This window comes from Novosphingobium sp. TCA1 (assembly GCF_009811895.1).
GTDB lineage: Bacteria > Pseudomonadota > Alphaproteobacteria > Sphingomonadales > Sphingomonadaceae > Novosphingobium > Novosphingobium panipatense_A.
On the sequence record NZ_BLJH01000005.1, the window covers coordinates 172,179 to 227,281 of the forward strand.

Genomic DNA, 55,103 nt, shown 5'->3' on the forward strand with positions numbered 1-55,103 from the left:
CCCTGAAATGTCGTTCGTCGGGTCTGGTCAGGCGTTCGTCGAACGGGAAAAGGCCGCAACAGCATCGGCGTCGAACTGGAGCGAGGCCAGCCGCGCATAGAGCCCGCCCGCCTGGCTGAGGCTCTCATGCGTGCCCTGTTCGGCGATGCGGCCGCCGTCCATCACCACGATCCGATCCGCCTTGCGCACGGTGGCCAGACGGTGCGCGATCACCAGGGTCGTGCGGTTTTCCATCAGGTGTTCCAGCGCATCCTGCACCAGCCGCTCGCTCTCGGCATCGAGCGCGCTGGTCGCTTCGTCCAGCAGCAGGATGGGGGCATCGCGCAGCAGGGCGCGGGCGATGGCGATGCGCTGGCGTTGGCCGCCGGACAGGCGTGCGCCGTCCTCGCCCAGGAACGTGTCGAGCCCTTGCGGCAGTTCGCGCAGGAAACGCTCGGCATTGGCGGCGCGGGCCGCCTGCCAGATCGCCTCGTCGTCCGCCTGCCAGTTGCCGTAGCGCAAGTTGTCACGCGCGGAGGCGGCGAAGAGCACGCCTTCCTGCGGCACCAGCGCGATGCGGCGGCGGATTTCGGCAGGATCGGCGGAGGTGAGCGGCACGCCGTCCACCTTGATGACGCCGCTCTGGGGATCGTAGAAACGCTCGGCCAGCTGGAACAGCGTGGACTTGCCCGCGCCCGAGGGGCCGACGATCGCCACCGTCTCGCCCGGCTCGATCGAGAGGCTGAAATCGTGCAGCGCCGCCAGTTCCGGGCGCGAGGGGTAGCGGAAGGTCACGCGCTCGAACGCCAGCTTGCCGCGTCCCGGCGACGGCAGGACCAGCGGGCGGGCAGGCGCTGTGATCGCCGGATGCTCGCCCAGCAATTCGGCCAGACGGCTCGCCGCGCCCGCGCCGCGCACGAGATCGCCGTAGACTTCGGTAAGCGAGCCGAACGCGCCCGCGACGATTCCCGCCGTCACCACGAAAGCCGCAATCGTGCCGCCGGTGATGCTCCCTTCGGCCACGCCGATCGCGCCGCGCCACATGATGACCGTGATCGAACCGAAGATCAGGAACATGATCACCGCGGTCATCACCGCGCGCAGGGCGATGCGGCGCTTGCCGGTCTCGAACGTACGCTCGACCGTGCCGGAGAAACGCTCCAGCTCGCGGCCTTCCTGGTTGAACGCCTGGACCACGCGCAGGGCGCCGAAGACCTCGCTGGTGGTGGCGCCGATATCGGCCACGCGGTCCTGGCTCTGGCGGGCGACCGCGCGCAGGCGGCGGCCGAAGGCGGCGATTGGCAGGATCACCACCGGGATCGCCACGACCAGGCCCAGCGTCAGGTGCGGCGCCAGCACGAAGAGATAGGCCACGCCGCCCACCGCCATGATCGCATTGCGCAGCGCCACCGAGACCGTGGTGCCCACCACCGTCTCGATGATGGCGGTATCCGCCGTCATGCGCGAGGCGATTTCCTTGGGGCTGTTCTCCTCGAAGAAGCTCGGCGACAGCGTCAGCAAATGGCGCTGCACGCGCAGGCGCACGTCGGCGACCACGCGTTCGCCCAGCCAGGACACGCTGTAGAAGCGCACCGCCGTCGCCACCGAAAGCACGATCACGACGCCCAGCAGCATGATGAACCACCAGCGGATCGCCGAAGGATCGGCACCCTCGGCAAAGCCCTGGTCGACGATCTGGCGGAAACCGTAAGGTATCGCGAGCGTGGAAGTGGCCGTGGTCAGCAGGGCAAGCCCGGCGATCGCCATGCGGCCGGGATAGTTGAACAGTTCGCGCCAGACCATTCCCAGCGCGCCGAGGCTGCGCCGACGGTCGCTTCCGCCCCCGGCAACGCCGTCACCGGTCGCGGCCTCGATAGCGGCGTTCTCGTTCTCGGGCAGACTTGCCTGCCCCGCCTTGGCATCCATGCGCGCCCTTATTCCTGCCTGGAAAGCGCCCGCGAGCGAGCGCTTTGCCGAACGGTCCATCCCGCTCCTGTCGCAGGCGCTCTTATCCTGTCCCCCCGCCCAGGAAAAGACATATGAAAAGCGCCTTTACGATCAGAGTGATCGCTTCGCCTGCCCCGTTCCGGCACCCTTCTATCGGACTTGCCGCATTGCGCCGGCAACGATTCGGTCCCAAATGGGCTGTATAAATTCAGGCTGACTTACAACCAGTGCAGGACGGCGGGGTCGCATTGCCGTTCGGGAGACGCATCTTGCTTTACAATGCCTATGAATTGCAGCGCACCATGCTGAGCGGCGCCGCCGCTTGGGCCTCGGTAGGCGCGGAACTTCTTACCAATCCTGCCCTGCCAATGGGTTACTTCGGCTTCGGGCCGGTCATGGCCTCGGCCCTGGACGTCTTCGCCCATGCCGCCGCGCCGCGCGGAAAGCCCGCCTTCGACATCGACAGCGTGACCCTGGAGGGCAAGACCTACCCGGTGACCGAATCGATCGTGCTGCGCCGCCCCTTCGGCGATCTGCTGCGATTCGACCATCCCGGCCTGCCCAAGGATGCGCCCAAGCTGCTGATCGTCGCGCCGATGAGCGGCCACTTCGCCACGCTCCTGCGCGGGACCGTCGCCCGCATGGTGGAAAGCTGCGAGGTCTACATTACCGACTGGGCGGACGCCAAGCTGGTTCCGGCCGAGGCGGGCCGCTTCGATCTGGACGATTATATCGACTATGTGATCGGCTTCCTGGAACACATCGGCCCCGGCGCGCACATGCTGGCGGTGTGCCAGCCCTCGGTCCCGGCCTTCGCCGCCGCCGCGATCCTGGGCAAGCAGAAGCATCCCTGCCGCCCGGCCACGCTCACCATGATGGGCGGCCCGGTCGACACCCGCGAGGCGCCCACCAGCGTCAACGACGTGGCCATGCAGCAGCCGCTCTCCTGGTTCGAGAACAACGTCATCGCCACGGTGCCGCTGAGCTACCCCGGCGCCGGGCGCAAGGTCTATCCCGGCTTCCTGCAGCTTGCGGGATTCATGGCGATGAACCTCGGCAACCACATGATGAGCCACTACGGCATGTTCAAGCACCTCGTCGAAGGCGACGGAGAGGGCGCGGCGGCCACCAAGGCCTTCTACGACGAGTACCGCTCGGTCTGCGACATGACGGCGGACTACTATCTCCAGACCATCGAGCATGTCTTCCAGAAGCACTCGCTGCCCAAGGGCGAATTCGTCCATCGCGGCGAGCGCATCGATCCGGCGGCGATCCGCGATACCGCGCTGCTGGCCGTGGAGGGCGAGCGTGACGATATCTCCGGGATCGGCCAGACCAAGGCCGCGCTCAAGCTGGCCACCCGCCTGCCCGACAGCAGCAAGAAGTATCTGCTCGCGGAAAACGTGGGGCATTACGGTATCTTCAACGGCAGCAAGTGGCGCACCCGCATCGCGCCGGTGCTGGAGGACTGGATCCGCCAGCACGCCCGCAAACCGGCGGAAGTTTCTACCTGACCGCCTAAGGAAGCCTTGCAGGACGGAGAGCAACGCCTCTTCGTCCCGCCAAGCGCCCGACTCGCGTTGGGCGCCCTGCCATCGGCCAGCCGGTTAACCTTTGCGGCGACCTGCTGCGAAGGCGGGAACCGATCGGCGATGGCACTGGAAAGTTCCCCGCGTTTAGGTTAACTTACCGGTATGGAACAGACGTTGGGTCGGCGTGCTGTCCTCATGGGCGGACTGGCGGCGGGCGCAAGCCTCGCATTGCCTGCGCGCGTGCTGGCAGCGGATAATCAGGTGGGAACGGGCACGGGACAGATCGGTCCTGCGGGGTCGGGGCAGCTTGGCTCAAGTGGGGCTGGCCTGAGCGGAACGCCCGGCTATGCGGTGCCCAGTGCCCTCACCCCTTACCAGCGCCGCATCCTCGGCGTGGCGCAGCAGCAGGTGCAGCGGCTGGGTTCGCAGATCTGGCGCACCGACCTCGTCGGCATTGCCGACTTCGCGCAGCCTTCGTGGAAGCCGCGCCTTCACTTCGCCAATATCGAGGCCGGCACCGTGCGCTCGTTCCTGCTGGCCCACGGCCGCGGCTCGGACCCGATGCACAGCGGCTGGCTGCAAAGCTTTTCCAACCTGCCCGGCTCGGAAGCCACCTCGCGCGGGGCCTTCCTTACGTGCGAGTGGTATTCCGGCAAGTACGGCACCTCGATCCGCCTCAAGGGCCTGGACAACGACAATTCCATGGCACTCGAACGGGCGATCGTCATGCATCCGGCCTGGTACGTCGATGCTGCGATGATCGAGAAATGGGGCAAGCTCGGCCGCAGCGAAGGCTGCTTCGCCATGAGCAATACCGATTTCAACGAAGCGCTCTGGCACCTGTCGGGCGGACGCCTGCTCTTCGCGGACCGCATCGGGGAATATTGAATCCCGTTCATCACGGCATGCCGGATTCAGCCGTACCGAAGTCTTCGCCACCGCGTTAGACACCCTTGAATGAGGGTGTTACCAACGGTCATGAACGGAAATCTCGCGGAATTCAGGAAGGACGCGCCCACCGATGCGCGGCAGGTGCGTTCGCGCAAGGTGCTGAACGCCGCCATGCTCGCGCTGCTGGAGGAAAAGTCCTTCGACCAGATCACCATCCGCGAAATTTCCGCGCGGGCGGGAACGGGCTATGCCACGTTCTTTCGTCACTACCCCACCAAGGAAGCCCTGCTGGCAGATGTGGCCTCGGAAGAGATCGCCGGATTGCTGGCACTCTCCATTCCCATCCTCCACGCCTCCAGCAGCTACGAATCCACCTTGGCGCTCTGCACGTATGTCGGGGAACACAAAGCGCTGTGGTCGGCCCTGCTCGGCGGCGGCGCGGCGGCGATCGTCCGTGAGGAGTTCATCCGCCAAGCGCGCGGGTTGATCGAGGACGTCACCCACCCTGCCGACTGGCTGCCGCAGGACCTCGGCGTGGTTCACGGCACCGGATCCACCATCGACATCCTCGCCTGGTGGCTCACCAAGGGCCGGGACCAGAGCGCCGAGGACGTCGCCCGCATCCTGCACCGCCTGGTCATCGCCCCGCTTGTCGGCGATCATGTGGATGCCTTGCCGCGATCATGACCGCCTCAATGTCTACCGGCCAACTCGAAAATGCCGACTGGCCGCTGTTCGGCTGGGTCGACGATATTCGCGCACCGCTGGCGCAGGCGCTGCATCTCGGGCGCCCGGTCGCGCTCGCCACGCTCTACAAGGTCGAAGGCAGCGCGCCGCGCGGACCAGGCGCGCAGATGCTCTTTGTCGAACAGGGCCAAAATGCGCCCGAGATCACCGCCAGCGGCTACTTTTCCGGCGACTGCATCGAGGGCGACGTCGCCAGCCATGCCGCCATGGTGCTGGCGGACGGAGAGCCGCGCCGCCTCCATTACGGGGCGGGAAGCCCCTGGATCGACATTCGCCTGCGCTGCGGCGGCGCCTTGCATGTCCTGGTCGAACGGGTGGCGGCGGGCAGCACGGCGGCAGCCGACCTGCTCCGTCATGCAGAGGCCCGCCGATCGTGCCGCTGGCACAGCGACGGCATCGCGCAGAAAGTGACCGCCGACCACGGCCCGCTGCTCGATCTTGCCGAGGAACCCTTTTCGCTCATCCGCCGCCACGATCCGCCGCGCCGCCTGATCGTTTCCGGCGGCGATCCGGGCGCGCTGGCTGCAGCGCAGCTTGCGGCCATGGCACAGTTCGAGACGATCCTGCTGCGCCCGGACGGCCCGGTGGAGCCGCCGCCCTTCCCGGTATCGCGCTATATGCGCGCCGATCCCCGGACGGCGCTGGAGGAACTCGGAGTGGACCGCTGGACGGCCTATCTCGGCGCCACCCATGAAGACCACCACGATCTCGGCGGCTGCCTGGCGGCGCTGCGGGGCGGGGCGGGCTATGTCGGCATGATCGGCGCGAAATCGCGCGCCGCGGCGCGGATCGGTGCGCTCGAGGCAGCAGGCGCGACGGCGGAGGAACTGGCCCGGCTCAACCTTTCGCCCGGGGTCACCGGACTGGGCAAGGCGCCCTGGGAAGTGGCCACCGGGATCATCGCCGAGATCATGCAGGCGCTGAACCCGGCGCGCGAACGGGCGTGAGCGGCGCGCAGAACCTCGCGGCGCTGGTCCTTGCCGCAGGTGCATCGCGCCGCTTCGGCGGCGACAAGCTTTCCGCCCTGCTGGATGGCGACCCCCTGCTGTTCCATGCCATCCGCGCCGCCCGCGCCGCACCGGTTTCGCGCGTGCTGGTCGTGGCGCGGGCTGGCCTCGACTGCGGAAGGTGGGAAGGCGCTCCCCCGGTGGAGGTGCTGCCTCTGGAAAGCCACGCGCTGTCCGAATCGCTCAAGGCCGGGATCGCCGCACTGCACGACATGGACGGCGTCTTCGTCTTTCTGGGCGACATGCCCAGCGTACCCCACCGGATCGCGGCCGGCCTTGCTGCCGGGATCGGGCAAGGCAGCGCCGCCCTGCCCCGTAACGGCGGAAAGCCGGGGCATCCAGTGCTGCTTTCCGCGCGGCTCTTTCCCGAAATCGCCACGCTCACCGGCGATGAAGGCGCAGGCCGCCTGCTGCGCGGCCGGAGCGACGTGGTCTTCGTCGAAAGCGACGATCCGGCGATCCATCTCGACATCGATCGCCCGGAGGATCTCTCGGCGCTCGGGAATGCGCGCGCGCCGTCGTCCCGGACCTGATCCGGGACGACGGAGAATCGATACCCGCCTCAGGCGCTTCCGGTCTGGCTCGACAGCAAGGCGGGATCGATGCCTTCCGCCCGCCAGGTCGCGGTCCAGCGATCCTCTACCGCGGTATCGAACAGGATTTCCGGGTGCGGATCCGCCGCGTACCAGCCGTGCTGGCGCATTTCGCCCTCCAGCTGCCCCGGCGCCCAGCCCGCATAGCCCAGCGACATCAGCCAGCGCTCCGGCCCGCGCCCCTCGGCAATGGCGCGCAGCACGTCCATCGAGGCGGAAAGCGCGCAGAGCGGATGGACCGCAATCGTGTCGCTGCCGCCCCAGTCGGTGGAATGGAGGATGAAGCCCCGGCCCGGCTCGACCGGCCCGCCTTCATGGACTTCACAGTCCGGCGCGACGCCGGGGTCGATGCCCAGTTCCTCAAGGATTTCGTGAAAACGCACGCCTTCGCGCAACCGGCCGATGCCGATGCCCAAGGCTCCGTTCTCGTCATGGACGCAAAGGACGCTCACGCTGTGGTCGAAACGGGAATCGAACATGCCCGGCATCGCCAGGAGAAGCCGCCCGGATAAGTATTGTTTCTCGGTCACATCGCGAATGTAAGAGGCTGGTCGGCAATTGCACAGTGGGCATTTGCGGTGGAGTCTTTGTTGAGTGCGCCTTCGACATCCGTCGAAGGCTTGCGGCACCGGCCCACGCCCCCACCCGACCTCCCACTCAGCGTATCCTAGATGGGAGGTCAGGTGGGGGCGCCTGAAAGACTTAGGGGCCGGTGCCGCCAAAATCCGCCCGCGGCGGATTTTCAAACAATCTCCTTTCACCGGGGACGGCACGCCGCTTGCGCTTCCCCGCAGCCGCGCCCCGTTCTATGTCCCGCCACCAAGCAAGAAGGGAAATCGCGAGTGAGCCTGCTGTTCGAACTGCCCGAAGTGCCCGCCGTCCCCGTACTTGGCCCCGTGCTGGGCGAAGAAGCCCGCTACGGCGTGCGCCGCATCTTCTGCGTCGGGCGCAACTACGCCGCCCATGCCCGCGAACTGGGCAATGCGGTCGACCGCGAAGCGCCGATCTGGTTCACCAAGGCACCCGCCGCGCTCTGCCACTCGGGCGAGACGATCGCCTATCCTCCCGCCACGCAGGACTGCCACTACGAGATGGAACTCGTCGTCGCCCTGGGCGGCCACGGCTTCGAAATCGCACCGGAGCAGGCGATGGACCTGGTCTACGGCTATGCCTGCGGCCTCGACATGACCCGCCGCGACCTCCAGAACGCCGCCAAGGCCAAGGGCTATCCCTGGGACATGGGCAAGGACTTCGAGAACGGCGCCGTGATCGGGCCGATCACCCGCGCCGAAGTATTCGGGCAACCGAATGAACAGCGCATCACCCTCGCGAAGAACGGCGAGACGAAGCAGGATGCACCGCTCTCCGAGATGATCTGGAGCCTGCCCGAACTGATCGCGGACCTTTCCCGCATGTATCACCTCGCGCCCGGCGACCTCATCTATACCGGCACGCCTGCGGGCGTCGGCCCGGTGGCGCCCGGCGACCGGCTGGAAGGCCGCGTCGAAGGGCTGGAACCCGTCGTGCTCACCATCGATCCGGCCTGACGTACCGACCTGACATGACAGCATCCACCTTCCGTTTCGCATGGCTGGCGGGCTGTGCCGCGCTTTCGGCTTCCCCCGCACTGGCAGAGGAAGCCGCCGAGCCGGCCGGCGCGATCATCGTTACCGGCCACGGCCTGGAATCCGGCCCCGCCACTCCGGCCTACGATGTCCAGACCATCGAGCGGGACGCGGTGATCGCCAGCGCTTCCGGGCGGATCGAGGATGTGCTGGGCTCCGTCGCCGGTTTCTCGCAGTTCCGCCGCTCGGACAGCCGCTCCGCCAATCCTTCCTCGCAAGGCGCGACCCTGCGCGCGCTCGGCGGCAATGCATCGAGCCGCACGCTGGTGCTGCTAGACGGGGTGCCGGTGGCGAACCCGTTCTTCGGCTATATCCCCTATAGCGCCATCGCGCCCGAGCGGCTCTCCTCCATCCGGGTGACGCGCGGCGGCGGTTCGGGCGCGTTCGGATCGGGCGCGGTGGCGGGCACCATCGAGATGACCAGCGCCGGGCCGGACCAGATCGGCGCCCTGCAAGGCAGCGCCCTCGTCAACGACCGGGGCGAAACGCAGGCCTCGGCCACGGTCGCCCCGAAGCTGGGCGCGGGCTTCCTCGTCGCCAGCGTGCAATGGGACCGGGGCGAAGGCTTCTGGACGACACCCCGGGACCAGCGCGTTCCCGCGTCTGCCCGCGCCGCCTATGACAGCTGGTCCGCCTCGCTGCGCGCCGTCGCGCCGCTGAACGAGACCGTGGAACTCCAGGCCTCCGCTCTTGCATATAACGATCAGCGCACCTTGCGCTTCAAGGGCGCGGATTCGACCTCGGAGGGCCAGCAGGCCTCGCTGCGGCTGGTCGGCCGGGGCCAGTGGCAGTTCGACGTGCTCGGCTATGTGCAGGCGCAGGACTTCTCGAACGTGGTCATCAGTTCGAGCACCTACAGGAAGACGCTCGACCAGCACCGCACCCCGACCACCGCGATCGGCGGCAAGGCCGAACTGCGCCCGCCGATTGGCGAGGATCATGTCCTGCGGATCGGCACCGACTTGCGCCTGAGCGAGGGACGCCTGCTCGAACTGCCCTACAACGCGGGCGGCGCCTTTACCGCCGTGCGCCGTGCAGGCGGCAACCAGTCCGACCTCGGCTTCTATGTCGAGGACGACTGGACCCTGGGCAATCTCGTGCTCACCGCCGGTGGCCGCGCGGACCGCTGGACGATCCGTAACGGCTTCTACCGCTCGGTCAGTCCGACAGGCGCGGTGACGCAGGACGATGCCTATGCGAACCGCTCGGGCTGGATGGGCAACGGGCGCGCCGGGCTGGTCTGGCACGCGGGCAAGGCGGTAAGCCTGCGCGCCGCCGCCTATACCGGCATGCGCCTGCCCACGCTCAACGAACTCTACCGCCCCTTCGTGGTCTTCCCGGTCACCACCGAGGCCAACCCGAACCTCAAGCCGGAGCGTCTGCGCGGCTACGAGGCCGGGATCGACCTCCACCCGCTGGAGGCGCTGACCCTCTCCCTCACCGCTTTCGACAATAAGGTGAAGGACGCCGTCGCCAATGTGACGCTGAACGGCACGACGCGCGAGCGCCAGAACGTGAAGGCCATCCGCGCGCGCGGGCTGGAGGCGGCCGCCGCGCTCGATCTCGGCAAAGTCCGCTTCGACGGCTCGCTCGCCTGGACCGACGCCAAGGTTCGCGCCGACGATCCCGATCTCGACGATTCGCGCCCCTCGCAGACGCCGAAGTTCGCGGCCAGCGGCACGCTCGCCTGGCTCCCGGCGGAAGGCTGGCGTTTTGCGGCGACACTGCGCCACGTCGGCGCCCAGTACGAGGATGATCTCCAGACTTACGTGCTCCCCGCCGCGACGACGCTCGACGGCTATGTGCAGGTTCCGGTGTCGGATGCCTTCTCGCTGGTGCTGCGCGCGGAGAACCTGACCGACGAGAATATCGTCACCCGCAACCAGGACGGCTCGATCGATCTCGGCACGCCGCGCACCTTCTGGGCAGGTATCCGGGTGGCCCTGCGCTGATGCCCGGCATTCCAGAGAACAACGTCTCAGAGAACGGCGGGCCGTGCATCAGCACCGCCCCGTCGCAGGGCGCATACTGGCGCGGCGGCGCCTGCGCGCATATGGAGGCCGGATGCCGCGCCTGACCGTCAACGATCATCCGGTCGAAATCGCCATGGATCCGCAGATTCCCCTGCTCTGGGCGCTGCGTGACGGGGCGAATCTCACCGGAACCAAGTATGGTTGCGGCGTGGGAGACTGCGGCGCCTGCACCGTGCTCGTAGACGGCGCCGCGCTGCGTGCCTGCCTCGTCACCCTGGGCGAATGCGAAGGCCGCTTCGTCACCACGATCGAGGGGCTTTCGGCCGACCGCTCGCATCCGATGCAGCAGGCCATGGTCGCCGAACAGGCGATCCAGTGCGGCTTCTGCACGCCCGGCATCGTCATCGGCGGCGCCGCGCTGCTCGCCCGCAATGCCGATCCCAGCGAGGCGGAGATTCGCGATGCAATCCCCAACCTCTGCCGCTGCGGGGTCTATCCGCGCCTGATCGCCGCCGTGCAGCGCGCCGGGAAAGTCATGCGCCGCGAGGAAACAATCAGCGCCGCCCCGGCCCCCGGCATCGCCCCGCGCGACGCCGCCCGCAAGGTGCCCGCGCTTGCTCCCCTGAAAACGACATCATCCGAACGACAGGAGAAACGCCCGTGAAGGCGACCATCTGGCACAACCCGAAATGCGGCACTTCGCGCAAGACGCTGGCGATCCTTGAGGAAACGCCCGGCCTGGATGTCGAAGTGATCGAATATCTCAAGACCCCGCCATCGGCCGAAAAGCTGGCCCAGCTCTACCGCGATGCCGGCATCACCCCGCAGCAGGGCCTGCGCCTTCGCGGCACCGACGCCGCCGAGCGCGGCTTGCCGGAAGCGGACGACGCTGCGGTTCTGGCCGCCATGGCCGCGGAGCCTGCGCTGATCGAACGCCCCCTCGTGGAAACCGAAAAGGGCGCCAGGCTTTGTCGTCCTCAGGAAAAGGTCCACGAGATTCTGTAATCTCCACGTAACATAGGGTCGACGCTTGCTTGCATTGTCGGCCCCGATCTGTCACCGAATCGCCCTTCGCCGGACGACAACAAAAGCGAGAGCTTCCTCCAGCATGACCAGTACCGAGCTTGCCCGAGAGGCGCTGCCCCAGCGGATCAAGCGGAAGATCAAACACAGCCTTGGACCCTGGGGCGTGTTCATCGAAGGCTTCCTGCGCAATCCCGTGATGGTCGGTTCGATCGTTCCGTCCTCGCGCTTCACGATCAACCGCATGCTTGGCCCCGTAGACTGGGCCAACTGCAAGCTCTTCGTGGAATACGGCCCCGGAGTCGGCACGTTCTGCCGCCCGGTGCTCGACCGCCTGGGCCGCGACGGCCAGCTGATCGTGATCGACACGAACCCGCTGTTCATCGACTACCTGCGCCGCACGATCACCGACAGCCGCTTCATCGCGGTGCTCGGCTCGGCTGCCGATGTAGAGGACATCGTGCGCGCGCACGGCCATGAAAAGGCGGACTACGTGCTGTCCGGCCTGCCCTTCTCGACCCTGCCCGACGGCGTCGGCCCGGCCATCGCCTCGGCCACCTACCGCGTCATCCGCAAGGGCGGCGCCTTCCTGGTCTACCAGTTCACGCCCAAGGCGCGCGAATTCATGGCCCGCCACTTCAAGCGGATCGACAACGGCATGGAAGCCATCAACGTCCCGCCCTGCTTCCTGTTCTGGGGTTGGAAGGACGAAGATTGAGGTTTTGGCCCGCAAGGACGTTTCCCTGCGGCACCCGACAAAACAAAAAGGCCGGTGCGATGAGCACCGGCCTTTTTGTTATTCCCCTCACTCGAAGGTCTGTGCGGCGCGTTCGTCGCCCGGCCCGGCGAGCTGGCGGTGGACCTGCGCGATCACAGCCACGAAATAGAGCGCCATGATTGTCGCCATGATCGATTCGACCACGGCCGCCACTACCTTCACCACTTCGGCAGGCGCCAGCAGCGTGACCGGCAGGGTCAGGATATTGCCGAAGATCATCAGCACCACCATGGCCAGCCCCAGCAGGGCGTAGAACCCCAGCAGGCGCGCGGTGTTGCCCTTGGTCAGCGTCCACGACCGGCCGAGCGCCAGGATCGGGTTGAGCGTCTTCTCCACCGCGACCACGGGCGCCGTCACCGAAAAGCGCACGAAGACCGCCACCGCGAAGACCAGCGCAACGGCAATGCCGATCGCCGCCCCCATATTGCCGCCTACCGCACCGAGCACGCCCGCCACGACCAGAACCGCCGCGCCCAGCCCCATGCCAAGCAGGATCTGCGCGACGAGATAGGGCAGCAGGCCCTTCACGCCCGCGCGGATTGCCTCGCCCACGGTCGGGCGGCGGTCGCTGTCAAGCAGGCAGAGCAGCGAAAGCGTGCCGAGCGCCTGGAACAGCGCGATGGGAATCATCACCGGCAGGATCGAGCTGTAGTAGGCCTTGACCGCCGCCATGACCTGCTGCTCGTTCATGCCCGTGCCCATTTCCGGCTGCGGAAAGAAGATCGCGAAGACGAGCTGCGGCAACAGGAAGAACACGCCCGCCAATGACAGGACAACCTCCCGATTCGCGGAAACCGCTTGGGATGCCTGGGTCCAGGCCCTGTTGCTGTCGAACTTCATAACTGCTCCTGATGCCGCCATATCGGCTCCGGCGTTTCAAAGACACTTGATAACCGCAGGGAATGACGCCACGCAACGCGGCATGACTCTTCCTTCCACGCTTCCCGGTGATATCGAACTGCGCATCAGCGCCGAGCCCGTACCCTACCGCGCCGCGCTGGAGGAAATGACCGAGCGCAATGCGCAGATCGCCGCTGGAGAAGCGCGCGAGCTGATCTGGCTGCTCGAACACCCGCCCGTCTATACCGCCGGCACCAGCGCCGACCTTGCCGAACTGCTCGACCCGCGCTTCGAAGTGGTCGAGGCGGGACGCGGCGGGCGCTATACCTATCACGGCCCCGGCCAGCGCGTCGCCTATGTCCTGCTGGACCTGCGCAAGCGCGCCCGCGACGCGCGCGGCTTCGTCCATGGCCTCGAAGGCTGGGTGATCGACACGCTCACCGACTTCGGCGTCGAGAGCTTCCGCAGCGAGGGCCGCATCGGCATCTGGACGAAGGATATCGACGGGGGCGAGGCCAAGATCGGCGCGATCGGCGTGCGCATCCGCAAATGGGTGACGATGCACGGTTTCGCGGTCAATATCCGCCCGGACCTGTCGCATTTCACCGGCATCGTGCCTTGCGGGATCGAGGAATTCGGCGTGACCAGCCTCTCGCGCCTCGGACAGGACGTGGACTTCGCCACCTGGGACGAAGCGCTGATCGCCCGCGCCCCCGCCTTCCTTGCCGCGCTCGATCGCCCCTGCCCCCCGGAGAAGCCTGCATGACCCCGCCCCGGACCGCCTCCCCGAAGCTGGCCCTACTGGCGGCTTGCGCCTGCCTCGCGCTCGGCGCCTGCAAGAAAGAGGAAAGCCCCTCCCAGCAGGCTGCGGCAGGGGCGAAGATCCTGCCGCGCTCGGTCGGGGACGACATGCTGCCTTACGACACGGTGCGCTCGCAGTCGCCGCTGGCCGCGCCCGAGGCCGCCATGCGCAGTTCTGGCGCCCCGCGCGCTGCCGCCAGCGAAGCGGCAGCCCCCGAAGACAGCGCCGCTGATGCGGCTGCGGCCGCAGCCGCCGATGTGGAAGCCGCGGCCGCAAGGCCTGTTCAGTAAGTAACCGAAACGATCAGGCGCTCATTACAGCGCCTTTTCGTAGACGGCGTATTCGCGGTTCACCTTGCTGTCGATGGCGCCCGCGATGGCGACCATGCCCTGGTTGTCGTCCAGGACCCAGCCGATCTCGGCGCGCTTCGCCCCGAACTTGGCGGTGGCGGAGCGGCGGATGTACTCGATCATCATGAAGGCCAGCTGGCTGGCCAAACGCGAGGACTGGAGCTTCTTGCGCACGCCCATCAGCGGCACGCGCATATCTGCCGGGTTGGGTTTGCGCAGCCAAAGCAGCAGCCTGATCAGGCCGAAGATGCCCGGCTTGCCCTTGGGTCCGTTGAAGCGCTTCTGCGCCTGGTTGAGGTCCGGCCAGGTCATCATGAAGGCCACCGGCTCGCCTTCGTATTCGGCGATTCGGATCAGGCTGGGATGGACCAGCGGCTTCAGCGCCTTGCCGGTATATTCGATTTCCTTCTCGGTGAAGGGCACGAAGCCCCAGTTGTCCGACCAGGCATCGTTGAGGATATCACAGATCAATGCCGCTTCCTCGTCGAAGCGCTTGGGATCCACTTCGCGGATGCGGATCTTGGCGTTCTTCTCGCCCGAGGCGACGATGCGCTGCACAAGCGGTGGGAACTGCTTCGACACGTCTAGATCGTAAGTGTAGAGCGTCTTCACCCGCTCGTAACCGGCACCCTCGATCCAGGGACGATAAGCCGAATCGTGATGCGCCATCATGACCATGGGCGCGTGATCGTGCCCAAGCACCTGCAGGCCCGGCTCTTCCCAGACCGACAGGTTCATCGGCGCCAGAACGCGGGTCATGCCCTCTTCGCGCAGCCACTGTTCGGCAGCGGCGATCAGCGCGCGGGCCGCTTCCTCGTCCTCGGCCTCGATCGCGCCCCAGTTGCCGGTCCCGGGACCCATGCCCTGCTCCGGCGGCTGTTTCAGCGCCAGTTCATCGATATGCGCCGATATGCGCCCGACGACTTCATCGCCCCGCTTTGCCAGGAAAAGCTGGCCGTGGGCATGGTCCCAGAACGGATTCTTGCCGGGCGTGAACTTGGAAATCTCTTCCGAGCGCAGATTGGGCACCCAGTTTTGATCTGTCGCATTGTGCCGATAAGCGTAATCGACAAAGGCAAGCCTGTCAGCCTTGCTGGAAACGGGTGTGATGACTAGTTCGGCTTTGGCCACGATCCTGCCTTTGTTCCGCCTTATGGGAATTGCTTGGATCGCGACCTGCGGTCGGTCCCGGCACCTTGTCAAGCGGGACCGCAGGCAAGGCCGCCCGCAAAACACGCATCGGGCCGTTTATGCCCGGAGACTTTGGACTAGAATAGTATGATTGCCCAGGAAGCCATCGATCGGTCGCCGCAGACGGCGCGTGAAACGCCGCTTTCGCGCGAAGCCGCCCGCCCGCGTTCGTCGGAAATCCCCGACGACAAGGCGATGCTGCGCGCCGCCGTCGAACTGACGCGCGACATTTCAGAGGCCCGGCCCGGAATCTACTGGCCCGACATGCTGGTCTCGGCGGTGATCGGCTACGGCGCGCTTGCCGCCGCGATCCTGGTGGAGAACAGCTGGGCCATGGTCGCCTTCGGCCTGCTTTCGGCGCTGGCGCTCTACCGCGCGCTGCTGTTCATCCACGAACTGACCCATATCCACCGCGATGCCCTGCCCGGTTTCCGCTTCGCGTGGAACCTGCTGGTCGGCATCCCGATGCTGATCCCCTCGCTGATGTACGAGGGCGTCCATACGATCCACCACACGCGCACCCGTTACGGCACGGTCGAGGATCCCGAATACCTGCCGCTCGCGCTGATGAAGCCCTGGAGCCTGCCGGTCTTCGCGCTCACCGCGATCCTGCTGCCGGTGGCCCTGCTGATCCGTTCGGCCGTGCTGGTGCCGCTGGGCGCGGTGATCCCGCCGCTGCGCAAGCTGGTCTGGGGCCGCGCCTCGGCCCTTGCCATCAACCCGCAGTTCACCCGCCGCCCGCCCGAGGGCAAGTTCGCGCGCATGGTGTTCTGGCAGGAAGTGGGCTGCTCGGTCTGGGCCATCGCCGTCCTCGCCGCCAGCTATGCCTATGGCTGGCGCCCGCTGCTGATCGCGCTCTGCGTCGTCTCGCTGACCGCGTTCCTCAACCAGGTCCGCACGCTCGTGGCCCATCTCTGGGAAAACGACGGAGACGCCATGACGGTGACCGCGCAGTACCTCGATTCGGTGAACGTGCCCCCGCCGGCCAAGTTCTCGGAACTCTGGGCCCCGGTCGGCCTGCGCTATCACGCACTGCACCACCTGCTGCCCTCGATGCCCTATCACTCGCTGGCGGAGGCGCACCGCCGCCTGGCCGCAGAGTTCGGATCGGGATCGACTTATGCGAAGGCGAACTATCCGGGCCTCATGCCGCTGCTCGGCCGCCTTGCCCGGAGCACCATGGGTTCACATTGAGCCCATACCTCCGAAACGAAAAAGCCCCGCCATTTCGCGGGGCTTTTTTTTATTCCTCGGTGCGGATCAGCACCGTCTCGCCGATCAGGGCGAACAGCACGAAAGGCGCCCAGGCCGCGATCAGGGGCGGATATCCGCCGAAGTTCCCCATCGCCAATGCCGCATTGTCGAGCACGAAATAGGCAAAGCCAAGCGCCATGCCGATGATGGCACGGATCAGGAGCTGGCCGGAACGCGCCAGACCGAAGGCGGCAACCGCCCCCAGCAGCGGCATGAGCACCGAGGAGAACGGGCCGGACAGCTTGTGCCACCAGGCCGCCTCAAGCTCGCTGGTGCGACGCCCCGCCACTTTCATGGCCTCGATCGAGGAGGACAGCTGGACCAGGTCTTCCGAATCGGCATCGACCTTGGAGATCATGATCTTTTCGGGCGTGATGCCGGGAGCGAGCACGGTCGCGCCGAGCGTGGTGGTGGTCGTGGTCGCCACGTCGAACCGGGTCGGGCTCTCGAACCGCCAGCCGGGATTGGCGAAAGCCGCGCGATCGGTGCGATACTGCTCGGTGATCATGCCGTCGGCGTTGCGGCGATAGAAGGTCACGCCGTGCAGAACCATGCGCGCGCCCTGCCCTTCGAGGCTGGAGGCCATCAGCAGGTCGCGTCCGTCGGCCAGGTAGAGGTTCGCCTTGACGCCGGGATCCTTCGGGATCGGCCCGTATTTCACCGCCTGCCAGGCATTCAGCGTCGCGGTGGAGCGGGTGACGACCCTCTCGTTGAAGCCCAGGCTGACCAGCGAAATGATCAGCGCGGTCAGGATCAGCGGCGCCAGCACCTGATGCGCGGAAAGCCCGGAGGCCTTCATCGAGATGACCTCGCTGTTCTGGTTCAGCGTCGCCAGGGTGATGATCGTCGCTAGTAGCACCGAATAGGGCAGGAACCGCGCGATCAGCTGCGGCACGCGCAAGGTCACGTAGTAGAGCAGCTGTTCCTGGCCATTGCCGGGAAAGGCCAGGATGTCGCCGCTCTCACCCAGCAGGTCCAGCATCTGGAGCACCAGCACCAGCATGAACAGCACGGCCAGGATGCGCGTGAAGAACAGGCGCGCAAGATACAGGGTCAGCGTGCGCGAGGGGAAGAATTCCATCTGCATCTCAGGAAGCGTCCGCTGGTTCTGGCATGATCGGGCCGCGCTTGCTGCGCTTCAGCAGCGACTTGAGCCGCTTGACGATGATCTCGGCGCCCTTCTCGAGCCAGCCGATCGCCTGGCCGCCCGGAACGTAGGCGACTCGCCAGTACATCCACAGGATCAGCGCGGCGAAGACGAAGAACGGGCCCCAGAGACCGAGGATCGGGTTCATCTTGCCCAGCGAGGCCACATCCGCCGCGTACTGGTTCACCTTGTGATAGGCCACGACCATGACGATGGAGACGAACAGGCCCAGCGCGGATGTGGAGCGCTTGGGCGGGATCGCCAGCGCCACCGCCAGCAGGGGCAGCAACAGCATCATGATCACTTCGACCATGCGATAATTGAAGTTCGCCTGGCTGGATATCCGCTCTTCCTTGGGCAGATCCTTGTTCCAGCCCAGCTTGGCGAGTTCCGGCAACAGGTATTCACGCTCCGAACCACCACGCTTGCGGAATTTCTCGATCTGCGGAAGATCGATCGGCAGGTCATGCCGCGTGAAGGACAGGACGCGCGGTTCCTTGCCCGGCATGTCCTGGATGATCTGCCCTTGGTCCAGCCGCAGGATGATCGTGTCCGGCGCGCCCTTCAGCGCCAGGAACTGGCCTTCGCGGGCGGAGATGGACAGGACCTGCCCTTTCTCGTTGGCGACGCGCGCAAAGATGCCGATCAGGCGGCGGCCGTTGTCGCGGCTTTCATCCACGCGCAGCGCGATCCGGTCCTTGAGCGCATTGAACTCGCCCACCTTGATCGAGGCGCCGAGCGCGCCCGATTTCAGCTCGTAGTTCAGTTCCTCGTAGTAGTAGCGGGCCAGCGGCTGGAGATAGCCGACGATCGCGAAATTCAGCGCCGCCAGCAGCAGCGCCAGAATGTAGGGCACCCGCAAAAGCCGCGTATAGCTGAGGCCCACCGCCCGCATGACGTCCAGTTCGCTGGACGTCGCCAGCTTGCGGAAGGCCAGCAGGATGCCCAGCATCAGCCCGAGCGGGATCGCGAGGCTGGCATATTCGGGCAGCAGGTTGGCCAGCATCTTGAAGACGACGCCGATCGGACCGCCTTCGGTGGCGACGAAATCGAACAGGCGCAGCATCTTGTCGAGCACGAGCAGCGACGCCGCGAGCACGAAGATGCCGAGCATCGGCATCAGCACGAGGCGAAAGATGTAGCGATCTATGGCGCTGAGGAATTTCACGCTGAAAGTTTCACCGGGGGCGTCGTCATAAAACCGTGCACCCCAAGCCCTTAACGGCTTGGCGCCAAGGGGCAAAGCGAATTGTCTCGCCGGGTTCCGCCTTCCCCACAAGTCATCCCCGGCAAAACGACCAGCCGGAGCGGGGCAGCGGTGAGACGTGAGGCGGGCACAAAGACCGATCGATGCCGGAAATCCCGGATTTAACCCAAGGTTTCACGCCATGTCGCTGTTACATGGGCGCTCCGGCGATTGCATTTCCCCTGCGGAGCGCGTCATGGCGCGGGCAAGTCGCAAAGGCGCCGGGCAACGATCCGGCGCCGCCCCCCCGAAAGATCGTCCCCGTGCAACAACCCGAAGCGCAGGCGCTGATCGCTGCCTGCCTCAATCTCGTCGATTTCGCGGATCCCCTCGTCGAAAGGGAACTTCTTGCTTTCGCCCGCCGTGCCCGCACCGCCTCGCGCGGCGAAGCGGCCACGGTCGTCCGCGAGGCCGTGATCATCCTGGGCCGCTGGGGCCGCGTGGCCGCTCCCGCTTGCTGGGCCGAACGCGAAGAGCGTGCCGCACGGCTGCTGGGCGATGGAATTTGCGGAAGGGCGGCAGTGACCTTGTTGCCGCAGGGCATGTCCTATGAAGTGGAAACCTTGAGCCCGCTGCACGACTGGGCAGGCATCTCGGTATCGGAGCTGGAGATCACCGCAGAAGCGACCGCGCATTCCGTGGCCGCAGCCGTGATCGCGGCGCTGTTCCAGGCGATCGCGAAGGCATTCCGCCAGGCAGCCGAAAACGGAGCGAGGCGGGAATCGGAAAAAAGCGAAATCGCGGCGAGCTGATCGGTGCCCGGCCCTTCAGAACGCGACGCCTTTTTCGAGGTTACTCAGGCCTTCTCGAGAGTACACTGCAGCGGATGCTGGTTCTGCCGGGCGAAATCCATCACCTGGTTCACCTTGGTTTCGGCAATTTCATAAGGAAATATGCCGCAGACCCCGACGCCCTTCTGGTGGACGTGCAGCATCACGCGCGTGGCCTGTTCCATGTCCATATGGAAGAACCGCTTGAGCACCATGACCACGAACTCCATCGGAGTGTAGTCGTCATTGAGCATCAGGACCTTGAACTGGCTGGGCTTTTTCGGCTTCGCGCGGGTCTTGGTGGCGATGCCGAGCTGATCGTCCCCATCCGAATCGCCGCCGTCTGAATCTCCACTGCCCGAATCCGCATCATCGGCGGCAACTACAGGAGTGGTACGGCCCGCTGCGGCGCGCGGCGACACGCTGTGCGCAGGCACGGGCAGTCTGGAATCGGCAACAAGGGATCGCATGATGACAGAATATCGTATTGCGCCGCCCGGAAACAAGATGCCCTGTCCGGTTCGGCGTCCATTTAGGTCATGAAGGCCGTTCTATCACGGCAGAACGGTCGGATGGGATACCCCACCCGACCGTCCGTAATGCAGGCGAAAGTCGTCCGGTGCGGCTCAGGCCGCGACCTGGCGCGCCTTCTCCACGGCAACGCTGACGCGGCCCGAGATCGGCGCCATCGTGTCGCTGAAGAGCTTGAGAGCGGCCTCGCTGTTCTTCGAACCGTAAGCGACGGCGCTGTCGAAGTTCTTGCGCATGATGTCGCCCTGGAGCTTGAAGAAGTCGGTCGGCGACTTGGCGGCCGCGAGTTCCTTGATGTCGCCCGTGAGGGTTTCGAACGCGGTGCGGCTTTCGGCCACGATTTCCGAACCGAAGCCCTGGAGGCCTTCGGCGAAGATCTTGCCCGATTCGATAACGGCCTCGACGTTGCCCTTGGCGAAGTCACCGGCTTCGCCGAACGCGACCGAGCTCTTTTCGAAAGCGGCCTTGGCCTTGGCCTGGGCTTCGGTCACGGCATCCTGGAATCCGGCGAAGTTAGCGCTAATGTCCATTGTTTTTTCCTCGAGGATGAAGGGATTAAACAGTCCTGCAAACGTATTCGTCTTGGGTTCGGCGGTCTTCGCCGCCTTGCTTGCTACCGGAGGCACCGCCGCCGGAGCGGGCTTGGCCTTGGCAATCGTTGTAACCGGCTTCGCCTGAGCCGTTGTAACCGGCTTCGCCTGAGCAGGCTTTATGACCGGCTTCGCCGCTGCGACCTTGGTCTTCGCCGCAGCAACTTTGGCCGGAGCCTTGGTTACGGCGGGCTTGGCCGCCTGCGCTGCCACGACCGGCGGCTTCACCGCGACCGGCTTGGCAGGTTTCGCAGCCTTGACCTTCGCAGGTTTGGCGACTTTCGCCGGAGCCGGCTTGGGCGCTACCGCCTTTTCGGTGACCGCCTTGGTCGAAACCGATTGCGGTAATCCGGGAAGAGTCTGGCCCGGAGGAGTTTGAGACGGAGCGGGCTTGGCGACCGCAGGCGAGACATCGGCCGACTTCGCCACAGGCGCGGCTGCCTCCGGCTTGGCTTCGACTTTCGCCGCTTCAACCTTGGCATCGGCGACGGGTTTGGCCGACGTTACTGGAGTCTTTGTTACCGGGGTCTTTGCTGCTGCGGCTTCATAGGCCTTTGCAGCGAGCGCTTCGTCTTTCGTCTCTTCCTGACCGGCCATGTGACACTTCCTGCTTTCTGCTGGCATTCGGGTCTCGGGCGGATCGCGGGCGGGAAGCGTGCAAGAGCGATCAACATGCGCTCAGGCCAACCTCTCCCGACTGCGATTCGAAAAATGCGATTCGAAAAAGTCTTTGCTGCGATGCACAATATGGCCTTGCAGATGCGAAGTCAATCGGTTCATGTTGCAGTGCAGCATAGGCTGAGCAGCGCCATCCCTGCCGCAAAATCGGCAGCGCACGCTGTGATCAGGCATCCCCTCCGGGACAGTCGTTCTCTCTTCCGCGAACGTCTTAGCGTCTGCGAAAGTTCCAGAAAATACGGAGAAATATCTGGATCGGCGCTTTTCTTGCGGATCCGATGCGCGATCCCTGAAGCCGCCGACGACGTCGGCGCCTCAGCAGATCGCGCAAGGATACTGCCGGATCGCACCTGAAATTGCCGCCGATCCGAAAGCAGTTTTCGGCGCAAGCCCCGCCCGTTTCGGCGCGCCGCCTTTGGACCGGTCCTACCGCATCGTCACGTAGCGGCCGGGTGCATCCTCGATGACCTTGTCGCCGCGTCCGCCCGGTCGACGCTTGCCGCGCGCGGGCACTTCATCGCCGCCGAGATCGCGAAGCCACTGCGCCCAGTGCGGCCACCAGCTGCCCGGATGCTCCTTCGCCCCCTCGACGAATTCCTGCAAGGTGTCCGGCCGCCCCTCGTTCACCCAGTACTGATACTTGTTCGAGCTGGGCGGATTGACCACGCCTGCGATGTGCCCCGATCCGGCCAGCAGGAAAGTCCAGGGCCCGGCGAGATAGTGCGTGAGCTTCCAGACGCTTTCCGGCGGCGCGATATGGTCTTCGCGTCCGGCCTGGATGAAGATCGGCGTCGCAATGCGGTGAAGGTCGATCGGCACGCCGCAGGCCTGCATCGAATCCGCCACGACCAGCCGGTTGTCGCGGTAGAGATCGCGCAGGTAGTCCCGGTGCCAGCGCGCCGGAAGGTTGGTGACGTCGCCGTTCCAGTGCAGCAGGTCGAAGGCCGAATAGTCCTCGCCCTTGAGGTAGTTCTTCTCGACGTAGCTCCAGATCAGGTCGTTGCCGCGCAGGATGTTGAAGGTCGCGGCCAGGTATCGCCCGTCGAGGTAGCCTTCGGGCGAGAGCTTGCCGAGGGTCTCGATCTGCTGGTCGTCCACGAAGTTCTTGAGGTCGCCCGCATCCTCGAAATCGACTTGCGCGGTGAAGAAGGTGGCGCTCGCCACTTTCTCCGCCTCGCCCTTGCGCGCCAGCACCGCAAGCGTCGCCGCCAGCGTCGTTCCGGCCACGCAGTAGCCGATCGTGTGAACGGAAGGCACGCCCAGCCTTTCGCGCACCACGTCGATCGCCTCGGCCTGCGCGGCAATGTAGTCGTCCCACACCAGATCCGCCATCGAGGCATCGGCGGACTTCCACGAGACCATGAACACGGTGATCCCCTGCTCCACCGCCCAGCGCACGAAGCTCTTCTTGGCGTTGAGGTCGAGGATGTAGAACCGGTTGATCCAGGGCGGGAAGATCAGCAGCGGCGTCTTCAGCACCTTGTCGGTGGTGGGGGTGTACTGGATCAGCTGGTAGAGCGGCGTTTCGAACACCACCTTGCCCGGCGTCACCGCAATATTCTCTCCCAGCACGAAAGCGCCGGGACGGGTATGGGTGAGCTGGCCCTTGCGCATGTCGTCGAGCATGTTCTCGAAGCCGCGCACCAAGCTTTCGCCCTTGCTGCGATTGGCCGCTTCCAGCGCGACGGGATTGGTCAGCGGGAAGTTCGCCGGGCTCAGCGCATCGACCATAGCGCGGGTGGCGAACAAGAGCTGCGCCTTCCTGGCCGGTTCAAGACCCTCGGCCGCCTCGGCCATGCCCAACAGCTCGGCCGAGAGCAGCAGGTAGACCTGGTGGAGCACGGCGAAGAAAGGCTGGCGGCGCCATTCGGGATCGGCGAAACGCCGGTCGCGCAGCGGCAGTTGGGGCTCTCCATCCTGCACTTTCGCGCCTGCATTAGGACCGAGCCCATATTGCCCCAGCACGGCGTTGATGAGCGCCGACACCCCGTTCCACAGCCGCTGCTGCACTTCCGGGCTGGCCAGCGGCAATTGCCGCAGGACGCCTTCGCCGGTGGCGATCCACTTGATCGGATCGGCATAGTGCGGCGGGCTGTCCTTGGCTTTGCCGAGTTGCTCGACCTGGTACTCGGTCCATATCGTGTGCATGCGGCTGGCGATCTGCGCCCACTGCACGGCGCTTTCCGCCTCCGGCGAACCTTCGGCCGGAACGAGCTGGCCGAACAGGCCGGTGATCTGCCCCATGGCGTCCTCCATGGACTTGCCCATGGCGTTCCCCATGACCTTCTGGGCCTGACTGCGAAACAATTCGGCCATGCTATCGGTGGCATCGGTCGCCATATGCGCTGCAACTCCGGTGCATCTCGGGGGACCCGGACGAATCCCCTCGCCTGCTGTTCCTATCGACTGCCCGCGCGAACGCCAACCGGACAAAAGTTGCGCAATCCACCGTTTGCGACTCTCACAATTGCGCATCGGCCATTTGCGCTCGGGCTTTATTCCCCTACAGGAACCCGCGCGGCAACTTCGCCGTGTGTTTTATGGATTCTCAGAGGTCATGGAAGACGAGTTCTACCGCATCAAGCGTTTGCCGCCCTACGTTATCGCCGAAGTCAACGCGATGCGTCATGCGGCACGCCAGGCGGGCAAGGACATCATCGACCTCGGCATGGGCAACCCGGATCTGCCGCCGCCCGCCCACGTGATCGACAAGCTGTGCGAAGTGGCCCGCAAGGACGACGCCCACGGCTATTCGGCGTCCTCCGGCATTCCCGGCATCCGCAAGGCCCAGGCAAACTATTACGGCCGCCGCTTCAACGTCGATCTCGATCCCGAGACCGAAGTGGTGATGACCATGGGTTCGAAGGAAGGCCTCGGCAGCCTCGCCACCGCGATCACCGCGCCGGGCGATGTCGTGCTGGCCCCCAACCCCAGCTATCCGATCCACACTTTCGGCTTCATCATCGCCGGGGCGACGATCCGCTCGGTGCCGACCACGCCCGACGAGCGCTACTGGCAGTCGCTCGACCGCGCGATGGCCTTCACGGTGCCGCGTCCCTCGATCCTGATCGTCAACTACCCCTCGAACCCCACGGCAGAGACGGTGGACCTAGCTTTCTACGAGCGCCTCGTCGCCTGGGCGAAGGAGAACAAGGTCTGGATCCTGTCGGACCTCGCCTATTCCGAACTCTATTTCGACGGCAACCCGACCCGCTCGATCCTGGAAGTGCCGGGCGCGAAGGACGTGGCGGTGGAATTCACCTCGATGTCCAAGACGTTCTCGATGGCCGGCTGGCGCGTCGGCTTCGCGGTGGGCAACCCGAAGCTGATCGCCGCGCTCAAGCGCGTGAAGTCCTACCTCGACTACGGCGCCTTCACGCCGATCCAGGCGGCGGCCTGCGCCGCGCTGAACGGCCCGCAGGACATCGTCGAGAAGAATCGCAATCTCTACCAGAAGCGCCGTGACGTCATGGTCGAGGCTTTCGGCCGCGCCGGTTGGGACATTCCCAGCCCCAAGGCCTCGATGTTCGCCTGGGCGCCGCTGCCGCCGGCGCTGAAGGAAATGGGCAGCCTCGAATTCTCGAAGCAGCTCCTGACCGAGGCCGAAGTCGCGGTGGCGCCCGGCGTGGGCTACGGCGAGGACGGCGAAGGATTCGTCCGCATCGCCATGGTGGAGAACGAACAGCGCCTCCGCCAGGCAGCACGGAACATCAAACGCTTCCTCGCAGCCAGGGGTGTAAACACCCCGGCAGAGTGAATTCAGGCTTGCAGGCGGGCGATGACAGGGTTTTCATAGCCCGCCTGTAAGAATTTAGGTGTTGTCCCCTAGGGGCATTATCCCGGTATATAGGCCCTGTTTTCACCACTGACGGAACAGATTGGGGGGGGAATGACCTATCTGGGAAAGAGTGAGTGCCACGCACCAAGGTTTCGATGGCTGGCACCCGACAAGATATCCGAACGACTTGACCTGCAGCGCTGCGGCTGGATCCTCGATCCCGAGGGCGTGCCTGCCACCAATTGCGTCGGCCTGATCGACGCCGCGAATCTTGACAGCGTCGGCTGGATGCAGGTGCTCTCCTGGCTCATGCCGGAAGCGCGCCGCTGCGTTCTCGTCGCAGGCGTCAGCGAAGCGCACGATCGCACCTCGCTCCTGCAGATCGGCTTCGGCGACGTCGTGACCGAACGGATCGAGATCGAGGAACTGGGCGCCCGCGCCAACCGCCTTGCGCAGTTCAACGAATGGCTGCCGCGCACTCGCCGGGTCGGGCGGCTCACGCTGGACCTCTTGGCGCGCGAGGCTTTCGGGGACGGCAAACCGCTCAATCTCAACCCGCGCGAATTCGCGCTGGTCTGGCGCCTGGCCGATTCGATCGACCAGTTCGTCAGCAAGCAGGCGCTGATCTACGACGTCTGGCGCATGGGTTTCGTGCCCGAGACGAACAGCGTGGCGGTCCACATGTCGCGCCTGCGCCGCAAGCTGGCCTTCGTGGGGCTGGCCGGTATTATCGAGACCTCGCCCAGCGGCGGTTATCGCCTGCGCATGCCCGACGAGACGGTCGCCCCGGAGCGCAGCGCCCCGACGCCAGCCCCAGCCCCGGCACGTTCACCCGCCAAAGCCACGGGGCCTGCCACCCTCGCGCATTGACAGGCGTTCGGGGTCACCCGCCCTGCCCGCGTCAATCGCGCGCCGGGCGGGCGGCCTGAAGCGCCGCAAGGTCGCCGGGCGTGTTGACGTTGGCGATAGTCTCCGGGATCTCCACCAGGCGCGCGCCGATCCGCTCGGCGAAACCGCGCATCGAATGGCGCTCGTCGCTGCGCAGCAGGTCTTCCAGCGCTTCCCATGCCGATGCGGGCCAGATGCCGATCACCGGCTGCTGGGCAAGACAGGCGGGTGCCGGTCCCAGCAGCGCGGGCAGATCGGGCGGCAGAGAAACCGCATCGACCCCGCAGCTCAGTACGAATTCGTAGTCTTCGTCGCGCGCGGCATGAAGCGCCGCTGCCAGCCCGCCCAGCGGCCCCATGCCCGGCCTCGGCCAGTCCGGCAGGGTGGGCGCAGGTGCGGTTTCCCGTCCGACCACGACGACTTTCTCGCTCCAGCCGGACAGCATGTCCACGGCAAGCGCGATCAGCGTATGGCCGCCGAATTCGGCCAGCGCCTTGTCGCTGCCGAAGCGGCTGGACAGTCCTCCGGCAAGAACGGCTCCGAGAATCATGCCTGCGTCCTTTCCGATCGCCGTGACGGGAATAAAGACCGTAATCTAGGCCCGTCTGGAAAATGCCCAAGCGGACTTTTCGTTGCCAAGCCCGCCCTTGCATTCCCATGCAACCTGGCCTCCAATCGCGTCGATGAAGACGCTCGTCGCACCCGATCGCCTGCTGGACCAGGGCCTTGCCCGCCTCCGCACCCGCTTCTCGATCCCTGACGGTTTTCCGGCCGACGTGTCCAACGCGGCAGAGCGTGCGGCCGGAAAGCGCCCGGATCGCCATGCCGACCACACCGCCCTGCCCTTCATGACGCTAGACCCGGCCAGTTCCACCGACCTCGACCAGGCTTTCGCGATCGAGACGAGCGGCGCCGACAAGTTGCTCCACTATGCCATTGCCGATGTCGCCTGGTTCGTGGAGGACGGCGATCCGCTGGACCAGGAAGCATGGCGGCGTGGAACCACCACCTATCTGCCGGACGGCAAGGCCAGCCTCTACCCGTCCGCCCTCTCCGAAGGCGCCGCCAGCCTCCTCCCGGATGTGGACCGGCCCGCCATCGTCCTGACCGTCAGGATCGATCCGGGCGGTGAATCGCGGCTCGACGGCGTCGAACGCGCCCTCATCCGAAGCCGCGCCAAGCTCGCCTACGAAACCGTGCGCGACGACGATCTCCCCGACGGGTTTCTGGAGATATTCCGCCGGATCGAACGGGCCGAGGACAGGCGCGGCGCCCAGCGGGTCGATCCCCCGGAGCAGGTGGTGGAAAAAGACGATACCGGCGGCTTTTTACTCGGGTTTCGGCCGCAATTGCCTTCGGAGCGCCGCAATGCGGCGCTGTCGCTGGCGGCCAATCTTGCCGTCGCGCAGGCCATGCTGGAAGCGGGAACCGGCCTGTTCCGCGTCATGGCCCTCCCCGACGCCAAGGCTGAAGAGCGCCTGCGCGCCAGTGCGCTGGCGCTGAAGCTGTCATGGCCGCCCGCCATGCCGCTCGCCCAGTTCCAGCGCCGGCTCGATCCGCGCAAGGCAGCCGACGCCGCCTTCATGCTCGCCATCCGCCGCTCCGGTTCGGGCGCGGGATATCGCCCTTATGACCCGGGCGCTTCCGAAACCGCCGACTTGCCCTGGCATGCGGCCGTGGCCGCCCCATACGCCCATGCCACCGCCCCGCTGAGGCGCCTTGCCGACCGCTATGTGCTGCGAAGCGTGCTGGCCCTTGCCCAGGGCGAACCCGTGCCGGAACCGGTCCTGGATGCCTTTCCAGAGCTTCCCCGCGTCATGGCCCGCGCCGCCTCGCGCGACGGGCAGGTCGACAGGTCGGTGATCGACCTGGCCGAAGCGACCATCCTGCACGGCCGGGAAGGCGCCACGTTCCGCGCCGTCGTCACCGATATCAGGGAAAGCAAGGCGCAAGTGCAGCTCAAGGACCTGCCCGTCATCGCCACCGTTTCGGCGCCCCAGGCCTTTCCCGGCTGCCCGGTAACACTCCGCCTGCTGCGCGCGGATCCGCTGGAAGGCGCCCTGTCGTTCGAACTTGTCGATTAAATTCGCCGGAACCGAAAATGGGCGTTGCACTACCCGCCATCCATTGTTAGGGGCGCGGTTCTCCACACGGATGGCCCGATGGCGGAGTGGTGACGCAGAGGACTGCAAATCCTTGCACGCCGGTTCGATTCCGGCTCGGGCCTCCATCTTCCTTCAGATCCGTTCCTGCTACGCCGCGTTGACCGCGGCGCCTGCCGTGCTGCGCAGGGTTTGCAGAAGGCCGTTCGGTTTCCCGAGCCATTTCGCGAAGTTAATCGACAATAACTCCATCTTAATGATCTTCGTTACGCTTCTTTAGCGCTCGGTCGATAATCTGCATTCTTCGACGAAGCAGGGTGCGGATGCAGAAGTTCGATAGTATACTTTCTCCGAAGAGAGCAATGACGGGTGCGCGGCGCCGGTTTCTTCATCTCGTGCAGCTTTTCTGCGCGGGATGTGCGGTATCCAGTGTTTTCGCGGAGGGCCTTCCCGCGCGTATTCTTGCTGGACTGGCGGCGATGAGCGCCTTGGTCACGCTCGGCGTGGGCATCCGTTACGGTCGCCGGGCGCTGGCGGAACTCGACGGCCATATGGCCCTCGTGGCCGAGGCCGGCGCGGCGCGCGCGCAAGTCGAGGAGCTTTTCGCGATGACCGACATGCTTCAGGCCGCCGACGACCACGAGGATGCCGGAGCCGTGCTGATGGCCAGCGCCGCACGCCTGCTGCCGGACCTCGACGGCGCGCTCTACGTGTTCAACAATTCGCGCGACCGGCTGGATCTGGCGCGGTCCTGGAGCGCGCGGGACGGCTTCGCTCCGCCGCCCGCCCTGTTCCCGGAAAGCTGCTGGGCGCTCAAGCGCGGCAAGCCGCACGTCAACGACAGGCGCGGCGGATCGCTGTGCTGCCAGCACACGATTGGAGAGGCCTCGACCATCGAAGTGCCGATGATGGCGCGGGGCCAGGTGTTCGGCCTGCTCGTGCTGGCCTGCGAAAGTGCCGATGCCCATGACCGTCTTCAGGACGTCACCCGGATCGCCCGCGCGCTGGCCGATTCGATGTCTCTGGCACTCTCCAACATCGCGCTGCGCGAGAAGCTGCGCACCCAGTCGCTGCGCGATCCGCTGACCGGGCTCTACAACCGGCGCTACATGGAAGATGCGCTGGAGCGCTATATCAACCTGGCGCAGCGCACCGGCACGCCGATCTCCGTGCTGATGATCGACCTCGACAATTTCAAGCGGCTGAACGACGACCACGGCCATGCCAAGGGCGATGCCGTGCTGCGCGACGTGGCCGGGCAGCTCGTGGGAACCCTGCGCCCCTCCGACGTGATCGCGCGCTACGGCGGCGAGGAACTGCTGGTGATCATGCCCAAGTGCAGCCTCGGCGATGCCGCCGCAAAGGCCGAACTGCTGCGCCAGCGTATCGAGGCGCTTTCGGCGGCGCACGGCGCTCAGGTAAGCGCGTCCTTCGGCATCGCCACGGTCCCCGAAACCGCCACCGGCGCCGGAGACGTGGTGACGATGGCCGACAGCGCGCTCTATGCGGCCAAGCAGAGCGGCAAGAACCGCGTCGTCACCGCACCGCGCCGTGCTGCACGCGGCGAAAATGCCAGGGAGAGCGGCACGCCCCTGCTGACGGCTGCGGGCTGACCCTGCGCAGGCCAGCAGGCAGCACCATTGCCGTGACCATAAAAAAGGGGCCGCATCGCTGCGGCCCCTTCTCATTTCAGCTCGTGCGAGCGCTGAAGGATCAGTCTTCCTTCAGGAACGCCGGCATGTGGTCGGGATCACCGCCACCGTTGTCGCCGCCGCGCGGGCCACGGGGACCGCGATCTCCACGGGGACCACGATCGTTGCCGCCACGGCCGCCATCACGACGCGGACCACGACGGTCGCCGCCGCGATCTTCGCGGGGACCACGATCGCCGCGCGGTTCGCGCGGTTCGCGGGCCGGACGGGTGTCTTCCAGCTCAGCGCCGGTTTCCTGGTCGACGACGCGCATCGACAGGCGAACCTTGCCGCGCGGGTCGATCTCGAGGACCTTGACCTTAACTTCCTGGCCTTCCTTGACGACATCGGTCGGCTTTTCGACGCGCTCGTTCTTCATTTCGGAGACGTGGACGAGGCCGTCCTTGCCACCCATGAAGTTCACGAAGGCACCGAAGTCGACGATGTTGACGACCTTGCCGGTGTAGATCTTGCCGACTTCCGCTTCCTCGACGATGCCGAGGATCCACTTCTTGGCAGCTTCGATCTGGTTCACGTCCGAGGACGAGATCTTGATCACGCCTTCGTCGTCGATGTCGACCTTGGCGCCGGTTTCGGCCACGATCTCGCGGATCACCTTGCCGCCGGTGCCGATGACGTCGCGGATCTTCGACTTGTCGATCTGGATCGTCTCGATACGCGGTGCGTGAGCCGAAAGTTCGGTACGGGCCGAACCCAGGGCCTTGTTCATCTCACCCAGGATGTGCGCGCGGCCGGCCTTCGCCTGCTCCAGCGCCTTGCCCATGATTTCCTTGGTGATGCCGGCGATCTTGATGTCCATCTGCATCGTGGTGATGCCGAGTTCGGTGCCAGCCACCTTGAAGTCCATGTCGCCGAGGTGATCCTCGTCGCCCAGGATGTCCGAGAGGACCGCGAACTCGTCGCCTTCCAGGATCAGGCCCATGGCGATGCCCGAAACCGGACGGGCCAGCGGCACGCCGGCGTCCATCATCGAAAGGCAGCCGCCACAGATCGTCGCCATCGAGGACGAGCCGTTGGACTCGGTGATGTCCGACAGGATGCGGATGGTGTAGGGGAAGTCTTCTTTGGCGGGCAGCACCGGGTGCAGCGCGCGCCATGCCAGCTTGCCGTGGCCGATCTCGCGGCGGCCCGGGGCGCCGAAGCGGCCCACTTCGCCGACCGAGTAGGGCGGGAAGTTGTAGTGCAGCATGAACGACGAGTACGACAGGCCTTCCAGGCCGTCGATCATCTGCTCGGCGTCCTTGGTGCCCAGCGTGGTGGTGCAGATCGCCTGCGTTTCACCGCGGGTGAACAGCGCCGAACCGTGGGTGCGCGGCAGGAAGCCGACCATCGATTCGATCGGGCGAACCTGATCGAGCTTGCGGCCGTCGATGCGCTTGCCGTCCTTGAGGATGGCGCCGCGAACGATTTCCGCTTCCAGCTTCTTCATGGTCTTGATGGCGACCATCTGCAGCTGCGGGGTCTCGCCGGCGAAAGCTTCCTTGGCCTTGGCGCGGGCAGCGTTCAGCGCGTTCGAGCGGGCCGACTTGTCGGTCAGCTTGTAGGCAGCGGTAACGTCCTTGCCGACGGCCTTCTTGAGCTTCGCCTTGATGTCGGCCGTGTTGTCCGACAGGTCGATTTCCCAGGGATCCTTGGCAGCCTGCTCAGCGAGGTCGATCACGAGGTTCACGACCTTGCGGCATTCGTCATGCGCGAACATGACGGCGCCCAGCATCTCTTCCTCGGTCAGCTCCTTGGCTTCCGATTCCACCATCATCACGGCATCGCCGGTGGCGGCGACGACGAGGTCGAGGCGGCCGTCGGTCAGTGCTGCGGTCTGCTTCGGGTTCAGCGTGTATTCGCCGTCGACGAAGCCGACGCGGCAGGCGCCGATCGGGCCCATGAAGGGCACGCCCGAGATGGTAAGCGCGGCCGAAGCGGCGATCATCGCGACGATGTCGGCCTCGGTTTCGCCGTCAAAGCTCAGGACCTGGGCGATGACGTTGATTTCGTTGTAGAAACCTTCGGGGAAAAGCGGACGGACCGGACGGTCGATCAGGCGGCTGGTCAGCGTTTCCTTTTCGGTGGCGCCGCGTTCGCGCTTGAAGAAGCCACCCGGAATGCGGCCGGCGGCCGAAAACTTTTCCTGGTAGTGGACGGTCAGCGGGAAGAAGTCCTGGCCTTCCTTCACCGACTTGGCGGCGGTAACCGCGCAGAGCACGACCGTTTCGCCATAGGTGGCAAGGACGGCGCCGTCGGCCTGACGGGCCACGCGGCCGGTTTCGAGAGTAAGGGTCTTGCCGCCCCACTCCATGCTTACGGTTTTGACGTCGAACATTTTCGATTTCCTTGACCCGCGAGGCCCTATTGCCATGCGGGGCTTACTGCCGGGGATACCGTCCCGGTCCGGTGCGGGGCTTTTTCGTCGCCCCTGGGCTTCCCGCCGGATTGCGGAAGATGCCCGGTTATCTCTTTCGTCGTCCGGGACGACGTGGCCTTATCACGCGGGCCCATTACCACATCGCGGGCCACAAATGCAAAACGGCCCGCCGAAGCGGGCCGTCTTCTCGGTTCTTACTTACGCAGACCGAGCTTCTGGATGAGGGCGTTGTAGCGCGCCACATCCTTCTTCTTCAGGTAGTCCAGCAGCGAGCGGCGCTTGTTGACCATGGCCAGCAGACCGCGACGCGAGTGGTTGTCCTTGTGGTGAGCCTTGAAGTGCTCGGTCAGGTTGCGGATGCGCTCGGTGAGGATCGCGACCTGAACTTCCGGGCTGCCCGTGTCGCCAGCGACGCGTGCGTTGTCCGAAATGATGTCCTGCTTCTTTTCAGCGGTAACCGACATGTACTCTACTCCGCGACATCCGATAAGTTGAATCCCCTGACGACGCGGGCTTCTCCGCCCGAAAGCTCCATAAGCGCGACGGGAGTGTTCCCTTCTCGCGCCCAATAGAGCCCGTCCTCCTGAGACAGTTCGGTCAGAACGCGGCCCTGACGGACCGCCCTTGCCTGCTCCGAACCGAGGTCGATGGCCGGGATGTCGTCCAGCCCCACCTCCAGTGGCAAGAGTATCTGTTCAAGCGGTGCGCCCTTGCCGATTTCGTTCAATTTGTCCAGCGAAATCGCGTGAGACAGGTCGAACGGACCCGCCTTTACGCGGCGTAGCATGGTGACATGACCCACCGTTCCAAGAGCGATGGCAATGTCACGCGCAAGGCTGCGAATATAGGTTCCTTTGGAAACTTTCACCCGCAATGTAACGTATTGCTCGCTAGCATCCCATTCGCCGACGAAGCCCTCGGCTAGATAATCCCATGCGAAAATCGTCACGCGGCGGGACTTGAGCTGCACGTCCTCCCCGGCTCTCGCCAAATCGTAGGCTCTCTCGCCATCGACCTTGATCGCTGAGTACGCAGGGGGGATCTGGTCGATCTCGCCCATGAAGCGCTCTTGCAAGATCGACTCAACTGCGCCGAAGCCCGGCTGGAAGTCGCTTGTAGCTACAACTTTGCCTTCGAGGTCCAGAGTATCGGTTTGCCGACCGAACTGAATCGTGAACTCGTAAATCTTGCTGGCATCGAGCATGCGCCCGGTCAGCTTGGTCGCCTCACCCAGCGCAACGGGCAGGATGCCGGTGGCCAGCGGATCCAGCGTGCCGCCGTGGCCGACCTTCACTTTCTTGCCGTAACCCGCCTCGCGCAAGTTGCGCTTCACGGCGGCGACGGCCTGGGTCGAGCCGAGGCCCAGCGGCTTGTCGAGGATGATCCACCCATGGGGCGCCGGGCGGGTTGCGGGTGCGGAAGTCATGTCCCTCCCCAAGTCGCCCCGCGCCGGTTTGTCAACGACGCTCCGGCATAGATACTTCCGGGGCGCGGCTCAGACGCCCGCCACCAGCTGCGCGAGCGCGAAATAGTGCCCGGTCGCCCACATCACCGGCGGCAGGACCAGCCTGCCGACGATCCCCCACTGCGGGAAGAAGTAGGGAACGACCAGCAGCAGCACGATCAGCAGCGGAAATCCGTAAGGGCGCAGCCGCGCATAGCCCTCGGCCCATCCACGCGGCAACACGCCCTCGACGATGTGCGACCCGTCGAACGGCGGGATCGGCAAGAGGTTGAACAGGGCGAGGAACACGTTGATCATGATGAAATTGCTGAAGTTCTTGGCGATGAACGTCAGCACTTCGCTTTCACCCGTCCCGGCGAAGCGCACCAGCAGCCCCAAAAGCACCGCGCCGATCGCAGCCAGTACGAGGTTGGAACCCGGCCCCGCCGCCGCGACGACCATCATGCCGCGCCGGGGATCGTGCAGACGCCAGCGATTGACCGGCACCGGCTTGGCCCATCCGAAGATCGGCGCGCCCGCCAGCGCTAGAAAGCCGGGCAGGATCACCGTTCCGAACGGATCGACATGGCGCAGCGGATTGAGCGAAAGGCGGCGCTGCTCCTGCGCGGTGGGATCGCCGAGCGCCAGCGCCGTCCAGCCATGCGACACTTCATGGAAGACGATGGCCAGGATCAGGGGAACGATGAGCGCCGCAGCGTCCAGCAGGGTCTGGTTCATGGCCGTGATCTAGGTGCGGGAAAGCCGCCGCGCAATGCGTTCGCCGCCACCCGGCCCTTCATCGCTCCATGGCCTCTCCGAAATGCTTGCGGCAGAGCGCGACATAGCGGTCGTTCCCGCCGATCTCGGTCTGTGCCCCTTCGCGCACCGCCGCGCCTGCCGCATCGACGCGCAAGTTCATCGTCGCCTTGCGGCCGCAGTGGCACACCGCCTTCAGCTCGATCAGCGCATCGGCAATGCCCAGAAGCACGGCCGATCCGGGAAAGAGTTCGCCCTGGAAATCAGTGCGCAGGCCGTAGCAGAGCACCGGAATGTTCTCCCGGTCGGCGACATGGGCGCATTGCCAGGCCTGCTGCGGCGTGAGGAACTGCGCTTCGTCCACCAGCAGGCAGGACAGCGGCTCCACCGCATGAACCGCACGAACCTGGGCGACGAGGTCGGTATCGGGGCGAAAACGGTGGGCGGGCGCGTGAAGGCCGATGCGGCTCTCGATCGCGAAATCGTCACCGCGCGCGCCGCTGCGATCGTCGATCCCAGCGGTCCACAACATCGTGCGCATGCCGCGTTCGTGATAGTTGAAATTCGCCTGCAGCAAAGTCGCCGATTTGCCGGCATTCATGCTGGCGTAGTAAAAATAGAGTTTAGCCATCGGAGTTGGGGATAACATGCCCGATCTTCGCCCGCACGGCATGCGGCGCGATTGTCCCCGCTTGAATGAAAGCGCCGGGCGTTATCTAATCCTCTCAGCCGTGGACGCGGCTTGAGTGGAAAGGGCCAGCACGACCGGGATCGATATCGCCCGCAGGAAAGAGCCCCGAAAGAACGGACCCTACGCCAGGCATCCTAGCCGGTGCCGACCTCAGGCATGGAGTTGGGCATGAAGAGATGGATCGCTCTGATCGTGATCATCGCGCTCGCGGGCGCTGCGGCCGGATATGTCATCGATGCCCCGTTCGCGCCGCTCGCCAGCGGAGCCTGGCGGCAGACCGCAGCCCTTCTGGACGATGCCGCGGCCTCGCTCGTCGCCCTCCTGGGATATGGCAGGGCGATCGCCGCGCCGCTGGTGATCGGCGCCGTGCTCTGCGTGCCGCTTCTGCTGATGGGACGAACGGGGACCGCAAGGCCGCTGCCCGGCCCCGTCTGGCGCCCCGAACCGCTGGCCGAAGACGAGGAAGCGCCTCCGGAAAGTCCTGCCGCAATCGATCCCGATGCACTGCTGCCCCGGCCGGTCGTGCTGGTACGCAAGGCCCGGTCGCGTTCGCGGGACTGGTTCGGCGATTCCAGCTGGCTTGGCGGATTGCCGAAGCTGGCGGGCATTCCCTGGCCGCGCGACCGCGACGGGGCGCCGCTGCCTTTCGCCGCCCAGATCGATCTTGCCGCGATCGCCGCCGCCTGCCCGGAAGCCCCGCTTCCCGCCGCCGGTTCGCTGGCATTCTTCGTGGGCACCGGCGCGGTCGTGCCCGTGCCTGCGGGAAACCACGAATTCTCCACGCCGCCCCCGCACCTGCCCCCCGCCTATGACGAAGGCGGCTTCCCGCTTCCCCGGCATGCCTCCCGGCTCAGCCACGATTTCTTTCCGTTCTGGCCGGTCGATGCCGTTGCCGTCCCCCTGCCCGAAGACCTGCGCGATCCCCATGAACTGGGTAACGAGGAAGCGGTCGAGAATGCCGTGACGGCCTGGCTGGGCACGCGCTATCCGCTGCGCGCCGGGCCGCTCGAAGTGCAGGAACCGGTCGAGCGCGTCTGGTGGCACGGCGCGATCCACCTCGCCAGACTGTTCCATGTCGCCCTGGACGAGGCTTCGCGGCTGATCGAAAAGCGCGCGGCGCGAACCGGCGGCGCAAGAGGCGATGTCGAGCTACTCGGCGCCGATCCTGCCACCACGCCGCTACGCCTCGAAGCCGCACAGCGCGCCTTCGACCGCGAGGACGCCCGGCTGCTGGCCTGCAAGGCCCAGCATGCCGCTCTCGTCCAGGTGGTCGAGGCGATGGACGGCTTCACCGCCGATCGCGATCCCTGGACGCCGCTTGCAAACGAGGAACTCGGCGTGCTGCGCGACGTCATCGCCCACGTCAACCGGGACTGCGCGGATCTGGTGCGCCATCACGCACCGGAAACGATCGCCCAACTGGCCGCCTTCTCCTTGCGCGCCATGGTGTCCGGCCCGCCGGAGGCGCTGGCGCAAGTCTCCGACGCCGAACTGGCGCGGATCAATGCGGGCTACCGGCTCGCCAACCGCCACCAGCACGAGGTCTTCGGTCCCGGCGGCAGCAGCCGCGCCGCGCATGACGACCATCGCGGTGACATCCTGCTGCTGCAGCTCGCCTATGACGACATGATGGAATGGAACTGGGGCGAAATGGGCCTCTACCAGTTCTGGATCAGCCCCGCCGATCTCGCCGCGAGGCGCTGGGACCGGGTTTCCCTGACCTTCGAGGAAGGCTGACCCGGCCGCGCGCGCGCCCGGCAGCCGATCACTCGTCCAGATCGCGCTTTACGCGGGGATCGTTGAGCAGGGCATCGATACGGCTGGCCTCGTCGAAAGTCTCGTCGGGGCGGAACCGGATCCTGGCGGCGAACTTCAGCTTCAGCCGCTGGGCGACTTCACGCTGGAAGAAAGCCGTATGCGTGCGCAGCGCCTTGAGCACGACTTCCTCGTCCTCGCCCAGCAGCGGCTTCACGTAGACCGTGGCCATGCGCAAGTCCGGCGTCATGCGCACTTCGGTGACCGACACCGAATGGGCGCTGAGCGTGTCGTCGTGGACCTGCTGGCGGGTGAGAATCTCGGAGAGGACGTGGCGCACCTGCTCACCCACCTTCAGAAGGCGGACGGAGTGCTGCTCGGGCGTGACTTGCTGGCGTACCATGGCTTGTTCCATGTGGGCGGACGACGACAATTTGCAACAATTGATTACGGCTCCGGCGTCTCTTTCTGTGGTTTAGGCTCGGCAACCAACCAGCAACAGATGCTTCAAGGAGCCTTCGAGAATGAGGAAATTCACCGCCACCCTGCTCGCCGCCGCGCTGATCGCGCCTGTCGTAGCCGCGCCCGCAATGGCCGCACCCGGCCATTCGCAAGGCCCGAGCCATGCCCAGAATCAGCGCCAGCAGGCCAGCAAGGGCCCGCAGTTCCGCAAGGGCGAGAAGTTCGATCGCAGCCGCGCCACCCATTATCAGGTCGTCGATTATCGCAAGTACCGCAATGTGAAGGCGCCGCCGAAGGGCTATCACTACGTCCGTTCGGGCAACGACCTGCTGCTCGTCGGCCTGACCAGCGGCATCGTCGCCGCCGTGACCTCGGGCATGTTCCGCTGAAGCTGACGCAGGACTGAGATGAGGGTGAGGTGCTTGGCGGGGCACCTCACCCTTTTTCACATCTTCTGGACGATCCGCGCCAGCGATCGCACGTTGCGCGCCGTGCCCCGGAAGCCCAGGCGCTTCTCGATGAAGTCCATGGTCAGGAGGCTCTGACCCATGGGCGCGGCGAAATCGACGAAGAGGCTCCGCGCGCCGAGCGCCAGCCTTTCCATGCCCACCCGTCCGTGATCGGCCACAAGGCGATCGAACTGTTCCGCAGAAGGCTGGCTGGCCAGCAGCACCGTATGAACGAACGTGTCGCCGCTCTCGCCCGCGAAAGGGTTCTCCTCCACGGCGGCCCGGATTTCCTCGCGGGTCCTGACGGCCACGAAAGTCTTCATCTCGAAACGGTCGCGCATCAGGTAGGCCAGCAGGTCTTCCAGACCCTCGCTCGGCCGTTCCTCATAGTCGAACAGGACATTGCCGCTGGAAATCACCGTCTCGGCATTCCCCAGTTCCTCGCGCTCGAAAGCATAGCGCAAGTCCGCCATCGACAGGCGATCGCCGCGAACGGTCATGGATTCGAAAAAGGCGCAATAGCGGGTCATCTTGAAAATTCCGGCTGGTGAAGTATGATCGGCCTACCACGGTAGACGTTTTTCACATCACCGTCCGGGCCTGGGTGTTGCAGCATCCGGGCCCGTTTTCTTGCTGGACATGGGCATTATCGGAGACTGACGTTGCAGCGCCAGCCTCCTTACCGACTATCGGCGCCTTACCGGCGGTTCAGCTCGATGAGCTTCACGACCAGTTGCAGAAGCGCGACCAGAAAGGTCGCAGCGCCGAGAACCAGCATTACCACGATTTCCGTGCTCACATGACATCACCGTCGTTTCCGTCGCCGTTGCGACGGGAAAGCCATAGACGCGCGATCACACGGAATTCTGGTTAAATTCGTGACATCTGACCAAACGAAGAAGGCCACCGCCGGATTGCTCCGGCGATGGCCCTTCGTTCGTGTTGGAGCGGCAGCCTTAGCCGACGGTACGCTCGCGGTGGCTGACTTCGAAGACTTCGAGGTGGTCGCCCGCCTTGATGTCGTTCGTGTCGGCCAGCACCACGCCGCATTCCAGACCCGCGCGCACTTCGTCCACGTCGTCCTTGAACCGGCGCAGCGACGAGATGGTCGTGGCCGAAACGATGACGTCGTTGCGGGTGAGACGTGCGCTGAGACCCTTGCGGATGTAGCCTTCGATCACCAGCAGACCTGCCGCCTTGTCGCGCTTGCCGGCCGGGAAGACCTGCTTGACTTCGGCGCGGCCGACGACGGTTTCGATCCGCTCGGGGCCCCAGATGCCAGCCATCTGCTTCGCGACCTCTGCGGTCAGCTCGTAGATGACGTCGTAATACATCATCGGCGTCTTGGTCTTCTCGATCTGCTCGCGCGCCTTGGCGTTCGGGCGGACGTTGAAGCCCACGATCGGCGCACCCGAGGCCGAAGCCAGGGCCACGTCGGTTTCGGTGATGGCACCGACGCCCGAGTGCAGGATGCGGACCTTGATCTCGTCGTTCGAGAGGGCGTGGAGCGCCGAGTTGATCGCTTCCACCGAACCCTGCACGTCCGCCTTGACCACCACCGGGTACTCGATGACGTTCTGCTTGGCGGCGAGCGCCGAGAACATCGTGTCGAGGCTGGCGGGTGCCGTTGCCGTACGCTTGGCGGTCGCCTGTTCCTGACGGTAGGACGACACTTCGCGGGCGCGCTGTTCGCTTTCCACCACGGTCAGCAGATCACCGGCCATCGGCACGCCGCCGATACCGAGGACTTCCACCGGCATCGAGGGCGGAGCCGCCTTCACCTGGCGGCCCTTGTCGTCGAGCATGGCGCGCACGCGGCCGCTCTCGGTGCCGACGACGAGGATGTCGCCGACCTTCAGGGTGCCGCGGTTAACCAGCACGGTCGCCAGCGGGCCCTTGCCCTTGTCGAGCTTGGCTTCGATCACGGTCGCCTCGGCCTCGCGGTCGGGGTTGGCCTTCAGTTCCATCAGTTCGGCCTGGAGCAGGATCTTCTCGATCAGCTCGTCGAGACCGGCGCCGGTCTTGGCCGAGACTTCCACGTCCTGGACGTCGCCCGACATGGCTTCGACGATGACTTCGTGCTCCAGCAGGCGCTCGCGCACCTTCTGCGGGTTGGCCTCGTGCTTGTCCATCTTGTTGATGGCCACGATCATGGGGACGCCTGCGGCCTTGGTGTGATTGATGGCCTCGATCGTCTGCGGCATGATGCCGTCGTCGGCGGCGACCACCAGGATCACGATGTCGGTCACGTTGGCACCGCGCATACGCATCTGCGTGAAGGCGGCGTGGCCCGGCGTATCAAGGAAGGTGACGAGATCGCCGCCCTTGGTCTTGATCTGATAGGCGCCCATGTGCTGCGTGATGCCGCCGGCTTCGCCCCGCACCACGTCGGTGCCGCGCAGGGCATCGAGCAGCGAGGTCTTGCCGTGGTCGACGTGGCCCATGATGGCGACGACCGGGGGACGCGGCTTCAGGGTTTCGGGTGCATCGACGTCGGTCGAGGTATCGATGTCGACGTCGCTTTCCGAAACGCGCTGGATGTTGTGGCCGAATTCGGTGACGAGCAGTTCGGCGGTATCCTGGTCGATCGTCTGGTTGACGGTGACCATCATGCCCATCTTGAACATCGCCTTCACCAGGTCGGCGCCCTTTTCGGCCATGCGGTTCGCCAGTTCCTGGACGGTGATCGCCTCGGGGACGATCACGTCGCGAACCTGCTTCTCGCGCTGCTGGGTCTGGCCGCCGAAGTGCGCGCGGCGTTCCTTCTCGCGAGCACGCTTGAGCGCGGCGAGCGAACGGGCACGTGCGCCCTCGTCGTCGTTGAGCGCACGGTTGACCGTGAGCTTGCCCGACTGGCGACGGTCGCCGCCCTTGCGGTCACGCTCGGGCGTGCTGCGCGGCGGCGGCGCGCCCTTCTTGGCAGCGGCCGGAGCCTTGGGCGCGGCGGAACCGCCGGTGTTGGACGTTCCCGCATTGCCACCGGCAGCGGCAGCCTCGGGCTTGCGCGCGGGCTGAGGACGCGCAACCGGCGTGAAGCGGCGCGGCGCAGGTGCCGGAGCGGCAACCGGAGCAGGCTTGGCCGCTTCGGGCGCCTTGGCGACTGGCGCGCCCGGGGTTGCGACCGGAGCCTCTGCCGGAGCAGCGGCCTGCGCGCCGGTATCGGCCGCAGGTGCCTCTGCGACAGGTGCCGTAGCCGGCGCTTCCTGAGCGGGAGCAGCGGCCGGAGCCTCCGCTTCCTGGGTAGCCTGAACCTCGGCCTCACGGGCCTTGGCGGCTTCCTCTTCGGCACGCTTGCTTTCCTGGGCGCGATTTTCCTCGGCGCGGCGCTTCTCTTCCTCGAGAGCGCGCACCTTTTCCTCATGCTCGCGGCGATTCGCTTCTTCGAGCGCGGCGAGTCGGGCTTCCTCGGCCTCGCGCTGAAGACGGGCGACTCGCTCCTGCGGCGTCTCGTTCGAAGGGATCGGACGACGCGCAGGGGCTGGCGGCGGCGCGGCGCGCTGTGCTGCGGGCTGCTGCGCGGGCTGGGGTGCCGCCTGCGGCGCGGCGGCCTGCGGGGCGGCTTCCGGGGCCTCGACAGCGCCTTCCGAGCCCGGCTTGCCGAGCACCTTGCGGCGCTTCACCTCGACCACCACCTTATTGGTGCGGCCGTGGCTGAAGGTCTGCTTGACCTCACCGGCTTCCACGGAACGCTTAAGCCCCAAAGGCTTGCGGCCCAGTGTCGGTTTGTTGTCGGTCTCGCTCATATCTCTCGTCGTGCCCTTCGATCTCAATTCGTCGCCACCGGCGCAGCGCGATGCGCCGGTCCGGTGCCACCATCCATACCGTCCCCGTCCGTCTCGGCACGGGGTTGCCCCTGGAAATGCAAAAGGCGCTGCAACTGTGCAGCGACTCGGTTTGCCGAGCCGCGATCATTCAGCGCCAGGTGAACGACGTTGTCGCGGCCCAATGCCACAGACAGCGTCTCCCGGTCCAGAGGCAAGCGTATGCCCTTCAGACCGCTTCCTTCCGCCTCGCTCCCGACTCTCCAGGCCTGGTCGAGCTTGCGCGAGCCGTCTTCGCTCGCATCGGCGGCATGGGCAAGCCATGTGACCCGGCCTTCCCGCGCGTTCTGCGCGATCCGGTCGGAACCCATGAGAAGCTTGCCCGATTTCAGTTCGAGGCCCAGCCGGTCGGTCAATGCGCGGATAAGCGCCTGTTCGATCCGTTCGGCGAGGTCTTCGGGGATCGTGAGCGCGGCCCCTTTGTAGGCGCGCGCCAGTGATCCCTTAAGTTTGCCCTTCTCGAGCGATTTTTCAAGTGTCTCGCGAGAAACACCGATCCACGCGCCGCGCCCGGGAGCACGCGCGTGAATGTCGGGAAGGACCAATCCGTCCGGCGAGATCGCCAGACGGATGTAGTCTTCACGCGCACCGGTCTCCCCGGAAAGGATGCATTTCCTTTCCGGCCCGGTGCCTTCGATGTCGGCGCTTACGCGATCATTGCGAGGATTCCGCATCGGCGGCCTCCTCGGTTGCCGGTTCGTCTTCGAACCAGTGGGCGCGGGCAGCCATGATGATCTCGTTACCCTGTTCTTCGTTCAGGCCGTACTCGCCGAGCACACCGCCCTTGTCCTCGTCGCGGGCGCGCTTGTTCACCGAACCGTCGCGGCGACGCTGCTCGGAGCGCTTCTTGGCGATCAGCTCGTCGGTGGCGAGGTCGGCCAGATCGTCGAGCGTCTTGATGCCCGCCTTGCCGAGCACCACCAGCATGGCTTCGGTCAGGTGCGGCAGTTCGGCCAGGCCGTCCTCGACGCCGAGCGCACGGCGTTCCTCGCGGCTCGCTTCCTCGCGGCGATCGAGCGCTTCCTGGGCGCGGCTCTGGAGTTCCTCGGCGAGCTCCTCGTCGAAGCCTTCGATCGCGGCCAGTTCGGTCGCGTCGATATAGGCGACTTCCTCAAGCTCGCTGAAGCCTTCGGCCACCAGCAGCTGCGAGAGGGTCTCGTCGACGTCCAGCTCTTCCTCGAACATCTTCGAGCGCTCGGTGAATTCCTTCTGGCGCTTCTCCGAAGCCTCGGCCTCGGTCATGATGTCGATCTGCGAGGCGGTCAGCTGCGAGGCAAGGCGCACGTTCTGGCCGCGGCGGCCGATGGCCAGCGACAGCTGGTCGTCCGGCACGACGACTTCGATGCGGCTTTCTTCCTCGTCGATGACGACGCGGCTGACGGTCGCGGGCTGGAGCGCGTTGACCACGAAGGTCGCGGTGTCTTCGCTCCAGGGGATGATGTCGATCTTCTCGCCCTGCAGTTCCTGCACGACGGCCTGAACGCGGCTGCCCTTCATGCCGACGCAGGCGCCGACCGGGTCGATCGAGTGATCGTGGCTGATCACGCCGATCTTGGCGCGCGAGCCCGGATCGCGGGCGGCGGCCTTGATCTCGATCACGCCGTCGTAGATTTCGGGAACTTCCTGCGCGAAGAGCTTCTTCATGAAGTCCGGGTGGGCGCGCGAAAGGAAGATCTGCGGACCGCGGTTCTGGCGCTCGACGCGCAGGACCAGCGCGCGGACGCGCTCGCCGACGCGGGCGGCTTCGCGCGGGATCTGCTGGTCTCGGCGGATCACGCCCTCGGCACGGCCGAGATTGACGATCACGTGGCCGAATTCGACCGACTTGATCACACCGGTGATCACTTCACCGGCGCGGTCCTTGAATTCTTCGTACTGACGGTCGCGCTCGGCATCGCGGACCTTCTGGAAGATCACCTGCTTGGCCGACTGCGCGTCGATGCGGCCGAGGTCCACCGGGGGCAGTGGATCGACGATGAAGTCGCCGAGCTGGGCGCCCTTCTGGAGCTTTTCGGCCTGCTTGAGATCGACCTGCTTGAAGTAGTCCTCGACATGCTCGACCACTTCGACGACGCGCCACAGGCGCAAGTCGCCGGTACGCGGATCGAGCTTGGCGCGAATGTCGTTTTCCGCACCGTAGCGGTTGCGGGCCGACTTCTGGATCGCTTCTTCCATCGCCTCGATGACGATCGACTTGTCGATCATCTTCTCCGAAGCGACGGAGTTCGCGATCGCGAGCAGCTCGGCGCGGTTGGCGGAAATCGCACTGGCCATGGCTTAGTCTTCCTGTTCCTCGACAATCTCGTCGGCCCCGCTGTCATCGAGCGGGCGGGTTGCGGCGATCAGCTTGTCCGTGAGGACCAGCCTTGCGGAATGAATGATGTCCAGCGGGAACGTGACCCGGCCGGACTTCTTGTCGTCGACCGTGACCTGATCGCCGTCGATGCCGACAAGATCACCGGTCAGTCCCTTGCGGTTGCCGTCGACCGGCTCGGTCAGGTTCACCTTGACCTCGTGCCCGGCCCAGTTAGCATAGTCCTTCGGACGGGTCAGCGGACGGTCGATGCCTGGCGAGCTGACTTCGAGGCGATAGGCCTCCTCGACCAGCGTTTCACCGGCTTCTTCCAGAGCGTCCATGCGGTCGGAAATGCGGTGCGAGAGCTTCACGCAGTCATCGAGCACGAGCTGGCCCGTCGCCGGATTCTCGGCCATGATCTGAAGCGCGATCTCATCGTCGCCGACTTCGCTCTTGCCGAAGATTCGCACGCGCACCAGATCGAATCCAAGAGCCTTGACCTCGGGTTCGATGACTTCGGTAATGCGCGCAATGTCGGCCAAGCCGTATCTCCGGTAAAAATCGAGCAATTTGGCAACGCAGTTTCGCGCCGGCCCCTTCCGGCGCCAGCCCGAACCTTGTTTCACCAATGTCGGGATGAGGCGCAGATAAGCGCATCGCCGGTAAATTGCAAGAGAGAGGTTTTGGCTGAACCCGGCGGTTAGGCGAAAGCGGGTGAGTCTTTAGTTAGGTGCGCTCGTCACATCCGTGACGAGCTTGCGGCACCAGCCCACGCCCCCACCCGACCTCCCACAACGGTGTATCCTGGATGGGAGGTCGGGTGGGGGCGTGGGCTGGTGCCGCTTCCGGGCGTTAGCCCGGATAAAAAAATGCAGGCCGGGCGAGTGTTCGGGTGGGGGGGGGCTCGCCCGGCCTGCGTCCAGCGGGGGGAGGGCCGCCCGCCGGTAAGTTATAAAGTCACGCCGCAGCGCGACTCATCAGCCCGGCCCGTCGCATGGAGACCGCGCTGCGTCCTCCGACCACGATGTGGTCAAGGAGCTCGATTCGCGCCGCCTCGCACAAGGCGGACAGTCGGCGCGTGGCGATCACGTCCGCCCGGCTGGGCAGCGGATCGCCGGAAGGGTGGTTGTGCACGAGCATCAGGCCTGCGGCCTTCTGCTTCAGCGCACGTTGCAGGAGCGGCGCGTATCCGGCGCGGATCGCGGCGACGCCGCCGGTGGTGCAAGTCACCTGCCCGGCCAGTCGCCCCTCCGCATCGAAGGGCAGTTCCAGCATCACTTCACATCGCAGGCACCCGAGGTGGGTGACCAGCGTCTCTAGAAGGCGGCGGGAGAGCGGCCGGATGCGACTGCAACCCGGGACCAGTCCTGCCATGAGGGATCGTTGCCAAGCCGCCGCTTGCGCGAGACGTGCAGTATCGTGCCGACAACGATCGCCATAAGCGCCAGGAACGTGGGCGTGCCCCGCATCACCGCGTAGACGATCGGCGGAATGTCGATATCCGCCCAGCGGGCGAAATGCGCGCTCAGGCTCAAGAGCTGCAACGAGGTTGCCCATAGAGGCCATATCCTTCGCGCCTGGAGGGCAAGGAAGCCGAAGCCGACCGTCCCCACCACATCGGTCATCAGCGAAAGCGGATCGACACTGGTGAAACCGCTGGGGAACAGGCTTTCTCCGCCGACTTGCAGCAGGACCATCGCCAGGATGATCGCCGCGCCCCAGCGTTCGGGTGCGCCGCCCTGCCAGAACGCCAGCGATACCGCGACGATCAGCAGCAGGAAGAAAGCCGTCTGTTCCAGCGCACCCAAGCCCGCCTGCTCCTTCAGGCAGCCTCGACGAGCCGCTGCTCGCCCGCATCCGCGTCGAACAGCTCGGCCTTGTCGGGGCAGCGAACCGGAATATCCATGGTTTCGGCCAGCTTCGAGAGATCGCTATGCGCCCGCACGAGCTCGGAACGCGCCTCGATCAGGCTGCGCTGCATGGCCGCCACGCGCGCCATCGGGCGCTGGGTGCTATGGGCCTCGTCGACGATCGCGAGTCGGCCGCGCGCGATTTCCGCCATGAGTTCGCTGGCCTTGGCCAGAAGCTCGTCCATGTCGTTCTCTACCGACTGGATGCTCCGGGTGATCCGCATTCCGACGATATCGGGAGTCATGTTGTCGCCCTCCAGGTCATTCACCGGCGCGGCCCTGGGCCGGCACCGAAAAAATCAGACATCGAAGGCATTTCCGAAAAATCCAAAGGACCGGCTGCTCTAGAGGAGTTTTCCAAGTGTCTCGGCGATCGCCAGGGTAGCCGCGAGGGTTACCGCCATGGTCAACGCCAGAAGAAAAACCGCCCCTACGCGCCCTGCCCTTCCGAACTTCGCATCGAATGCCTCCAGGCCCGACGGCTCGGCAATCCGGGTATCGAACCATTCCGGGTGCCGTGCCATGGGCCGTGCATCGGAAAGAACGAAGACGGGATCCACCGTCAGGTCCTGATCGACCTCTTCCCCCTCTTGCGACCCTGCGTCGATACGGGAAAAGCCATATGTGGGTTTGCCACATAGCTCCAGAAGCTGCCCGTAAAGGCGCGCGGTATCCTTGCGATTGAGCGTGCCCCACTTGTCGCGCACGGCATTGATGCGCTGGTCCACCGTGTTCGGCGCAATGCCGAGTTCACGGGCGATTTCCTTGGTGGTGCGGTGCATCAGCAGCAGGTCGAGCACTTCGACCTGCTTGGGCGTCAAGTTTTCCAACAACCCTGTTGCCTCGGAAATGTCGGCTATCTCTTGCACATCGGCCCTCATTCGCGCCTTCCGTGCCCTATAACGGCAAAACTCACTAGGGAAAATTGAAGGATAACCGAAAGAGGAATTTCCTGACCAGCCCTTTAATGCTTGTGGTTTACCAAGACTCGGTTGCGTCGACTAGGGCACAGAAGGTTTATGCCCTTCCGAAAGCCGGTGTTTCTTCATGCAGTGCCGCAACTGGTCATAGGAAAGCCCGATCGCGGCGGCGGCCCGGCGCTGGTTCCAGCGGTGCCGGTCAAGCGCATCGACCAGCAGGCCCCGCTCATAAGCCTCGACCGAAGCCCGCAGCCCTGCACCCGCTTCAGGCAGCGGGACCGGCTTCGACTGCTGGGGCATCGGATCCGCGCGAACACCATCTGGCCGCGGCGGAACCTCCGATCGAGCATCCGCAGGTCCGTCCTGCCGCCAGGGATTCTCGAAAGGATCGAAGACGATCTCGGCAATCGGGGCATGTTCGTTGGCCCAGCGATAGACCGCGCGCTCCACCACGTTGCGCAGTTCGCGGACGTTGCCCGGCCAGTCATGCGCTTCCAGAACGGCCATGGCTTCGCCCGTGAAGCCGGGCCAGGTATCCCACTCCAGTTCGGTCGCCATGCGCCGCCCGTAGTAGTCCGCCAGTTCGTAGACGTCGCCTTCCCGCGCGCGCAGCGGCGGCAGGTTGATGACCTCGAAGCTCAGTCGGTCGAGCAAGTCGGCGCGGAAGCGGCCTTCATCGGCCATGAGCGGCAAGTCCGCATTGGTCGCCGCCACCACGCGCACATCGACCTGCACCGGGCGCGAGGCCCCGATCCGGGCGATCTCGCCATATTCGATCGCGCGCAGCAAGCGTTCCTGCGCCGCCATCGACAGCGTGCCGAGTTCATCGAGAAAAAGCGTCCCCCGATCCGCTTCCTCGAACCGCCCGGCCCGCGCCCGCACCGCCCCGGTGAAGGCGCCCGCCTCATGCCCGAACAGTTCCGCCTCGATCAGGGTTTCGGGGAGCGCCGCGCAGTTCATGGTGATGAGCGGCTCCCCCCAGCGCGGGGAGAGATGGTGAAGGCGCTGGGCGATCAGTTCCTTGCCCGTCCCGCGCTCGCCGATGACCAGCACCGGGCGCCGCACCGAGGCCGCCCGGCTGGCGCGCTCCACGGCATCGAGGAAGGCGGTCGATTGACCGATGAACTGAACATCACGCTCCATTCCCAAATATTAGCGAATTTTCCCATTAATTGGCAATTCATCTTTTTAAGCCCTCCGCGTCAAACTGCTGAATTCGCGGAAATCCGCGACTTTCGAAATTTGGCACGCCCCTTGCGATGACATGGGCAAATTCACGAGATCCGACAGAGGAACACCACGATGTCCTTTCAGAACGCCAGCTTCGCAGCCCGCCATCAGAGCAAGCAGCCCGGCGCGTCCCGCGCACGCAGCAAGCTTGACTGGGCGATCATCGCCGCGGTGCTGGCGATGGGCACGCTCAACCTCGTCGCCATGAGCGACCGGATCGCACCCCCGGCCCACGCCGCGCCGGTCTGCGGAGCGCCGCTCCAGTGAGCAGGCTCGACGCGGAAATCGAAATCCTGCAAGGATCGGCGCAGGACGCCCAGGCCTTCCAGCCCGGACGCGCCCATTCGTTCCAGGCCGACCCGTTTCAGGCCGACCCGTTTCAGGCTGGCAATAGCGGCTCCTTCACTCAGGAACCCCGCTTCACGCAGGCCCGCAAGTTCAATCCCACCTCGATAAAAGGAAATGCCAGGATGGGTATCTTCTCCCGCACGCGCGACATCATCGCCGCCAACTTCAACGACATGTTGGACAAGGCGGAAGATCCCGGGAAGATGATCCGCCTCATCATCCTGGAGATGGAGGAAACCCTTGTCGAAGTGCGCACCAGCAGCGCGCGGACCATTGCCGACCAGAAGGAACTGCGCCGTCACGTCGGCAAGCTGGACCAGCTTCAGGCCGACTGGGGCGACAAGGCCCAGCTCGCGCTCAGCAAGGACCGCGAGGACCTGGCCCGCGCCGCCCTGCTCGAAAAGAAGAAGGCCGGTGACATGGCCGAGCAGCTTCGTAGCGAGATCGCCGTGCTCGACGATGCCCTGCGCGCTTACGAGGAGGACATCGAGAAGCTCCAGAACCGCCTGCGCGAGGCCCGCAGCCGCCAGTCCTCGATCGCCGCCCGCTTGCAGAGCGCCGAGAATCGGGTCAAGCTGCGCACCCTGCTGTCGAGCGAGCGCGTGGACGAGGCTCTGGTACGCTTCGACCAGCTCGAACGGCGCGTCGACTATGCCGAAGGCCGCGCCGAGGCGATGAGCCTGGGCGACAGTCGCCAGCCGACGCTCGCCGAGGAAATCGCCGCGCTCCAGGACGGCGACACGATCGATGCCGAACTTGCCGAAATGAAGCGCGCCATGAACGCGGGCAAGAACGGTTCGGAATAACAGCGGCGCACCTGGCATCCCGGCAGGTGCATGCCGCCCGCGAAGGGCCATGACCGGGAATGCGGGTCTTCAGGACCCGACCAGTCAAAGGGACCCCGGCGCCAGTCGGCGCGGTCCAAGGGAAAGGGAAAAACCAGTGTCACGCGGACAATTCTATCTCGACAAGTCGAACGCCAAGCTCGCGGGTGTCTGCTCCGGCATTGCCGACTACACCGGGGTCGATACGCTCTGGGTGCGCATCGCGGCGGTGCTGCTCACCTTCTTCGTCTCCTTCGTGACGATCCCGATCTACATCGCGGTCGCCCTGATGGCGGACAAGCGGCCAATGAGCCTCTACAGCGAAGCCGAGGAAGAGCGCCTGCTGCGCCGTATGGAACGCCGCAGGAATCGCCAGGGCTATGGCCTCGTGCGTTCCACGCCCAACCGTTCGGGCCGCCTGCGCAGCGAACTCTCGGACATCGACCGCCGCGTCGCCGAAATGGAAGCGCACTACACCAGCAGCAATTCGCGCCTCGCCGCCGAAATCGACAGTCTGCGCTAAGCGCGGCAGTCAAAACGCAGGCAACGGGTAACAGGGACAATAGCTCGATGGAAAACCTCGCCCTCCTCATTCCGCTGGCCCCGTTCATCATCGGCGGCTTCGCGATCTGGACGCGGCATCAGCGCAAGATGGCCGAACTCCAGGTTCAGGCGACTGCCGAGAAGGCCGCGCAATATGCCTCGCACTCCCGCGAACTCGAAGAGCGCGTGCGGGTGCTGGAACGGATCATCACCGACGGCGGCTACAACACCGCGCTGCAGATCGAAGCCCTGCGCGACACCCGCGAAGTGGAGGCCAGCGAAGCGGCGAAGGAAACCCGCCAGTGAGCGGCCTTGCACCGACCCACGCGAACGGAACAGGGGACTGACCCGGATGGATTACGCAACGCTCGAAATGCTCTCGCCGGTGTTCGTCGTCGCCACGGCGTTGGGGATCGGCGGCTGGGTCTTCAACAACTGGCTGCGCATGCGCCACGGCTACCCGCTGGAAAGTTCGTGGGGCAAGGCTATCTATCCCAAGGACAACAACGAGGCACAGGCCCGCGTGCAACTGCTGACCCAGGAAAACGCCCAGCTGCGCGCCGAGATCGGCGCGATCAAGGACCGCCTCGCCAGCGTGGAGCGCATCGTCACCGATCAGGGCTACGATGTCGCCCGCCAGATCGAAGGCCTGCGAGACGCCCGCAACGGGATCGGGCATGAGGTGACGCAATGAGTTTCTGGACCGCCGTAGTCGTAATCTTCGCGATCGCCTCGATCACCTGGCTGCGCGCGCAGAAGCTGCGTGGCGAGAAACCGGGTTTCCGCCTCGACGGCCATAGCGAACGCGAGCACGAACTGGAAAACGAAGTCGAGAACCTGCGCAAGCGCATCGCCGTTCTCGAACGCATCGCCACCGACGATCGCCGCGAAAAGGACCTTGCGCGCGAAATCGACGCCCTGCGGGATTGATAACCCGTCGTCCCGGACTTGATCCGGGACCGCTGGCCGGGACCCTCTGCCCTTTCGGCAGAGCCGCGCTACTGCGTCGCAGCACCGGAAAAACGGCAGACCTGATCCCACAATATATCTGAAATTACATGTTTTTCACTAGCCAGCCCTTCCCCTGACCGACATCGACAGAACCATTACCCTTCAAGGAGGAAAGACGTGTTGAAACGCCTTCTGCCCCTTCCCGCCATGGCTGTATTCTGGGCTGCATTCTGGGCAGCATTCTCGATTGCCCCGCTCCATGCCCAGGAAGCCGATCGTCAGTTTCCGGTGAGCGCTTTCGACGCCATCCAGACGCGCGGTTCGGACCGCGTGAAGGTCGTTCCCGGCGACGCCAGCGTAGTCATCGCGACAGGTGACCCGCGGGCGCTGGATACGCTTCGTATCGAAGTGAAGGATCGCGTTCTCTACATCGATCGCAAGCCGGGCAATTGGCGAGACAAGGGCGCGACCGTGACGGTTTCGGCATCGACGCTGCGGGCCGTGACGATATCCGGCTCGGGCTCCGTCGAAATAGCGCAGGTGACCGGCCCGGAATTTCTGGGAAGCATGAGCGGTTCCGGGGCACTCTACCTGAACGGCGTGGATGCCGACCTGGTGGAAATCCGCCAGACCGGGTCGGGCGCTGCCACGGCGAACGGCCGGGCAAAGTCCATCAAGCTATCCGTTCGCGGTTCGGGTGAAATCGACACCCGTGCGCTGCAGGCCCAGGACCTCAGGATCGACATGACCGGGTCCGCCTCGATTCATGCGAAGGCTTCCGGCACCGCAAGGATCAATACGCGGGGGAGCGGCGTGATCGACGTGAAGGGCAGCCCGCAGTGCGTGATCAACCAGAAAGGCACTGGCACGCTGCGCTGCGGCTGACGGCGGAAAGTCAGCCCTTCGGCACCTTCGCATCCAGTTCCGCCAGCCACACCGCTGCGCTGGCATCCGAAGGCGCGCGCCAGTCTCCGCGGGGGCTGAGGGCGCCGCCGGAGGAGACCTTCGGCCCGTTCGGCACGGCCGAGCGCTTGAACTGGCTGAAGGCGAAGAAGCGCCGCAGGAACTTCTCCAGCCAGGATCGGATCACGGCGAGGTCGTATTCGTTCTTGCGATCCTCGGGGAAACCGGCGGGCCAGGTGCCCTTCGCCGCATCGCGCCAGGCATGAAGCGCGAGGAACGCTACCTTCGAAGGCTTCTGACCAAAGCGCATGATATGGTGCAGGAAGAAGTCGTTAAGCTCGTAAGGCCCGATCTTCGCCTCGGTGCTCTGGATCGCGCCGTCGGCACCGGCGGGCACCAGTTCGGGCGAGATCTCGGTGCCGAGGATGGCGAGCAGCACGTCTTCGGTCTCGGCGCCGAACTGGTCGGTCGTCGCGCACCAGCGGATCAGGTACTGGATCAGCGTCTTGGGCACACCGGCGTTGACCGTATAGTGGCTCATCTGGTCGCCGACGCCGTAAGTACACCAGCCGAGCGCGAGTTCGGACAAGTCGCCGGTGCCGATCACGAAACCGTCGTGCTGGTTGGCAAGGCGGAACAGGTAATCGGTGCGCAGGCCGGCCTGCACGTTCTCGAAGGTCACGTCATAGACGGGCTCTCCATTCGAGAAGGCGTGGCCGATGTTCTGGAGCATCGTCGTCGCCGTGGGGCGGATGTCGATCTCTTCGGCAGTGATGCCAACGGCGTTCATCAGCTTCCAGGCGTTGGACTTGGTGCCGTCGCTGGTGGCGAAACCGGGCATCGTGTACCCGCGAATGAACGTGCGCGGCAGACCCAGCCGATCGCAGGCGCGGGCGGCGACGATCAGCGCGTGGGTCGAATCGAGCCCGCCCGAGATGCCGATCACCATCGACTTGGCGCCGGTCGCCTCGATGCGGCGCATCAGGCCGTCAACCTGGATGTTGAACGCCTCGTAGCAGTCGGCATCCAGCTTGTCGGCGCGCGAGGGCACGAAGGGAAAGCGCGAGACCGGGCGGATCAGGCCGATGTCGCCCCCCGCCGGGGCATGGCGGAAGCGCACGGTGCGGAAGGTTTCGTCGGGATTGCCCGCCACTTCGGCCGCGTCGTTGAAAGTCGGCACGCGCATCCGGTCGTTGACGATGCGGTCCACATCGACGTCGGCGATGCAGAGTTCCGCCTCCAGCGAGAAGCGCTCGCTCTCCGCCAGCAGGTCGCCCAGTTCGTAGACGATGCCCTGCCCGTCCCACGCAAGGTCGGTCGTGCTCTCGCCGTGGCCCGCGGCGGAGTAGATGTAGGCCGCCGTGGCGCGGGCCGACTGCGAGCGGCAGAGCAAGTGCCGTTCGTCCGACTTGCCGATGACGATGTTGGAGGCGGAGAGGTTGCACAGGATCGTAGCCCCGGCGAGCGCGCCGTGCGAGCTGGGCGGGGTGGCGGCCCAGATATCCTCGCAGATTTCTATGAAGAAGCGGAAGTTCGGCAGCACTTCGGAGGCGAAGACCAGATCGACGCCGAAGGGCACGTCCTGCCCGTTCACGCGGATGGTCTGGCCCTTCAGCATCTTGCCGCTGGCGAACCAGCGCTTTTCGTAGAACTCGCGGTAGTTGGGCAGGTAGGACTTGGGCACCACGCCCAGCAACCGTCCATGCGCAATGGCGAGCGCGCAGTTGTAGAGTCGCCCCTTGTGCGGCAGCGCCGCGCCAACCAGCAGAACGGGCGAGAGATCGGCGCTGACGTGGACGATTTCCGCCACGGCGGCTTCCACCGCCTCGATCATCGCCGCCTGCAAGTGCAGATCGTCGATGGCGTAGGAGGAGAGGCACAGTTCGGGGAAGACCAAGAGGTCCACATGCGCCTCATGCGCGCGCTGCGCCTCTGCCAGCACGGCGTCGCGATTGAAGGCGACATCGGCAGTGCGGACCTTGGGCGTGGAGGTGGCGACGCGCACGAAGCCGTGTTCGTGCGCCGAGAAGAAGGAATGGGAATAGAAAGGGTGTGCACTCATGGGCAAATCCCTGACAGGAACGAGAGCGAGAGGCAACTTCCCCTTGCCCTCGCCCGCGCCGCGCTTAAATGGCATGGGCATGCGCAGCCTCGACGACATCCGCGAAGAATACGAGTTTTCCGAAGGCGATGAACGCTATCGCCTGCTGATCGGCCTCGGCGCCGAACTCGATCCCATGCCCGACGCGCTGAAGACGGACGCCACCAAAGTGCGCGGCTGCTCGGCCAGCGTCTGGGTCTATCCGATGGCGCAGGACGACGGCACGCTGCACTTCCTGGCGGACAGCAATGCGGCGATCACCAAGGGCATCGTCTCGCTGGTGATCTCGGCCGTGCAGGACCGGCCCGCCGCCGAAGTGGCCCAGACCGACATCGCTGCTGCGCTGGAGCCGTTCGACCTCAAGAACCAGCTCTCGTCCAACCGCACCCAGGGCGTACCGAACATGATCGCGCTGATCCGCGAGACGGCAGCGCGTTATGCGCAAGGCGCGGGAAGCACCGGAGCCGCAGGAACCGCATGAGGCACCTCAGCCGCCACGCATGGATGGCGGCGGGGCTGTTCTTCGTCGCGCTGGGCACGATCGGCATCTTCCTGCCGGTTATGCCGACGGTAGTGTTCTATCTGCTGGCGGCCTGGTGCTTCGGCAAGAGCCACCCGGAATGGGCGGAGCGGCTCTACAACCACCCGCATTACGGCCACAACTTGCGCGAATGGCGCGACCGGCGCGCGATCAGCCGCAAGGGCAAGATCTCCGCGATCCTGGCGATGACGGGTTCGATTCCGTTCACCTGGTTCACGGCAGGCTGGCCCTGGGTGCTGATCCCGGTGGGCGTGCTGGCGGTGATCGGGCCGTGGATCTGGACGCGGGCAGAGTAGCACGGGCAGAGTAGAACGTCGTCCCGGACTTGATCCGGGGCCGCTGGCCTCGCGTCACCCCACTCTCGGCAGGGCGCCTTACCGCAAGCTTGCGCCTAAAGAATTGCCAGCGGTCCCGGATCAAGTCCAGGACGACGTGGTTTTTCAGCGCTCCTCCACCGCCTCGCGCAGCACAGTGATGCCCTGCTCGCGCTGGCGCCGCAGTTCCTGCTTGAGCACCGCCGGATCGCGCGCGACCACGAAGCCGAAGCTCACCCCGCCTTCCTTGCCGATCGTGGCGTGGTGGAGCTTGTGCGCCTGCACCAGCCGCTTGGCATAGCCGCGCTTGGGCACCCAGCGGAAATAGCGCTGGTGGACCAGACCGTCGTGGATCAGCGTATAGATCACGCCGTAGAGCAGCACGCCCAGCCCGATCCAGGTCCCCGGCGCCCAGGCATCGGCGCCCATGACCAGGGGGGAGCCCACCGCGAACATCGCGATGCTGATCACCGCGCCGACCAGCGCGTAGAGGTCGTTCTTCTCGAGGAGA

58 protein-coding genes and 1 tRNA gene (1 of these 59 only partly in view) are annotated in these 55,103 nt (G+C 65.5%); 30 read left to right on the plus strand and 29 right to left on the minus strand.

All coding sequences use genetic code 11. The features are described from left to right. Positions 1-27: 27 nt before the first annotated feature. Positions 28-1,905, minus strand: coding sequence for an ABC transporter transmembrane domain-containing protein (locus NTCA1_RS08610; protein ID WP_086490183.1), 1,878 nt, complete (start codon positions 1,903-1,905; stop codon positions 28-30). Positions 1,906-2,195: 290 nt separating this feature from the next. On the opposite strand from NTCA1_RS08610, the gene NTCA1_RS08615 reads away from it, so the two are divergent. The 5 genes from NTCA1_RS08615 (at position 2,196) to NTCA1_RS08635 (ending at position 6,636) form a co-directional block, all read left to right on the plus strand. After that, on the plus strand, positions 2,196-3,440 hold the full coding sequence (locus tag NTCA1_RS08615; protein WP_133084326.1) for a polyhydroxyalkanoate depolymerase: 1,245 nt from the start codon (positions 2,196-2,198) through the stop codon (positions 3,438-3,440). A gap of 192 nt (positions 3,441-3,632) precedes the next feature. Further along, the gene (locus tag NTCA1_RS08620) at positions 3,633-4,346 is read left to right on the plus strand and encodes a murein L,D-transpeptidase catalytic domain-containing protein (protein ID WP_236549186.1); all 714 of its coding nucleotides are present in this window, start codon (positions 3,633-3,635) and stop codon (positions 4,344-4,346) included. Positions 4,347-4,436: 90 nt separating this feature from the next. Continuing rightward, positions 4,437-5,036 (plus strand): TetR/AcrR family transcriptional regulator, encoded by a 600-nt coding sequence (locus NTCA1_RS08625; protein WP_159830030.1) that lies wholly within the window; start codon positions 4,437-4,439, stop codon positions 5,034-5,036. Positions 5,037-5,044: 8 nt separating this feature from the next. Next, entirely contained in the window at positions 5,045-6,043 is a 999-nt protein-coding gene (locus NTCA1_RS08630; protein WP_159830032.1) for an XdhC family protein, read from the plus strand. After that, entirely contained in the window at positions 6,040-6,636 is a 597-nt protein-coding gene (locus NTCA1_RS08635; RefSeq protein ID WP_159830034.1) for an NTP transferase domain-containing protein, read from the plus strand. Before NTCA1_RS08630 ends, NTCA1_RS08635 begins: the two co-directional genes overlap by 4 nt. 29 nt (positions 6,637-6,665) lie before the next feature. Here NTCA1_RS08635 and NTCA1_RS08640 read toward each other — a convergent pair whose 3' ends face one another. Next, positions 6,666-7,175 carry a YqgE/AlgH family protein gene (locus tag NTCA1_RS08640; protein ID WP_201282441.1) on the minus strand — a complete coding sequence of 170 codons (510 nt, stop codon included), beginning with the start codon at positions 7,173-7,175 and terminating at the stop codon, positions 6,666-6,668. Positions 7,176-7,538: 363 nt separating this feature from the next. Here NTCA1_RS08640 and NTCA1_RS08645 point away from each other — a divergent pair, with 363 nt between their 5' ends. The 5 genes from NTCA1_RS08645 (at position 7,539) to NTCA1_RS08665 (ending at position 12,035) form a co-directional block, all read left to right on the plus strand. Beyond that, complete coding sequence (locus NTCA1_RS08645; protein WP_236549187.1) at positions 7,539-8,243, plus strand: fumarylacetoacetate hydrolase family protein; 705 nt, start codon at positions 7,539-7,541, stop codon at positions 8,241-8,243. A 14-nt stretch (positions 8,244-8,257) separates the two neighbouring features. Continuing rightward, positions 8,258-10,273, plus strand: coding sequence for a TonB-dependent receptor (locus NTCA1_RS08650; protein WP_159830038.1), 2,016 nt, complete (start codon positions 8,258-8,260; stop codon positions 10,271-10,273). Positions 10,274-10,385: 112 nt separating this feature from the next. Continuing rightward, positions 10,386-10,958: a (2Fe-2S)-binding protein gene (locus tag NTCA1_RS08655; protein WP_159830040.1), complete on the plus strand. Its 573-nt coding sequence runs from the start codon at positions 10,386-10,388 to the stop codon at positions 10,956-10,958. Then, positions 10,955-11,299, plus strand: a complete 345-nt coding sequence (gene arsC, locus NTCA1_RS08660; RefSeq protein ID WP_159830042.1) for an arsenate reductase (glutaredoxin) — start codon at positions 10,955-10,957, stop codon at positions 11,297-11,299. Before NTCA1_RS08655 ends, arsC begins: the two co-directional genes overlap by 4 nt. A gap of 103 nt (positions 11,300-11,402) precedes the next feature. Next, a complete protein-coding gene (locus NTCA1_RS08665) occupies positions 11,403-12,035 on the plus strand; it encodes a class I SAM-dependent methyltransferase (RefSeq protein ID WP_133084325.1) in 633 nt (210 codons plus the stop codon). Positions 12,036-12,122: 87 nt separating this feature from the next. Here the strand turns inward: NTCA1_RS08665 and NTCA1_RS08670 are convergent, their stop codons facing one another. Continuing rightward, complete coding sequence (locus NTCA1_RS08670) at positions 12,123-12,935, minus strand: hypothetical protein (protein WP_159830044.1); 813 nt, start codon at positions 12,933-12,935, stop codon at positions 12,123-12,125. 82 nt (positions 12,936-13,017) lie between these two features. Here NTCA1_RS08670 and lipB point away from each other — a divergent pair, with 82 nt between their 5' ends. Continuing rightward, the gene (lipB, locus tag NTCA1_RS08675; RefSeq protein WP_159830046.1) at positions 13,018-13,701 is read left to right on the plus strand and encodes a lipoyl(octanoyl) transferase LipB; all 684 of its coding nucleotides are present in this window, start codon (positions 13,018-13,020) and stop codon (positions 13,699-13,701) included. Next, positions 13,698-14,027 carry a hypothetical protein gene (locus NTCA1_RS08680; protein ID WP_159830047.1) on the plus strand — a complete coding sequence of 110 codons (330 nt, stop codon included), beginning with the start codon at positions 13,698-13,700 and terminating at the stop codon, positions 14,025-14,027. The genes lipB and NTCA1_RS08680 overlap by 4 nt, the downstream gene beginning before the upstream one ends. A gap of 24 nt (positions 14,028-14,051) precedes the next feature. Here NTCA1_RS08680 and NTCA1_RS08685 read toward each other — a convergent pair whose 3' ends face one another. Next, positions 14,052-15,218, minus strand: coding sequence for an N-acetyltransferase (locus NTCA1_RS08685; protein WP_159830048.1), 1,167 nt, complete (start codon positions 15,216-15,218; stop codon positions 14,052-14,054). Between the two features lie 147 nt (positions 15,219-15,365). On the opposite strand from NTCA1_RS08685, the gene NTCA1_RS08690 reads away from it, so the two are divergent. Next, positions 15,366-16,472, plus strand: coding sequence for a fatty acid desaturase (locus NTCA1_RS08690; RefSeq protein WP_159830049.1), 1,107 nt, complete (start codon positions 15,366-15,368; stop codon positions 16,470-16,472). A 49-nt stretch (positions 16,473-16,521) separates the two neighbouring features. On the opposite strand, the gene lptG is transcribed toward NTCA1_RS08690, so the two are convergent. Then, positions 16,522-17,619: an LPS export ABC transporter permease LptG gene (lptG, locus tag NTCA1_RS08695; RefSeq protein ID WP_086490198.1), complete on the minus strand. Its 1,098-nt coding sequence runs from the start codon at positions 17,617-17,619 to the stop codon at positions 16,522-16,524. A 1-nt stretch (position 17,620) separates the two neighbouring features. Next, positions 17,621-18,847, minus strand: a complete 1,227-nt coding sequence (lptF, locus tag NTCA1_RS08700) for an LPS export ABC transporter permease LptF (protein WP_086490277.1) — start codon at positions 18,845-18,847, stop codon at positions 17,621-17,623. A 341-nt stretch (positions 18,848-19,188) separates the two neighbouring features. On the opposite strand from lptF, the gene NTCA1_RS08705 reads away from it, so the two are divergent. Beyond that, on the plus strand, positions 19,189-19,677 hold the full coding sequence (locus NTCA1_RS08705; protein WP_159830050.1) for a hypothetical protein: 489 nt from the start codon (positions 19,189-19,191) through the stop codon (positions 19,675-19,677). Positions 19,678-19,721: 44 nt separating this feature from the next. On the opposite strand, the gene clpS is transcribed toward NTCA1_RS08705, so the two are convergent. From clpS to NTCA1_RS08720, 3 genes are all read right to left on the minus strand, one after another. Then, positions 19,722-20,165 (minus strand): ATP-dependent Clp protease adapter ClpS, encoded by a 444-nt coding sequence (clpS, locus tag NTCA1_RS29115; RefSeq protein ID WP_374705171.1) that lies wholly within the window; start codon positions 20,163-20,165, stop codon positions 19,722-19,724. Between the two features lie 156 nt (positions 20,166-20,321). Further along, positions 20,322-21,413 (minus strand): phasin family protein, encoded by a 1,092-nt coding sequence (locus NTCA1_RS29045; protein ID WP_159830051.1) that lies wholly within the window; start codon positions 21,411-21,413, stop codon positions 20,322-20,324. Between the two features lie 507 nt (positions 21,414-21,920). Then, positions 21,921-23,834 carry an alpha/beta hydrolase gene (locus NTCA1_RS08720; RefSeq protein WP_159830052.1) on the minus strand — a complete coding sequence of 638 codons (1,914 nt, stop codon included), beginning with the start codon at positions 23,832-23,834 and terminating at the stop codon, positions 21,921-21,923. A gap of 217 nt (positions 23,835-24,051) precedes the next feature. Between NTCA1_RS08720 and NTCA1_RS08725 the strand changes: the two genes are divergently transcribed. Then, complete coding sequence (locus NTCA1_RS08725) at positions 24,052-25,251, plus strand: LL-diaminopimelate aminotransferase (RefSeq protein WP_086490202.1); 1,200 nt, start codon at positions 24,052-24,054, stop codon at positions 25,249-25,251. A gap of 132 nt (positions 25,252-25,383) precedes the next feature. Beyond that, positions 25,384-26,142, plus strand: a complete 759-nt coding sequence (locus tag NTCA1_RS08730; protein ID WP_159830053.1) for a response regulator transcription factor — start codon at positions 25,384-25,386, stop codon at positions 26,140-26,142. Positions 26,143-26,173: 31 nt separating this feature from the next. Here the strand turns inward: NTCA1_RS08730 and NTCA1_RS08735 are convergent, their stop codons facing one another. Further along, a complete protein-coding gene (locus tag NTCA1_RS08735) occupies positions 26,174-26,710 on the minus strand; it encodes a molybdenum cofactor guanylyltransferase (protein ID WP_159830054.1) in 537 nt (178 codons plus the stop codon). A 133-nt stretch (positions 26,711-26,843) separates the two neighbouring features. Between NTCA1_RS08735 and NTCA1_RS08740 the strand changes: the two genes are divergently transcribed. From NTCA1_RS08740 to NTCA1_RS08750, 3 genes are all read left to right on the plus strand, one after another. Further along, positions 26,844-28,244 carry an RNB domain-containing ribonuclease gene (locus NTCA1_RS08740; RefSeq protein ID WP_159830055.1) on the plus strand — a complete coding sequence of 467 codons (1,401 nt, stop codon included), beginning with the start codon at positions 26,844-26,846 and terminating at the stop codon, positions 28,242-28,244. Positions 28,245-28,316: 72 nt separating this feature from the next. Beyond that, positions 28,317-28,390: transfer RNA gene (locus tag NTCA1_RS08745), tRNA-Cys, on the plus strand. A 351-nt stretch (positions 28,391-28,741) separates the two neighbouring features. Beyond that, complete coding sequence (locus tag NTCA1_RS08750; RefSeq protein WP_159830056.1) at positions 28,742-29,875, plus strand: sensor domain-containing diguanylate cyclase; 1,134 nt, start codon at positions 28,742-28,744, stop codon at positions 29,873-29,875. A 100-nt stretch (positions 29,876-29,975) separates the two neighbouring features. Here NTCA1_RS08750 and pnp read toward each other — a convergent pair whose 3' ends face one another. The 5 genes from pnp to NTCA1_RS08775 form a co-directional block, all read right to left on the minus strand. Then, positions 29,976-32,291, minus strand: coding sequence for a polyribonucleotide nucleotidyltransferase (gene pnp, locus NTCA1_RS08755; protein WP_086490208.1), 2,316 nt, complete (start codon positions 32,289-32,291; stop codon positions 29,976-29,978). Between the two features lie 236 nt (positions 32,292-32,527). Then, the gene (gene rpsO / locus NTCA1_RS08760) at positions 32,528-32,797 is read right to left on the minus strand and encodes a 30S ribosomal protein S15 (protein ID WP_021232261.1); all 270 of its coding nucleotides are present in this window, start codon (positions 32,795-32,797) and stop codon (positions 32,528-32,530) included. 5 nt (positions 32,798-32,802) lie between these two features. Further along, positions 32,803-33,759, minus strand: coding sequence for a tRNA pseudouridine(55) synthase TruB (gene truB, locus NTCA1_RS08765; protein ID WP_159830059.1), 957 nt, complete (start codon positions 33,757-33,759; stop codon positions 32,803-32,805). Between the two features lie 69 nt (positions 33,760-33,828). Beyond that, positions 33,829-34,515: a site-2 protease family protein gene (locus NTCA1_RS08770; protein ID WP_159830061.1), complete on the minus strand. Its 687-nt coding sequence runs from the start codon at positions 34,513-34,515 to the stop codon at positions 33,829-33,831. Positions 34,516-34,573: 58 nt separating this feature from the next. Further along, positions 34,574-35,164, minus strand: coding sequence for a thymidine kinase (locus tag NTCA1_RS08775; RefSeq protein ID WP_086490211.1), 591 nt, complete (start codon positions 35,162-35,164; stop codon positions 34,574-34,576). Positions 35,165-35,392: 228 nt separating this feature from the next. Between NTCA1_RS08775 and NTCA1_RS08780 the strand changes: the two genes are divergently transcribed. Continuing rightward, entirely contained in the window at positions 35,393-36,961 is a 1,569-nt protein-coding gene (locus tag NTCA1_RS08780) for a DUF1963 domain-containing protein (protein WP_159830062.1), read from the plus strand. 28 nt (positions 36,962-36,989) lie between these two features. Here NTCA1_RS08780 and rbfA read toward each other — a convergent pair whose 3' ends face one another. Continuing rightward, a complete protein-coding gene (gene rbfA / locus NTCA1_RS08785; RefSeq protein ID WP_086490279.1) occupies positions 36,990-37,382 on the minus strand; it encodes a 30S ribosome-binding factor RbfA in 393 nt (130 codons plus the stop codon). A gap of 121 nt (positions 37,383-37,503) precedes the next feature. Between rbfA and NTCA1_RS08790 the strand changes: the two genes are divergently transcribed. After that, the gene (locus NTCA1_RS08790; protein WP_159830063.1) at positions 37,504-37,830 is read left to right on the plus strand and encodes an RcnB family protein; all 327 of its coding nucleotides are present in this window, start codon (positions 37,504-37,506) and stop codon (positions 37,828-37,830) included. Positions 37,831-37,886: 56 nt separating this feature from the next. Here the strand turns inward: NTCA1_RS08790 and NTCA1_RS08795 are convergent, their stop codons facing one another. From NTCA1_RS08795 to pspF, 11 genes are all read right to left on the minus strand, one after another. After that, entirely contained in the window at positions 37,887-38,420 is a 534-nt protein-coding gene (locus tag NTCA1_RS08795) for a DUF1697 domain-containing protein (RefSeq protein ID WP_159830064.1), read from the minus strand. A 167-nt stretch (positions 38,421-38,587) separates the two neighbouring features. Next, positions 38,588-38,689 (minus strand): putative holin-like toxin, encoded by a 102-nt coding sequence (locus NTCA1_RS29120; RefSeq protein ID WP_346426700.1) that lies wholly within the window; start codon positions 38,687-38,689, stop codon positions 38,588-38,590. Positions 38,690-38,846: 157 nt separating this feature from the next. Continuing rightward, entirely contained in the window at positions 38,847-41,633 is a 2,787-nt protein-coding gene (gene infB / locus NTCA1_RS08800; protein WP_159830065.1) for a translation initiation factor IF-2, read from the minus strand. Positions 41,634-41,656: 23 nt separating this feature from the next. Then, the gene (locus NTCA1_RS08805) at positions 41,657-42,385 is read right to left on the minus strand and encodes a DUF448 domain-containing protein (protein ID WP_159830066.1); all 729 of its coding nucleotides are present in this window, start codon (positions 42,383-42,385) and stop codon (positions 41,657-41,659) included. Continuing rightward, positions 42,366-43,985, minus strand: a complete 1,620-nt coding sequence (nusA, locus tag NTCA1_RS08810) for a transcription termination factor NusA (protein ID WP_086490217.1) — start codon at positions 43,983-43,985, stop codon at positions 42,366-42,368. Before nusA ends, NTCA1_RS08805 begins: the two co-directional genes overlap by 20 nt. Positions 43,986-43,988: 3 nt before the next feature. Beyond that, on the minus strand, positions 43,989-44,549 hold the full coding sequence (gene rimP, locus NTCA1_RS08815; RefSeq protein ID WP_159830067.1) for a ribosome maturation protein RimP: 561 nt from the start codon (positions 44,547-44,549) through the stop codon (positions 43,989-43,991). 415 nt (positions 44,550-44,964) lie between these two features. Beyond that, positions 44,965-45,381: a JAB domain-containing protein gene (locus tag NTCA1_RS08820; protein WP_133084318.1), complete on the minus strand. Its 417-nt coding sequence runs from the start codon at positions 45,379-45,381 to the stop codon at positions 44,965-44,967. Next, positions 45,324-45,815 (minus strand): hypothetical protein, encoded by a 492-nt coding sequence (locus NTCA1_RS08825; RefSeq protein WP_086490220.1) that lies wholly within the window; start codon positions 45,813-45,815, stop codon positions 45,324-45,326. The genes NTCA1_RS08820 and NTCA1_RS08825 overlap by 58 nt, the downstream gene beginning before the upstream one ends. Positions 45,816-45,829: 14 nt before the next feature. Then, positions 45,830-46,162: a hypothetical protein gene (locus tag NTCA1_RS08830; RefSeq protein ID WP_236549188.1), complete on the minus strand. Its 333-nt coding sequence runs from the start codon at positions 46,160-46,162 to the stop codon at positions 45,830-45,832. Between the two features lie 99 nt (positions 46,163-46,261). Continuing rightward, on the minus strand, positions 46,262-46,747 hold the full coding sequence (locus NTCA1_RS08835; RefSeq protein WP_236549189.1) for a helix-turn-helix transcriptional regulator: 486 nt from the start codon (positions 46,745-46,747) through the stop codon (positions 46,262-46,264). 171 nt (positions 46,748-46,918) lie between these two features. Then, positions 46,919-47,980 carry a phage shock protein operon transcriptional activator gene (pspF, locus tag NTCA1_RS08840; RefSeq protein WP_159830068.1) on the minus strand — a complete coding sequence of 354 codons (1,062 nt, stop codon included), beginning with the start codon at positions 47,978-47,980 and terminating at the stop codon, positions 46,919-46,921. A gap of 159 nt (positions 47,981-48,139) precedes the next feature. Here pspF and NTCA1_RS08845 point away from each other — a divergent pair, with 159 nt between their 5' ends. The 7 genes from NTCA1_RS08845 to NTCA1_RS08875 all read left to right on the plus strand — a co-directional run bounded on the left by NTCA1_RS08845 (position 48,140) and on the right by NTCA1_RS08875 (position 51,618). Further along, positions 48,140-48,334 (plus strand): hypothetical protein, encoded by a 195-nt coding sequence (locus tag NTCA1_RS08845; RefSeq protein ID WP_086490223.1) that lies wholly within the window; start codon positions 48,140-48,142, stop codon positions 48,332-48,334. Further along, positions 48,331-49,221 (plus strand): phage shock protein PspA, encoded by an 891-nt coding sequence (gene pspA / locus NTCA1_RS08850; protein WP_236549190.1) that lies wholly within the window; start codon positions 48,331-48,333, stop codon positions 49,219-49,221. The genes NTCA1_RS08845 and pspA overlap by 4 nt, the downstream gene beginning before the upstream one ends. Positions 49,222-49,357: 136 nt before the next feature. Beyond that, the gene (locus tag NTCA1_RS08855; protein ID WP_159830069.1) at positions 49,358-49,762 is read left to right on the plus strand and encodes a PspC domain-containing protein; all 405 of its coding nucleotides are present in this window, start codon (positions 49,358-49,360) and stop codon (positions 49,760-49,762) included. A 47-nt stretch (positions 49,763-49,809) separates the two neighbouring features. Then, on the plus strand, positions 49,810-50,088 hold the full coding sequence (locus NTCA1_RS08860) for a hypothetical protein (protein WP_086490225.1): 279 nt from the start codon (positions 49,810-49,812) through the stop codon (positions 50,086-50,088). A 46-nt stretch (positions 50,089-50,134) separates the two neighbouring features. After that, a complete protein-coding gene (locus NTCA1_RS08865) occupies positions 50,135-50,476 on the plus strand; it encodes a DUF5320 domain-containing protein (RefSeq protein ID WP_133084317.1) in 342 nt (113 codons plus the stop codon). After that, the gene (locus NTCA1_RS08870) at positions 50,473-50,712 is read left to right on the plus strand and encodes a hypothetical protein (protein ID WP_086490226.1); all 240 of its coding nucleotides are present in this window, start codon (positions 50,473-50,475) and stop codon (positions 50,710-50,712) included. Before NTCA1_RS08865 ends, NTCA1_RS08870 begins: the two co-directional genes overlap by 4 nt. A gap of 198 nt (positions 50,713-50,910) precedes the next feature. After that, positions 50,911-51,618 carry a head GIN domain-containing protein gene (locus NTCA1_RS08875; protein ID WP_159830071.1) on the plus strand — a complete coding sequence of 236 codons (708 nt, stop codon included), beginning with the start codon at positions 50,911-50,913 and terminating at the stop codon, positions 51,616-51,618. Positions 51,619-51,628: 10 nt separating this feature from the next. Here NTCA1_RS08875 and NTCA1_RS08880 read toward each other — a convergent pair whose 3' ends face one another. Beyond that, entirely contained in the window at positions 51,629-53,698 is a 2,070-nt protein-coding gene (locus tag NTCA1_RS08880) for an NAD(+) synthase (RefSeq protein WP_159830073.1), read from the minus strand. A 79-nt stretch (positions 53,699-53,777) separates the two neighbouring features. Between NTCA1_RS08880 and NTCA1_RS08885 the strand changes: the two genes are divergently transcribed. Together NTCA1_RS08885 and NTCA1_RS08890 are read left to right on the plus strand one after the other, a co-directional pair. After that, positions 53,778-54,218 carry a SufE family protein gene (locus NTCA1_RS08885; RefSeq protein ID WP_159830076.1) on the plus strand — a complete coding sequence of 147 codons (441 nt, stop codon included), beginning with the start codon at positions 53,778-53,780 and terminating at the stop codon, positions 54,216-54,218. Further along, complete coding sequence (locus tag NTCA1_RS08890) at positions 54,215-54,574, plus strand: YbaN family protein (RefSeq protein ID WP_086490229.1); 360 nt, start codon at positions 54,215-54,217, stop codon at positions 54,572-54,574. The genes NTCA1_RS08885 and NTCA1_RS08890 overlap by 4 nt, the downstream gene beginning before the upstream one ends. Positions 54,575-54,718: 144 nt before the next feature. Here the strand turns inward: NTCA1_RS08890 and NTCA1_RS08895 are convergent, their stop codons facing one another. Then, positions 54,719-55,103 carry the 3' portion of a sterol desaturase family protein gene (locus NTCA1_RS08895; protein WP_159830078.1) on the minus strand. It continues 137 nt past the right edge of the window, so the window shows 385 of its 522 coding nt (coding positions 138-522); its start codon lies off the right edge, out of view; its stop codon occupies positions 54,719-54,721.

What these genes read in the sequence shown, in the direction of transcription:
- NTCA1_RS08610 (WP_086490183.1), bottom strand. Translation starts at nt 1,905, where the DNA reads ATGGATGCCAAGGCGGGGCAGGCAAGTCTGCCCGAGAACGAGAACGCC.
- NTCA1_RS08625 (WP_159830030.1), top strand. Translation starts at nt 4,437, where the DNA reads ATGAACGGAAATCTCGCGGAATTCAGGAAGGACGCGCCCACCGATGCG.
- NTCA1_RS08630 (WP_159830032.1), top strand. Translation starts at nt 5,045, where the DNA reads ATGTCTACCGGCCAACTCGAAAATGCCGACTGGCCGCTGTTCGGCTGG.
- NTCA1_RS08640 (WP_201282441.1), bottom strand. Translation starts at nt 7,175, where the DNA reads ATGTTCGATTCCCGTTTCGACCACAGCGTGAGCGTCCTTTGCGTCCAT.
- NTCA1_RS08650 (WP_159830038.1), top strand. Translation starts at nt 8,258, where the DNA reads ATGACAGCATCCACCTTCCGTTTCGCATGGCTGGCGGGCTGTGCCGCG.
- NTCA1_RS08655 (WP_159830040.1), top strand. Translation starts at nt 10,386, where the DNA reads ATGCCGCGCCTGACCGTCAACGATCATCCGGTCGAAATCGCCATGGAT.
- NTCA1_RS08665 (WP_133084325.1), top strand. Translation starts at nt 11,403, where the DNA reads ATGACCAGTACCGAGCTTGCCCGAGAGGCGCTGCCCCAGCGGATCAAG.
- NTCA1_RS08670 (WP_159830044.1), bottom strand. Translation starts at nt 12,935, where the DNA reads ATGAAGTTCGACAGCAACAGGGCCTGGACCCAGGCATCCCAAGCGGTT.
- lipB (WP_159830046.1), top strand. Translation starts at nt 13,018, where the DNA reads ATGACTCTTCCTTCCACGCTTCCCGGTGATATCGAACTGCGCATCAGC.
- NTCA1_RS08680 (WP_159830047.1), top strand. Translation starts at nt 13,698, where the DNA reads ATGACCCCGCCCCGGACCGCCTCCCCGAAGCTGGCCCTACTGGCGGCT.
- NTCA1_RS08690 (WP_159830049.1), top strand. Translation starts at nt 15,366, where the DNA reads ATGATTGCCCAGGAAGCCATCGATCGGTCGCCGCAGACGGCGCGTGAA.
- lptG (WP_086490198.1), bottom strand. Translation starts at nt 17,619, where the DNA reads ATGCAGATGGAATTCTTCCCCTCGCGCACGCTGACCCTGTATCTTGCG.
- clpS (WP_374705171.1), bottom strand. Translation starts at nt 20,165, where the DNA reads ATGCGATCCCTTGTTGCCGATTCCAGACTGCCCGTGCCTGCGCACAGC.
- NTCA1_RS29045 (WP_159830051.1), bottom strand. Translation starts at nt 21,413, where the DNA reads ATGGCCGGTCAGGAAGAGACGAAAGACGAAGCGCTCGCTGCAAAGGCC.
- NTCA1_RS08720 (WP_159830052.1), bottom strand. Translation starts at nt 23,834, where the DNA reads ATGGCGACCGATGCCACCGATAGCATGGCCGAATTGTTTCGCAGTCAG.
- NTCA1_RS08725 (WP_086490202.1), top strand. Translation starts at nt 24,052, where the DNA reads ATGGAAGACGAGTTCTACCGCATCAAGCGTTTGCCGCCCTACGTTATC.
- NTCA1_RS08730 (WP_159830053.1), top strand. Translation starts at nt 25,384, where the DNA reads ATGACCTATCTGGGAAAGAGTGAGTGCCACGCACCAAGGTTTCGATGG.
- NTCA1_RS08735 (WP_159830054.1), bottom strand. Translation starts at nt 26,710, where the DNA reads ATGATTCTCGGAGCCGTTCTTGCCGGAGGACTGTCCAGCCGCTTCGGC.
- NTCA1_RS08740 (WP_159830055.1), top strand. Translation starts at nt 26,844, where the DNA reads ATGAAGACGCTCGTCGCACCCGATCGCCTGCTGGACCAGGGCCTTGCC.
- NTCA1_RS08750 (WP_159830056.1), top strand. Translation starts at nt 28,742, where the DNA reads ATGAGCGCCTTGGTCACGCTCGGCGTGGGCATCCGTTACGGTCGCCGG.
- pnp (WP_086490208.1), bottom strand. Translation starts at nt 32,291, where the DNA reads ATGTTCGACGTCAAAACCGTAAGCATGGAGTGGGGCGGCAAGACCCTT.
- rpsO (WP_021232261.1), bottom strand. Translation starts at nt 32,797, where the DNA reads ATGTCGGTTACCGCTGAAAAGAAGCAGGACATCATTTCGGACAACGCA.
- truB (WP_159830059.1), bottom strand. Translation starts at nt 33,759, where the DNA reads ATGACTTCCGCACCCGCAACCCGCCCGGCGCCCCATGGGTGGATCATC.
- NTCA1_RS08770 (WP_159830061.1), bottom strand. Translation starts at nt 34,515, where the DNA reads ATGAACCAGACCCTGCTGGACGCTGCGGCGCTCATCGTTCCCCTGATC.
- NTCA1_RS08775 (WP_086490211.1), bottom strand. Translation starts at nt 35,164, where the DNA reads ATGGCTAAACTCTATTTTTACTACGCCAGCATGAATGCCGGCAAATCG.
- NTCA1_RS08780 (WP_159830062.1), top strand. Translation starts at nt 35,393, where the DNA reads ATGAAGAGATGGATCGCTCTGATCGTGATCATCGCGCTCGCGGGCGCT.
- rbfA (WP_086490279.1), bottom strand. Translation starts at nt 37,382, where the DNA reads ATGGTACGCCAGCAAGTCACGCCCGAGCAGCACTCCGTCCGCCTTCTG.
- NTCA1_RS08790 (WP_159830063.1), top strand. Translation starts at nt 37,504, where the DNA reads ATGAGGAAATTCACCGCCACCCTGCTCGCCGCCGCGCTGATCGCGCCT.
- NTCA1_RS08795 (WP_159830064.1), bottom strand. Translation starts at nt 38,420, where the DNA reads ATGACCCGCTATTGCGCCTTTTTCGAATCCATGACCGTTCGCGGCGAT.
- infB (WP_159830065.1), bottom strand. Translation starts at nt 41,633, where the DNA reads ATGAGCGAGACCGACAACAAACCGACACTGGGCCGCAAGCCTTTGGGG.
- NTCA1_RS08805 (WP_159830066.1), bottom strand. Translation starts at nt 42,385, where the DNA reads ATGCGGAATCCTCGCAATGATCGCGTAAGCGCCGACATCGAAGGCACC.
- nusA (WP_086490217.1), bottom strand. Translation starts at nt 43,985, where the DNA reads ATGGCCAGTGCGATTTCCGCCAACCGCGCCGAGCTGCTCGCGATCGCG.
- NTCA1_RS08820 (WP_133084318.1), bottom strand. Translation starts at nt 45,381, where the DNA reads ATGGCAGGACTGGTCCCGGGTTGCAGTCGCATCCGGCCGCTCTCCCGC.
- NTCA1_RS08830 (WP_236549188.1), bottom strand. Translation starts at nt 46,162, where the DNA reads ATGACTCCCGATATCGTCGGAATGCGGATCACCCGGAGCATCCAGTCG.
- pspF (WP_159830068.1), bottom strand. Translation starts at nt 47,980, where the DNA reads ATGGAGCGTGATGTTCAGTTCATCGGTCAATCGACCGCCTTCCTCGAT.
- NTCA1_RS08845 (WP_086490223.1), top strand. Translation starts at nt 48,140, where the DNA reads ATGTCCTTTCAGAACGCCAGCTTCGCAGCCCGCCATCAGAGCAAGCAG.
- NTCA1_RS08860 (WP_086490225.1), top strand. Translation starts at nt 49,810, where the DNA reads ATGGAAAACCTCGCCCTCCTCATTCCGCTGGCCCCGTTCATCATCGGC.
- NTCA1_RS08865 (WP_133084317.1), top strand. Translation starts at nt 50,135, where the DNA reads ATGGATTACGCAACGCTCGAAATGCTCTCGCCGGTGTTCGTCGTCGCC.
- NTCA1_RS08870 (WP_086490226.1), top strand. Translation starts at nt 50,473, where the DNA reads ATGAGTTTCTGGACCGCCGTAGTCGTAATCTTCGCGATCGCCTCGATC.
- NTCA1_RS08880 (WP_159830073.1), bottom strand. Translation starts at nt 53,698, where the DNA reads ATGAGTGCACACCCTTTCTATTCCCATTCCTTCTTCTCGGCGCACGAA.
- NTCA1_RS08885 (WP_159830076.1), top strand. Translation starts at nt 53,778, where the DNA reads ATGCGCAGCCTCGACGACATCCGCGAAGAATACGAGTTTTCCGAAGGC.
- NTCA1_RS08890 (WP_086490229.1), top strand. Translation starts at nt 54,215, where the DNA reads ATGAGGCACCTCAGCCGCCACGCATGGATGGCGGCGGGGCTGTTCTTC.